33 protein-coding genes (2 of these 33 cut by a window edge) are annotated in these 57,671 nt (G+C 58.0%); 28 read left to right on the forward strand and 5 right to left on the reverse strand.

The features are described 5' to 3' along the window. From IEX74_RS11855 to IEX74_RS11880, 6 genes are all read left to right on the forward strand, one after another. Positions 1-1,510 carry the 3' portion of an MGH1-like glycoside hydrolase domain-containing protein gene (locus IEX74_RS11855; RefSeq protein WP_188814212.1) on the forward strand. Its footprint begins 62 nt before the window's first position, so 1,510 of the gene's 1,572 nt are visible here — the last part of the coding sequence; its start codon lies beyond the left edge, outside the window; the stop codon is at positions 1,508-1,510. A 247-nt stretch (positions 1,511-1,757) separates the two neighbouring features. Next, positions 1,758-3,347, forward strand: a complete 1,590-nt coding sequence (locus IEX74_RS11860) for a glycoside hydrolase family 28 protein (protein WP_188814213.1) — start codon at positions 1,758-1,760, stop codon at positions 3,345-3,347. Positions 3,348-3,565: 218 nt separating this feature from the next. Continuing rightward, positions 3,566-6,403, forward strand: a complete 2,838-nt coding sequence (locus IEX74_RS11865; RefSeq protein WP_229755239.1) for a glycoside hydrolase family 95 protein — start codon at positions 3,566-3,568, stop codon at positions 6,401-6,403. Between the two features lie 236 nt (positions 6,404-6,639). Further along, positions 6,640-10,233: a malectin domain-containing carbohydrate-binding protein gene (locus tag IEX74_RS11870; RefSeq protein ID WP_229755240.1), complete on the forward strand. Its 3,594-nt coding sequence runs from the start codon at positions 6,640-6,642 to the stop codon at positions 10,231-10,233. A 212-nt stretch (positions 10,234-10,445) separates the two neighbouring features. Then, the gene (locus IEX74_RS11875) at positions 10,446-12,041 is read left to right on the forward strand and encodes a sodium:solute symporter family protein (RefSeq protein WP_188814214.1); all 1,596 of its coding nucleotides are present in this window, start codon (positions 10,446-10,448) and stop codon (positions 12,039-12,041) included. A 68-nt stretch (positions 12,042-12,109) separates the two neighbouring features. Continuing rightward, complete coding sequence (locus IEX74_RS11880; RefSeq protein WP_188814215.1) at positions 12,110-13,033, forward strand: dihydrodipicolinate synthase family protein; 924 nt, start codon at positions 12,110-12,112, stop codon at positions 13,031-13,033. Positions 13,034-13,185: 152 nt separating this feature from the next. On the opposite strand, the gene IEX74_RS11885 is transcribed toward IEX74_RS11880, so the two are convergent. Next, complete coding sequence (locus IEX74_RS11885) at positions 13,186-14,079, reverse strand: AraC family transcriptional regulator (protein ID WP_188814216.1); 894 nt, start codon at positions 14,077-14,079, stop codon at positions 13,186-13,188. A 681-nt stretch (positions 14,080-14,760) separates the two neighbouring features. Here IEX74_RS11885 and IEX74_RS11890 point away from each other — a divergent pair. The 22 genes from IEX74_RS11890 (at position 14,761) to IEX74_RS11995 (ending at position 51,134) form a co-directional block, all read left to right on the forward strand. Beyond that, positions 14,761-16,437 (forward strand): fucose isomerase, encoded by a 1,677-nt coding sequence (locus IEX74_RS11890; RefSeq protein ID WP_188814217.1) that lies wholly within the window; start codon positions 14,761-14,763, stop codon positions 16,435-16,437. A 75-nt stretch (positions 16,438-16,512) separates the two neighbouring features. Further along, positions 16,513-19,494: a SusC/RagA family TonB-linked outer membrane protein gene (locus IEX74_RS11895; RefSeq protein ID WP_188814218.1), complete on the forward strand. Its 2,982-nt coding sequence runs from the start codon at positions 16,513-16,515 to the stop codon at positions 19,492-19,494. Between the two features lie 15 nt (positions 19,495-19,509). Then, positions 19,510-21,246, forward strand: a complete 1,737-nt coding sequence (locus tag IEX74_RS11900; protein WP_188814219.1) for a RagB/SusD family nutrient uptake outer membrane protein — start codon at positions 19,510-19,512, stop codon at positions 21,244-21,246. A gap of 138 nt (positions 21,247-21,384) precedes the next feature. Further along, entirely contained in the window at positions 21,385-23,043 is a 1,659-nt protein-coding gene (locus IEX74_RS11905; RefSeq protein WP_188814220.1) for a pectate lyase family protein, read from the forward strand. A 381-nt stretch (positions 23,044-23,424) separates the two neighbouring features. Next, entirely contained in the window at positions 23,425-26,595 is a 3,171-nt protein-coding gene (locus IEX74_RS11910; protein WP_188814221.1) for a DUF6298 domain-containing protein, read from the forward strand. Between the two features lie 231 nt (positions 26,596-26,826). Further along, on the forward strand, positions 26,827-28,221 hold the full coding sequence (locus IEX74_RS11915) for a glycoside hydrolase family 140 protein (protein ID WP_188814222.1): 1,395 nt from the start codon (positions 26,827-26,829) through the stop codon (positions 28,219-28,221). A 296-nt stretch (positions 28,222-28,517) separates the two neighbouring features. Continuing rightward, a complete protein-coding gene (locus IEX74_RS11920) occupies positions 28,518-29,492 on the forward strand; it encodes a glycoside hydrolase family 43 protein (RefSeq protein WP_188814223.1) in 975 nt (324 codons plus the stop codon). Then, positions 29,489-31,465 (forward strand): sialidase/neuraminidase family protein, encoded by a 1,977-nt coding sequence (locus IEX74_RS11925; RefSeq protein ID WP_229755242.1) that lies wholly within the window; start codon positions 29,489-29,491, stop codon positions 31,463-31,465. The genes IEX74_RS11920 and IEX74_RS11925 overlap by 4 nt, the downstream gene beginning before the upstream one ends. Positions 31,466-31,561: 96 nt before the next feature. Continuing rightward, entirely contained in the window at positions 31,562-31,960 is a 399-nt protein-coding gene (locus IEX74_RS11930; protein ID WP_188814224.1) for an endonuclease domain-containing protein, read from the forward strand. A gap of 91 nt (positions 31,961-32,051) precedes the next feature. Beyond that, positions 32,052-34,871, forward strand: coding sequence for a glycoside hydrolase family 2 protein (locus IEX74_RS11935; RefSeq protein WP_188814225.1), 2,820 nt, complete (start codon positions 32,052-32,054; stop codon positions 34,869-34,871). A 142-nt stretch (positions 34,872-35,013) separates the two neighbouring features. After that, positions 35,014-35,253 (forward strand): DUF433 domain-containing protein, encoded by a 240-nt coding sequence (locus IEX74_RS11940; RefSeq protein WP_188814226.1) that lies wholly within the window; start codon positions 35,014-35,016, stop codon positions 35,251-35,253. Beyond that, the gene (locus tag IEX74_RS11945; protein WP_188814227.1) at positions 35,237-35,566 is read left to right on the forward strand and encodes a DUF5615 family PIN-like protein; all 330 of its coding nucleotides are present in this window, start codon (positions 35,237-35,239) and stop codon (positions 35,564-35,566) included. The genes IEX74_RS11940 and IEX74_RS11945 overlap by 17 nt, the downstream gene beginning before the upstream one ends. Positions 35,567-35,602: 36 nt before the next feature. Then, complete coding sequence (locus IEX74_RS11950) at positions 35,603-35,896, forward strand: helix-turn-helix domain-containing protein (RefSeq protein ID WP_229755243.1); 294 nt, start codon at positions 35,603-35,605, stop codon at positions 35,894-35,896. Positions 35,897-35,944: 48 nt separating this feature from the next. Further along, positions 35,945-36,829: a hypothetical protein gene (locus tag IEX74_RS11955; protein WP_188814228.1), complete on the forward strand. Its 885-nt coding sequence runs from the start codon at positions 35,945-35,947 to the stop codon at positions 36,827-36,829. A 213-nt stretch (positions 36,830-37,042) separates the two neighbouring features. After that, positions 37,043-39,802, forward strand: a complete 2,760-nt coding sequence (locus IEX74_RS11960) for an alpha-L-rhamnosidase (RefSeq protein WP_188814229.1) — start codon at positions 37,043-37,045, stop codon at positions 39,800-39,802. 139 nt (positions 39,803-39,941) lie between these two features. Beyond that, positions 39,942-41,078: a sialidase family protein gene (locus tag IEX74_RS11965; RefSeq protein WP_188814230.1), complete on the forward strand. Its 1,137-nt coding sequence runs from the start codon at positions 39,942-39,944 to the stop codon at positions 41,076-41,078. A gap of 203 nt (positions 41,079-41,281) precedes the next feature. Beyond that, a complete protein-coding gene (locus tag IEX74_RS11970; RefSeq protein ID WP_188814231.1) occupies positions 41,282-42,679 on the forward strand; it encodes a DUF4974 domain-containing protein in 1,398 nt (465 codons plus the stop codon). A 254-nt stretch (positions 42,680-42,933) separates the two neighbouring features. Then, positions 42,934-44,838, forward strand: coding sequence for a right-handed parallel beta-helix repeat-containing protein (locus IEX74_RS11975; protein ID WP_188814232.1), 1,905 nt, complete (start codon positions 42,934-42,936; stop codon positions 44,836-44,838). Between the two features lie 194 nt (positions 44,839-45,032). Then, a complete protein-coding gene (locus IEX74_RS11980) occupies positions 45,033-47,186 on the forward strand; it encodes an alpha-L-rhamnosidase-related protein (protein WP_229755244.1) in 2,154 nt (717 codons plus the stop codon). Continuing rightward, positions 47,183-47,911 (forward strand): L-rhamnose mutarotase, encoded by a 729-nt coding sequence (locus IEX74_RS11985; protein ID WP_188814234.1) that lies wholly within the window; start codon positions 47,183-47,185, stop codon positions 47,909-47,911. Before IEX74_RS11980 ends, IEX74_RS11985 begins: the two co-directional genes overlap by 4 nt. Positions 47,912-48,150: 239 nt before the next feature. After that, positions 48,151-49,230 carry a Gfo/Idh/MocA family protein gene (locus IEX74_RS11990; RefSeq protein ID WP_188814235.1) on the forward strand — a complete coding sequence of 360 codons (1,080 nt, stop codon included), beginning with the start codon at positions 48,151-48,153 and terminating at the stop codon, positions 49,228-49,230. 314 nt (positions 49,231-49,544) lie between these two features. Next, on the forward strand, positions 49,545-51,134 hold the full coding sequence (locus IEX74_RS11995; RefSeq protein WP_188814236.1) for a sodium:solute symporter family transporter: 1,590 nt from the start codon (positions 49,545-49,547) through the stop codon (positions 51,132-51,134). A 112-nt stretch (positions 51,135-51,246) separates the two neighbouring features. On the opposite strand, the gene IEX74_RS12000 is transcribed toward IEX74_RS11995, so the two are convergent. From IEX74_RS12000 to IEX74_RS12015, 4 genes are all read right to left on the reverse strand, one after another. Then, the gene (locus IEX74_RS12000) at positions 51,247-52,353 is read right to left on the reverse strand and encodes an NADH:flavin oxidoreductase (protein ID WP_188814237.1); all 1,107 of its coding nucleotides are present in this window, start codon (positions 52,351-52,353) and stop codon (positions 51,247-51,249) included. A gap of 126 nt (positions 52,354-52,479) precedes the next feature. Continuing rightward, on the reverse strand, positions 52,480-54,843 hold the full coding sequence (locus IEX74_RS12005; protein WP_229755245.1) for a DUF5703 domain-containing protein: 2,364 nt from the start codon (positions 54,841-54,843) through the stop codon (positions 52,480-52,482). Positions 54,844-54,965: 122 nt separating this feature from the next. Beyond that, complete coding sequence (locus tag IEX74_RS12010; RefSeq protein ID WP_188814238.1) at positions 54,966-56,399, reverse strand: sialate O-acetylesterase; 1,434 nt, start codon at positions 56,397-56,399, stop codon at positions 54,966-54,968. 110 nt (positions 56,400-56,509) lie between these two features. Continuing rightward, positions 56,510-57,671, reverse strand: the 3' portion of a protein-coding gene (locus IEX74_RS12015; protein WP_188814239.1) for an aceric acid hydrolase. Its footprint extends 881 nt past the window's final position; only the last 1,162 of its 2,043 coding nucleotides appear in the window; the start codon falls outside the window, past its right edge; it ends in the stop codon at positions 56,510-56,512.

Below are 57,671 nucleotides of genomic sequence, written 5' to 3' on the forward strand. Positions count from 1 at the left end.
ACCTAGCTTTGCGCAGCAGAGCACGCCCGTGGTGCTGAACACCGATAAGCTGAAAAGCAGCGTCGCGTACTTCAACTCGCTGGACACGGAAGAAGCCGTGAAAAACTACGTCACCAACGCCCAGTCGGCTGACTGGATGGCGCAGAATGTGCCGCTGTTTGAGTGCCCCGATTCGGCCATCCAGGAGACCTACTACTACCGCTGGTGGACCATGCGCAAGCACCTGAAGCAGACCCCCGACGGCTACGTATTCACGGAGTTTATCACCCCGATGAACCACGCGGGCGTTCATAACACGATCAGCAGCGCCCTGGGTCACCACATCTACGAGGCCCGCTGGCTGCGCAATCAGCAGTACCTCGACGAGTACATCAAGTTCTGGCTGTTCGTCGATCCGAAGCAGAAGAAGCCGCACCTGCACGCCTTTAGCAGTTGGCTCGATGATGCCGTGTACAACCGTTACCTCGTCAAGCCCGACCTAGCTTTCGTGCAGGCCGTGCTGCCCGCCCTCAACGACGATTACCGCCTGTGGGAAACGGAGCGCAAGCTGCCCAACCAGATGTTCTGGCAGTTCGACGTGCGCGACGCCATGGAGGAATCTATCAGCGGCTCGCGCAAGGCCAAAAACGTGCGCCCCACCATCAACAGCTACATGTACGGCAACGCGAAGGCGCTGGCAGCTATGGCAGCGCTGGTGAAAAACGACAGCCTCACGCGCAAGTACAAGCAGAAGGAAAAGGAGCTGAAGGTGTTGGTACAGAAGAATTTGTGGGATGAGCCAGCGTCGTTCTTCAAGGTAAAATACGAAGCTGGTCCGCTCTGCGAATCGCGGGAGGAGCTAGGCTACATCCCGTGGTACTTCTCCCTGCCCAACGACAAAGCCAAGTACGCCAAGCAGTGGGAGCAGCTCACCGACACGGCTGGCTTCAAAGCCAAATGGGGCCTAACTACCGCCGAGCGCCGCGCCCCCACCTTCCGAACCCACGGCTCCGGCCACGGCTGCGAGTGGGACGGCGCCGTGTGGCCCTTCGCCACCACCCAAACCCTGAAAGGCCTCGCCAACCTGCTCACTCAATACAAGCACCAAGACGGCATGAGCCCCCAGGTGTACTACGACGAGCTGCGCAAATATGCCCTTTCGCACCAGAAGAATGGCGTGCCCTACCTAGGTGAATATCAAGACGAAAAGAACGGCTACTGGCTCAAAGGTGACAACCCCCGCAGCAGCTTCTACAACCACTCCGGCTTCTGCGACTTGGTCATCAGCGACCTAGTCGGCCTAAAGCCCCGCACCGATAACAAGGTGGAAGTCTTCCCGCTAGTCCCGGCGGGGAAATGGGCGTGGTTCTGCCTCGATAATGTGCCCTACCACGGTAAGAGCATCACGGTGCTGTGGGACGAAACCGGCCAGAAATACGGCAAAGGCAAAGGCCTGCGCATCTACGCCGACGGCAAGCAAATCTACCAAGGCAAAGACTTGAAGCGCGCATTGGCGACGCTGCCAGGCTAGGTAATTCGTCTCGTTCAGGTGGGGCGCCTCACCCCCCGGCCCCCTCTCCGAAAAGGAGAGGGGGAGCCTGATGCAAGAAGTGCGAAGTGCTAGGTTCTCAGTTTTAAGTGACCTTTTTAACGCAACCTTCAACCCTTCTCACCCAACACTTCAGACGATGGCTCCCCCTCTCCTTCTCGGAGAGGGGGCTGGGGGGTGAGGCGTCCCACCTGCATTAATTACTTCATTATTCAACCTCAAGTACCTTATGAAGCAAAACGGAATACTCCGAAACCTCAAAAGCCTAGCCTTCGGCTTGTTGCTTTTGCTGGCAAGTTCAACGGCTTCCGTTGCGCAGCAGTACTACAACGTGGTGAAATACGGCGCGCGCCGCGACAGCAGCAAGCTAGCTACCCAGGCCATTGCCAAAGCCATCGACGCGGCTTCGAAGGCGGGGGGCGGCACGGTGTATTTCCCGGCGGGTAAGTACAAAACCGGCCCGATTCACCTCAAAAGCAACATCACCATCGACATTGATGCGGGGGCGGAAATCTACTTCAGCAATAACTTCGACGACTACCTGCCCATGGTGCAGTCGCGCTACGAGGGCGTAGATGTGATTAACTTCTCGCCGCTGTTTTACGCCTACAAAGTGGAGAACATCACCATCAAAGGTCGCGGCCTGATTGATGGGCAGGGCAAGAAATGGTGGGCGTTTGCCGAGGGCAAGTCGCGGCGGGAAAACGAGTCGAAGTGGCAGAAGGAATTCCGGCGCCTGAACCCGGAGGTGCTGAACAGTCTGAAGCCTGACGTACCGGGCGTGATGGAGCGCGCCTTTTTGCGGCCGCCGTTCATTCAGCCTATGTACTGCAAGAATGTGCTGATCGAAGGCATCACTATTCGCAACTCGCCCTTCTGGACGGTGAACCCCGAGTTCTGTGAGAACGTGACGGTTACGGGCGTGACGATCAACAACCCGAAGTCGCCGAACACCGACGGCATCAACCCGGAGTCGTGCAAGTACGTGCACATTTCCAACTGCCACATCAGCGTCGGCGACGACTGCATTACCATCAAATCGGGTAAGGATGGTCCGGGCCGTAAAATGGCCGCACCAGCTGAAAACTATACCATTACCAACTGCACCATGCTCTCGGGGCACGGTGGTGTGGTCATCGGCAGCGAGATGTCGGGCGACGTGAAGAAAATTACCATTTCCAACTGCATCTTCGACGGTACTGACCGCGGCATCCGCATCAAGACGGCCCGCGGCAGGGGAGGGGTAGTGGAGGAAATCAGGGTGGACAACATTGTGATGAAGAACATCCGCGAACAGGCCATTGTGCTGGATATGCAGTACGCTAAAAGCCAGCCCGAGCCCATCACGGAGCGCACCCCTAGGTTCCGCAACATTCACTTCAGCAACATCACCGCCGAGACAAACCAAGCGGGCTACCTAAACGGCTTGGAGGAGATGCCCATCGAAAACGTCACCTTCAACAACATGAACCTCAATGCCAAAACCGGCTTCACGGTGAAGCAAGCCCAGAACATTGAGTTTCACAACGTGCAGGTAAATGCCGCCACCGGCCCCGCCGTGCGCGCCGAAAACGTGAAAACCCTGCTGCTCGACGGCGTACGCACCCTAGCTCCCAAAGCCGCCACCGCCACTATCGACCTGACCAACGCCGAAGATGTGTTCGTCTATAACTCCTTCCCCGCCGCCGGCACCGAAACCTTCCTGAAGCTCAACGGCGACAAAACCAAGAACGTGGTGCTGCGCAACAACAACTTCAAGTACGTGAAAGCGCCGCTGAAGAAGGAGGATGCGGTGAAGGAACAAGTGGTAGTGGATTAAAAAACGATTAAGAACGAACCCTCCAGAACGTCATGCTGAGCTTGCCGAAGCATCTCTCCCGCTTCGCCTACCGATTGTAGAGACGCGACACTTCGCGTCTCCCCTTTGCACGATCACCTAGCCAAACAACATCAGCAACGAGGAGACGCGAAGTGTCGCGTCTCTACATCAGCCTGGCGTTTACAACGAAGTAGTAGAGATGCTTCGACCAGCTCAGCATGACAATTATCAATAGTATGATCAACCTGCGCTTTGTCCTCAGTATCACGGGATTATTATGCTTAACCTTAGGCACCAGTGAGGCGCAGCAGCTAAAGCTACAGTACAACCAGCCTGCCGAGAAGTGGACCGACGCCCTGCCCATCGGCAACGGCAAGCTCGGCGGTATGATGTTCGGTGGGGTGGCGGAAGACCGGATTCAATTCAATGAAGCCACGCTCTGGACGGGGCGGCCGCGTACCTACTACCGCGAAGGTGCCGCGCAGTACCTAGGTCCCATTCGCCAACTACTGGCGGAGGGCAAGCAAGCCGAGGCGGAGGCCCTAGCCGAACAGCACTTTATGGGCGTGAAGGACCACGAAGGCGAGTACGAGACGCAGAAAACGGCGTGGCTGCAAAAGGTGAGTGCCGTGAACGTAACGGCTGCTCTAGCGCCCGGCCACACTTGGCAGAACCTAGCTGTTTCGGCGTTAAATGGTTGGGAAAGTGTTGGTTTGGAGGGTCTTGATGGCGCCGTGTGGTTCAAGACATCGTTCGATGTGCCCCAGGCTTGGGCTGGCAAAAACCTGACGGTGGCCCTAGGTCGCATTCGGGATGTGGACTACACCTACGTGAACGGCACCCAGATCGGCACCGACGAAGGCATCAGCAAAAAGCGGCGCTACACCATTCCGGCCGCGGCGCTGCATGCTGGCAAGAACCAGCTGGTAATCAAGGTGCTGAACTTCTATGATAAGGGTGGCCTGATCGGGGTGAAGGAAAAGCAGCCGGTATTTGTGGTGTATCCCGAAGGTGGTAGCCCCGAAACCAACGTGCCGCTCGACCCGGCTTGGCAGTACTGGATTCAGGACGATCAGCCGCCGCTGTTTCCTTCTTACGAAGCGAGCTACCAGCCCTTTGGCGACGTGTATTTGCAGTTTCCGCAAGCTGGCACGCCCACTAAGTACCACCGCGAGCTAGACCTGAACGAGGCCATCACGCGGGTTTCGTACGCCAGCAACGGCGTCAACTTCACCCGCGAGTATTTCGCCAGCGCGCCCGGCCAAGCTATCATCTGCCACCTCACAGCCGATAAGAAAGGCGCCCTCAACCTAGCTGCCTTACTGAAAAGTCCGCACAAGCAAATGACTACGCGCCGCGTGGATGACCACACCCTAGCCCTCTCAGTGCAGGTGCGCGACGGGGTGTTGCGGGGCGTGAGCTACCTACGAGTAGATGCCAAGCGCGGCAAAGTGACGGTGACGAACGACCAGATTAAGCTGGAAAACGCCGACGAAGTCACTTTCACCCTGACGGCAGCTACTAGTTTTAAGAACTACAAAGACGTATCAGCCGACCCGGAAAAGCTAGCTGCTCAGGCTCAAGCCTCTAGCAAAGGCAAGAAGTACGATGCCCTAAAAGCCGAACACCTGCGCGAGTACCAAGGCTACTTCAAAAGCTTTGCCGTGGACCTAGGTCACAGCGCCAACGAAAACTTGCCGACGGATGAGCGCATTCAGCGGTTTAGTCCGAACGCCGATCCGGCGCTGCTGGCCTTGTACATACAGTACGGGCGCTACCTGCTCATCTCCTGTTCGCGGCCCGGCGCGCAGGCGGCCAACCTGCAAGGCATTTGGAACGAGTCGCTTACACCGTCGTGGGGCAGCAAGTATACTACCAACATCAACTTGCAGATGAACTACTGGCCAGCGGAGGCGCTGAACCTTTCGGCCTGCACCGAACCGCTGTTCCGGCTGATCGATGAGGCAGCCGAAGCGGGCAAAGGCACCGCTAAAGCCCATTACAACGCACCTGGCTGGGTGCTTCACCACAACACCGATCTGTGGCGCGGCACGGCGCCGATTAATGCCTCGAATCACGGCATTTGGGTGACGGGCGCGGCGTGGCTAACCCAGCACATTTGGGAGCATTACCAGTTCACGCAAGACAAAGAGTTTCTGCGCCAGCAGTACCCGGTGATGAAGGAAGCAGCTAGCTTCTTCGTGAACTTCCTGGTGAAGGACCCCAAAACCGGTTGGCTTATCAGCACGCCCTCGAACTCACCGGAGCACGGCGGCTTGGTGGCCGGCCCGACCATGGACCACCAGATTATTCGGGAGCTGTTCAAGAATTGCAGCGCCGCCGCCCAAGTGCTCGGCACCGACGCCGATTTCCGAAAAACGTTAGCAGAAAAAGCTAGCCAACTTGCTCCAAATCAAATCGGTAAGCACGGTCAGCTACAAGAGTGGCTCGAAGACAAAGACGACCCCACCGACACCCACCGGCACGTGTCGCACCTCTGGGGCGTGTTCCCCGGCACCGACATCACCTGGGCCACGCCCGACTTGCTAAAAGCCGCCAAACAGTCGCTGCTCTACCGCGGCGACGAGGGCACGGGCTGGAGCCTAGCCTGGAAAGTCAACCTGTGGGCTAGGTTCAAGGACGGCGACCATACCCTCCTGATTGCGAAGAACTTGCTTTCGCCCGCCGAAACCGGCACCGGTAGCGAGCGGGGCGGCGTGTACCACAACCTGTTCGACGCGCACCCGCCCTTCCAGATCGACGGCAACTTCGGTGGCGCGGCGGGTCTGGCCGAAATGCTGGTGCAAAGCCAAGCCGGCTACCTCGACCTGCTGCCTGCCCTACCCACTGCCCTACCCACCGGTGAGATTCGCGGCCTCTGCGCCCGCGGCGGCTTCGAGCTAGCTATGAAGTGGCAGCAAGGCAAGCTCCAACAACTTGAAATTCTGTCGAAAACGGGTGGCACCTGCGTGCTGCACTACGGCACCAAAGAAGTGAGCCTAGCGACGCAAAAGGGTAAAACCTACCGACTGAACGGTGATTTGAAGTCGCTTTAATACCCACATTACCGTCATGCTGCGTTTGCCGAAGCATCTCTACTGCTTCGCCTACCGATTGTAGAGACGTAACACTTTGCGTCTTGTCGTTGCGGATGTTGTTTGCCTAGGTCGTTCCAGGTAGATCGTTCAACGACGAGACGCGAAATGTCGCGTCTCTACATCGTTCTGATTTCGGCAGCGAAGCTTCGACAAGCGCAGCATGACACGGTCTTTTTTATTGTGAATATTTCCTCATGGCTAAACAGTTTATGTTTGTTGTCAAGCACTTAACGTTGCTCGTGCTGCTGATGCTGGCTGCTACTGCGGCTAGGTCACAGTCGGCGCTTCGCCACACCATTCCGCTCGAAACGGACTGGCGCACCGTAGCCGACGACAAGAACCCGCAAGCATTCAACGGCTTCGAGCAAGCTAGCTTTTCGGACAAAGACTGGAAAACCGTCGCTGTGCCGCACAACTGGGATGCCTACGAAGGCTACCGCCGCTTGCGCCACGGCAACCGCCACGGCTACGCGTGGTATCGCAAGACCTTCACTGTCAAGCCCGAAAAAAGCGGCCAGCGCTACTTTCTGTTTTTCGAAGGCGTGGGCTCCTATGCCACGGTGTGGGTGAATGGCAAAAAGGTAGGCTTCCACGCGGGCGGCCGCACCACCTTCACGCTCGATGTCACCGAGGCCATCCACCTCGATGGCAAACCCAACCTGCTAGCCGTACGCGCCGACCATCCGGCCGGTATCCAGGATTTGCCGTGGGTGTGCGGCGGCTGCTCCGAGGAGCGGGGCTTTTCGGAAGGCTCGCAGCCCATGGGCATCTTCCGGCCGGTGCAGCTCGTCGTGACGAGCCCGGTGCGGGTGGAGCCATTCGGCGTACACATCTGGAGCGATTCGACAGTGTCGGAGAAGTCGGCGCAGCTATACCTCACCACGGAGGTGAAGAACTACGAAAGCAAGGCTAGGCCCGTCGCGGTATTGAGCCAACTGCTTGACAAGAAGGGAGCTACGATAGCGGAGGTGAAAACCAAGCAGCAGCTTCGGCCGGGCGTGGTTACCATTATCAAGCAGCAATTTCCGCGTCTTAATCAGCCGCATTTGTGGTCGTTGGAAGACCCGTATCTGTACCGCCTCGTCACGCGGATAGTGGAAAAGGGGAAGCCGGTTGATGAACTCGTCACCCCTTACGGCATTCGTTGGATTAGCTGGCCCATCGGCAAAGCGGCTGTCAACCAGAAAGCGTTTTTGCTCAACGGAAAGCCCGTATTCATCAACGGTGTTGCGGAGTACGAACACTTGCTCGGGCAAAGCCACGCCTTCAGTGCTGCCCAAATTCGGACGCGGGTACAGCAGATGAAAGCGCTCGGCTTCAATGCTTTCCGCGACGCGCACCAGCCCCATAATCTGCGCTACCAAGCCAACTGGGACACCCTAGGTTTGCTCTGGTGGCCGCAGCTTGCCGCCCACGTGTGGTACGACACGCCCGCCTTCCGCGCCAATTTCAAAACCCTGCTCGTCGACTGGATTAAGGAGCGGCGCAATAGCCCTTCCATTGTGCTCTGGGGCCTGGAAAACGAAAGCACGCTGCCTGAAGATTTCGCCAAGGAATGCACCGCCCTCATCCGGCAGCTCGACCCCACAGCGTCAAGCCAGCGGAAAGTCACGACCTGCAACGGCGGCAAAGGCACCGATTGGGACGTGCCCCAAAACTGGACGGGCACCTACGGCGGCGACCCCGCGAGCTACGCCACCGACGTGCAGCGCCAAGTGCTGGTAGGTGAGTACGGCGCCTGGCGCACCCTCGATCTGCACTCCGAAGGTCCACCCATTCTTAACAACGGCCCTTTCAGCGAAGACCGCATGACGCAGATCATGGAGACGAAAGTGCGCTTGGCGGAATCGGTAAAGGACCAGACCGCCGGGCATTTCTTCTGGATCTTCACCTCGCACGACAACCCTGGTCGGGTGCAGGGCGGCGAAGGGCAGCGCGAGCTAGACCGCATTGGCCCCGTGAATTACAAAGGCCTGCTCACGCCCTGGGAGGAGCCCACCGACGCCTTCTATATGTTTCGGGCCAACTACGCGCCCAAGGCCACCGAGCCGATGGTGTACATCGCCTCCCACACCTGGCCCGACCGCTGGCTCACGCCCGGCAAAAAAGACAGCATCACGGTGTACTCGAATTGTGATGAAGTAGAGCTGTTCAACGACGTAAACAGCACCTCCCTAGGTCGCAAAACGCGGGCGGGTGTCGGCACGCATTTTCAGTGGGATGGAGCTGCTATTCAGTACAATGTGCTGTATGCCGTGGGCTACGTGCAGGGCAAAGCGGTGGCCAAAGATTACATCGTGCTGCACCACTTGCCCCAGGCCCCGCACTTCAGCGAGTTTCTCGCCGGGGCCAAACCCATCACAGCGCCGCAACCTAGCTACAATTACCTCTACCGCGTGAACTGCGGCGGCCCTACGTACGTCGACAAAAGCGGCAACACTTGGCTCGCCGATCAGCCCCGCACCGACGCTAGTACCTGGGGCTCTGAGTCGTGGACGAATGACTTTCCCGGCCTAGCGCCGTTCTTTGCTAGCCAGCGCCGCACCCACGACCCCATCCTAGGCACCACCGACGGACCCTTATTCCAAGATTTCCGCTACGGCCGCGACAAGCTCCGCTACAGCTTCCCCGTGCCCGATGGCGAGTACCTAGTAGAGCTCTACTTCACTGAACCCTGGCTAGGTACCGGCGGTGGCCTCAACTGCACCGGCTGGCGCCTATTCGACGTGGCCATCAACGGCGAAACGGTGCTGCATGACCTCGACATCTGGAAGGAAGCCGGCCACGATCAGGCCCTGAAGAAGACGGTGAAAGCACGCGTAACCGGTGGCCAGCTTATGATTTCCTTCCCCCACGTGGCTTCCGGGCAGGCGCTGATTTCTGCCCTCGCTATTGCCTCCGCCGATGCTAATGCTAAACCTGCACCTAGCTCACCGGCTGTCATCGGGAAGCTGACGGTAGCCGACCCCGCAGCAGCCAGTAAGTGGTCGGCGCAAACGTGGCTGGATACCGGCCAGTCGCCTTACACCGACGACCTAGCCGCTTTCAGCGAACTACCCTCTGGATTGTACGGCGCCGAGTGGCTACGCACGCCGAAAACCATGACCACCACCCCGCCACGAGTATCGTTCGACGTGACCACCACTGCCGATGTCTATATCGGGTTGGACGCCCAAATAACTGCCTTGCCCGCCTGGCTGAAAGAGTACGAGGATACGAAAACCAGCTTAGCTCTAGCGCAGGATGGCGGCCACTTGTTCCGGGTGTACCGCCGGCGCTTTCCAGCCAAAGCGACCGTCGAGCTAGGTCCGAATGGCAGCGCGGCGGGTAAGAAACCGCTGGCCTACATTGTGGCCGTGAACCGCGCTAGCACTATTGAGCCCGCCTACGACCTGAAGCCTACCACCGGCTACAAACCGGCTACAGCTCGCGTATCGGGCCCCGGCATGGTGAAGGAGACGGTGAACACGAAGGAGAGCATCACCTTCAAGGAACCTGCCGGCGGCGCCTTGGAGTGGACGTTCGCCGTGGGCGTAGCCGACACATATTCGCTCACTTTCCGCTACGCCAACCCGCTCACCCAGAAGCTTACCGGCAAGCTCACCGTCGCCTACGCCGATGGCACCTTGATCAAGGAAGAACCCGTGGAGCTGGAGCCGTCCAAAACCGGCAAGTGGAATTACCTGACCACCTCTACCGGCAGCATGATCAACGCCGGCAGCTACCGCGTGAAGCTAACCGCCACCAACGCCGCCGGCCTAAGCGTATCTGGCCTGGATGTGCAGTAGTTTAAAAGGTTAAAGGTTAGAAATGTTGAATTAAGGGATGAGAAGTTCTGAAAAGGATTATTCAACCTTCAACACTTCCCTAATGGTCAAGATGCTACAATAGGAGGGGAAAATCATACACGGACGGGGCAGCCGCCGCAGATAAATTTGCTAATGATACTGTTACCTAGGTTTTAGGCGAAAATTCGCGGCATTTCACAATTATTGCCCCCATGAGCAATTTGCGAGTTCTTGACCTAATCATTATTGCGCTGTACCTGGTGGCTATGATAGCCGTGGGGGTGTACTTTTCCCGGAAAAACGGAAACCCGGAACAGTACTCCAGCGCCTCCGGCATGATTCCCGGCTGGGCCATTGGCCTGTCGATTTATGCCACGTTTCTGAGCAGCAACACCTTCCTCGGCGTGCCGGGCAAGGCATTCGGTACGAACTGGAACGCACTGGTTTTCAGCATCTCGATGCCGCTGGCGGCGTGGGTGGCGGTGCGCTACTTCGTGCCGTTTTACCGCAGCACCGGCGAAATATCAGCCTACACGCACTTAGAGCGGCGCTTTGGTAGTTGGGCACGAACCTACGCCGTGGTCTGCTTTCTGCTGACGCAGCTAGCCCGCATTGGGTCCATCTTCTTCGGTATTGCCCTCACCTTGCAGGCGCTTACCGGCTTCTCGATGGAGCTGATTATGCTCGTGACTGGCATTTGCATCATCGTGTACACGGTGCTAGGTGGCATTGAAGCCGTCATCTGGACGGAAGTAGTTCAGGGCATTATCAAAACCTTCGGCGCGTTGCTGATTCTGTATCTGGTGATTGATAATATGCCCGGTGGCATTGCCAAAGTAATTGCCATCGGCCAGCAGCACGATAAGTTCAGCCTAGGTGGTTTGGGTCCCGATTTCACGCAGTCCACATTCTGGGTCGTATTGCTGTATGGCTTCTTTATTAACCTGAACAACTTCGGCGTCGATCAGAACTACGTGCAGCGCTACCACACGGCGGAATCGGCTAAGCAGGCAGCTAAGTCGATCTGGCTGTGCGTGTTAATCTACGTGCCGGCCTCGTTGCTCTTCTTTGTCATTGGCTCTAGTCTGTACGCTTACTACCAGGTGCACCCAGAGCTGATTGAGGCCGTGAAGCTGAAAGTAGCCGCCGAAAGGCTGCCGCTAACCGCCACCGTCGCGCAGATTACGCAGGCTGCGGCCCAACTCCAACCTTCCGATTACGGCGATAAAGTGATGCCGCACTTCATGGTTACGAAGATTCCGCCGGGCTTCGTGGGTCTGATCGTATCGGCCATCTTATCGGCGGCCATGAGCACCATCAGCTCGGGCATGAATGCCTCCGCCACCGTTTTCACGGCCGACATCTACGGGCGCTACTTCCGGCCCAACCTCAGCGGCCGCCAAACCATGCGCCTGTTGCACCTAGGTACGGTAGTGGTGGGCCTGCTCGGCATGGGCACCGGCATTGCCATGATTGGGGTGAAAAGCGTGCTGGATGTGTGGTGGGAACTGTCGGGCATCTTCGCGGCGGGCATGCTAGGTCTGTTTCTGCTTGCCGTTATCAGCCGCCAAACCAGCAACCACGAAGCCCTGACGGCCACCATCATTGGCGTGCTCGTCATCCTGTGGATGACGTTTTCGCCCAACTTATCAGAGTCGTACGCCGCACTGCGTAATCCGCTGCACAAAAGCATGATTATCGTGGTCGGAACACTAACCATTTTTTTACTAGGTCTATTATTTAACCGATTGCGTAAGAGTCGGGTAGAGGCTAGGCCAGCCGAGGAGTTCAAGCAGTCTGTCTACTAAGCTGCACTACGTTTTCTAAACCGCACGGCCACCGCGCCCACTACCGGACAAATAAGCTTCGCCAGAATATGGAAAAGTCACCAAAGGGATTTATCCCCGTTATGCTCATGCCCTTTCAGAACGATGGGCAAATCGATTATCCGGCGCTTACTCGTCTGACTGAGTTGTACTTAGAAGCCGGAGCGGCCGGGCTTTTCGCGAATTGCCTCTCCAGCGAGATGTTCGAGCTGAGCGAGGCCGAACGCCTGCAAAGCATCCGCCACGTCGTGAATGTGGTAGGCGGAGCCGTGCCGGTAGTTGCCACCGGCACCTTCGCCGGCGGCTTGCACGAGCAGGCCGAATTTGTGAAGAAAGTGCACGAAGCCGGCACGGAAGCCGTCATCGTCATCACCGGTTTGCTGGCCGCTGAACACGAGTCCGATGCCGTGTTCAACGAGCGGGTTTTCCGGCTCTTGGATTGGACGGATGGCATTCCCCTAGGTTTCTACGAGTGCCCCGAGCCCTATAAGCGAGTGCTATCGGCCGAGCAGCTAGGGCAGTTTGTGGGCACCGGCCGCGTGACCTACCACAAGGACACTTGCCTGGATATCAACCAGGTGCGGGCGAAGTTAGCCGCCGTGCAGGGTCATTCCTTCGGCCTTTACGATGCCTACATGGGCCATGCGGTAGAATCGTTGCGGGCGGGGGCGGCCGGGCTGTCGTGCATTCAGGGCAACTTCTTCCCTGAGCTTATCGTGTGGCTGTGCAAGAACTACGATAACCCACAGCTAGCCAGCGAAGTAGATGAAGTACAGCAGTTCTTTATCAAGAACATGGACGTGATGCACAACGTCTACCCGATTGTGGCCAAATACTCGCTCAAGCAGCGCGGTGTGGATATTTCCACCTTCACGCGCCGGCAGGTAGGCACTTTCTCAGGCGCCATTCGGCGGGCCGTGGAAGCCCTCAGCGGCGACTACACCAACCTGAGCCGCAGCCTGGAGCTGGTGTAGAAGGGCTAGCTGGAACAGCTAAAAAGCCAGAACGTCATGCTGAGCTTGTCGAAGCATCTCTCCCGCCAAAGTAAATGAATACTATTGCGGGAGAGATGCTTCGATAAGCTCAGCATGACGTTCTTATTTACTCTCAAACTTTAACCGCAAACCTAGGCTAGCACCGCTTCCTTATAGCTGTGCAGGTATTTGCGCTTGTACTCAAGCGGCGTCACTTTGGTGATTTTCTTGAAGTGACGGTAGAAGTTCGACACGTTGTTGAAGCCGCATTCGAAGCAGATTACTTCGGTCGGCAGCTTATCTTCGATGAGCAGGCGGCAGGCTTGGCTGATGCGGATTTCAATGAGGAAATCGTAGTACGTCTTCTTGGTAATGAGCTTGAAGTAGCGGCAGAAAGACGTGACGCTCAAGTTGCTGATCGACGCAATTTCTTCCAGCGTAATTTCATTCTTGTAGTTCGACAGCGTGTAGTTGCACACCTTGTTGATGCGCTGCACGTCGGATTCGTTGGACTGCTTGAAGGCGTGGTGCTCGGCGGCAATGGTCTGTATCTCTGAAGTTTCCGAAATGATCTTCAGGATGGACAGGAAGATAATAATACGGTCTAGGTCGGTGGCCTGCACGGCCGAGCGCATCAGCGGAATCAGCTTGGCTTTCGCTTCGCCGCTGATAATCAGGCCGCTTTTGGCCTTGTCGAACAGCTTCGGGATAAGATACGCTTCCGGCAAACCTAGCAGGTAGCGGCCCAGGCACTCGGGTAGGAACTGAATAACGATGGCTTCCACTTCCACGTCCGGGTCGTTCTGGAAATACTCCTCGTTGCAGCGCCAGGTGTGGGGCAGATTGGCACCCAATAAGATAAGCTCGCCCGAAGAGAAGTTGCTGATATTATCGCCCACCAGCCGCACGCCCTCTCCCTGCACCACATAGTGCAGCTCCAGCTCAGGATGGTAATGCCACGTAGTACCAAAATTGGGCTTGCGGTCGTGCCGGATGCTGAAGGAGCTTTGGGTGCTGACCGGGACTTTGTGAAAGTGGGCTTTCATGGAAGAGAGTTGAAAGTGGGACGAGAAGAACAGTATGATGATCAGCGGCTTTATCAGCGTCAACAGAACCTGGGGAAAGCCGAGTTCGTTGATTTTGCCTTCTGAAAAAAGCGCTCTGCCATCTTGTAGAATTCCATTTGGTTCGCCTGCAAACGAGCGGTTTAAGAAGCGCTACTCATGGCCTCCAAACCTAGGTCAGTACGCTAATTAACGGCTGCACTCTAGGATATTATCCTGCGTTGGAGTGCTGCTAAATCGGCCGGGGCATACAGCGCCTGAACAGTAAAGTGACCCTAAGCTAGTTTACTATAACGTTTGCACTCTCCTGTAGTGTACTGCTCGGAGTGCTCAGACGGCCGCCAAATCCCCGTCTTATAGTAATAGGAGCAGAACCGGTTGGATAATCCTTGGCCGGCCGGGTATTCCCCCGAAAAGTGGGCCATGCTAAGATCCTATACTAAGTAGGCAATAACTAGTAAAGACGCCGCTGGCGGAGCTAGCATATTTGCTATGTAGTCTTTCCTGACTCTTTAGCCGCAGAAACACGCAGACAAAACGAACGCCTGTCTGCCTTGCGTTCAGAGCCTTAGCCCTCATCCAGCCCTTAGTAAAGACCCGCTCGGATAATAGGAGGACTTGCAGTGCATACGTTTCCGTTGACCTTTTAACCCGCACCAAGTAGTGGCTCCAGTTACCTCCAAAGAAGTTATAGTACTTGCCAGCGGCGATTTGCGACTCGCGGCCAACCAGAACTGCTGGGCGGCCCAGCACGCCATGGAAGAACAGCTAGGTGCGGCGCTGGCCCGCCAAGGCTGGTCGGTGAAGCGGGCGCACCCTTATGACCCGGAGAAGCAGCACGGCTTCATCGACTCGCAGAAGATGGGCATGGAGGTTTTCCGCACTATCGACCCGCGGCAGCCGCTTATCGTGGCGGAAAGCGTGTGGCAGTACTCGCACCATGTGCTGGCCGGCTTGACCACGCACCAGGGCCCCATCCTGACGGTGGCCAACTGGAGCGGGCAGTGGCCGGGCCTGGTGGGCATGCTGAACCTGAACGGCTGCCTGACCAAAGCCGGCGTCACTTACAGCACCCTTTGGAGCGAAGATTTCACGGATGCGTTCTTCGAGAACGGCCTGCAACAATGGCTGAACGAAGGCACCATCACGCAGGACGGTAGCCACGTAACGGACTTTACCAGTGTAAAACTACCCGCCGCCGACGAGCAGACTGGCCGCAAGTTTGGCCGCCGCCTGCGACAGCACAAAGCCATCATGGGCGTGTTTGATGAAGGCTGCATGGGCATGTACAACGCCATCGTGCCCGACGAGCTGCTGCACGCCACCGGCATCTTCAAGGAGCGCCTCAGCCAGGCTAGCCTCTACGCCGCCATGCGCGACGTGACGGACGCCGAAGCCCAAAACGTGCTCAACTGGCTCTTGGCCAAAGGTATGAAGTTCAACTGGGGCACCGACGAGGCCACCCAGCTTACCCGTCCGCAGACCTTGGAGCAGTGCAAGATGTACATTGCCGCCATGCGCATTGCCAATGATTTCGGCTGCGACACCATCGGCATTCAGTACCAGCAAGGCCTGAAAGACCTGACCGTGGCCAGCGACCTGACCGAAGGATTATTGAATGACTCGGACCGCCCGCCGGTTTTCTCGACGGCAGGGGAGGAGCTATACGCCGGCCAAGCGCTGCCGCACTTCAACGAAGTAGACGAGTGCGCCGGGCTTGATGCCCTGGTGACGTACCGCTTGTGGCAGGAGCTAGGTATGTCGGGCGAAACCACGCTGCACGACCTGCGCTGGGGCCAGCTCTACGACACCGGCGACGGCGACCAGTTTGTGTGGGTGTTTCTGATTTCGGGGGCTGCCCCGCCGGCGCACTTCATTGGTGGCTACGAGGGCGCCAGCAGCGAGCGGCAGCCCCCCATGTATTTCCGCTTGGGTGGCGGCAGCATCAAAGGGGTGAGTCGCCCGGGCTCCATCGTGTGGAGCCGGGTGTACGTGATGGATGGCAAGCTGCACTGCGACCTAGGTGTGGGCGAAGTGGTAGCGCTGCCTGCCGCCGAAACCCAGCGCCGCTGGCAGGAAACCACGCCCGAGTGGCCTATTATGCACGCCGTGCTGCGCGGCGTCACCCGCGACCAGATGATGGCCCGCCACAAAGCCAACCACATTCAGGTGGTGTATGCGCCCTACGAGGCCAAAGCCTACCAGGCCTGCCGCATCAAGGCGGCGGCGCTGGCCGAGCTAGGTATCGAGGTGCATTTCTGCGGCTCCGTCGATTGGGCCGGGACGAACCACACCGCTGCGCAAGCCGCTAAGCCAGAGCCGGCAACGCTAGCACGCTAGCCTTGCCGGGTGCGCTCTGCCTAGGTAGAGCCGAGTGTTTGACGAGAGAACAACCCGCTCTAAAAACCCACCTACATGCAACGAATTTTCCTCTTACTTACAACCCTGCTGCTGCTGGTCAGTGCCGCGCAGGCTCAGACCCGAACCCTCACCGGCCAGGTGGTAAGCAGCGACAAAGGTGAAGCGCTGCCTGGCGTCACGATAGTGGTGAAAGGCACCACCAACGGTAACTCAACCGATAGTGAAGGCCGCTTTACCATTCAGGTTGCTGATAAAACGGATGTTATCCTTACCATCTCTTACCTGGGCTATAAAAGTCAGGAGCTAGCCGTGAGGCCCGACCAGACCCGGGTGGAAATCCGGCTCTCGCAAGAAGCCGCGGCCCTGGATGACGTCGTCGTGATTGGCTACGGCACCGTGAAAAAGCGCGACCTGACCGGCGCGGTATCTTCGGTGAAAGGAGAAGAAGTAACCAAGCTGCCGGTAACAACCGTGACGGAGGCGCTCCAGGGCAAAATTCCGGGTGCCGATATCACCCGCGCCAACGGCTATGCCGGCCAGGGCGCCTCAATCCGGATTCGGGGCAACCGTTCCATTGCCAATCCCAGCGCTTCCAACAACGTGCTCTACATCGTGGATGGGGTGCAGGGCGTAAACGCGGCCGACATCGACCCGAACGACGTGCAAAGCATTGAGGTGCTGAAAGATGCATCTTCTACGGCCATCTACGGTTCGCGCGGTGCCAACGGCGTCATTATCATCACGACCAAGCGCGGCAGCGTCGGTAAGCCCAAGATTACGTTCAACGCCTACTCGGGCGTTACGAAGGTGGCCGGCTACGGCGAGTTCATGAGCGGCCCCGAGTACGTGGCCTTCCGCCGCGAAGCCTTCCGGGCTACGGGCACCTGGAACAGTCCCGCCGACGATTCCAAAGTGTTCAACCCCAATCAGCTGGCCGCCATTGAAAACGGCGAGTACGTGAACTGGCCCGACCAGCTGCTGCACAAAGGCATGCAGCAGAACTACCAGGTCGGCCTCTCCGGCGGCTCCGAGAATACCAAGGTGTACTTCTCGCTGGGCTACTACGACGAGAAAGGCCTAATGAAGCTCGACCGCTTCAAGCGCTACACCACCCGCGCCAACATCGACCAGACGGTGAACAAGTGGCTGAAGGTGGGCGTGCAAACCCAGTTGGCCTACATCAACAACGACATCCGCCGCGACCCGTTCAACATCGCCTCGCAGATTGCGCCGCTCGGCCGCCCCTACGACGATGACGGCAACCTGGTCGTCTTCCCGCTGGGCGGCACGCAGGTGAACCCCTTGGCCGATGAGCAGCCCGGCGCCTACCAGCGCAACACCAAAACTAACCGCATCACCGCCGCGGCTTACGTGGAGCTGACGCCGCTGGAAGGCCTGAGCCTGCGCTCAACCTTCGCGGCCAACTACGCCACTTCGGAGGCCGGCAGCTTCTACGGCCGCAACACCATTGATGGGCGTGGTGCCAACTCTCAGGCTTCTATTACGAACAACCAGAACCGCAACCTGAGCTGGGAAAACGTGCTGACGTACCAGAAGAGCTTGGGCGAACATTCGTTTACCCTCACCGGAGTAGCCAGCTATCTGTCGTTTACCAACACCAACAGCTTTGCCGGCGGCAACAACCAGGTGCTGCCTTCGCAGTCGTTCTACAACCTAGGTTCGGCCAACCAGAACCCTTTCTACGGCAGCGGCTTCTCCGAAAACAAGCTGATTTCGTTTACGGGCCGCATTAACTACAGCTTCAAAGGCCGGTATCTGCTCTCCATCACCAGCCGCACCGACCTCTCGTCGAAGCTCGGGCCGGGTCATAAAGGGGCCAACTTTCCTTCCCTGGGCCTAGGTTGGCGCCTGATCGACGAACCGTTTATGCAAGACCTGAACCTCATCACTGAGCTGAAGCTGCGCGGCTCGTATGGCCTGTCGGGTAACGACGTAATCAATGCCTACGGTACGCAGAGTTCACTGACGAACACGTCGTTCTCGTACGGCGACGCCAACGCGGCACCTACTTACACCATCTCGCCCACCATCGGCAACCCGAACCTAGGTTGGGAAAAAACCTACACTACGGACTTCGGCGTAGACTTCGGCTTCTTCGACAACCGCATTACCGGTACCGTCGACTACTACGACGCGAAAACCAAGGACCTGATTTTCCCCTTTACGCTGCCGCTGCTGACGGGCGTAACGACCGTGAACCGCAACATCGGCCGCACCCGCAACAAGGGTATCGAAGTGTCGTTGACTTCGCAGAACCTAAAAGGCAAGAGCTTTACGTGGTCGACCACGGCCACCTTTGCCCGCAACAAGGAAACCATTGTGGAGCTGCCCAACGGCAACGTGATTTCCGACGATTACCGTAACTCCCTCATTCAGGGGCAGCCCGCGCAGGTCTACTACGACTACGTGAAAACCGGCATCTGGCAGCTCGGTGAGGAAGCCGAAGCCGCCCAGTACGGCGCCATCCCCGGCGACCTGAAGGTGGCGGATATCTCCGGTCCGGATGGGGTGCCCGATGGCAAAATCACCTCCGCCGACCGCAAGGTAATCGGCTCGCGGGTGCCCGCCTGGACCGGTGGCCTCAGCAACGACCTGCGCTACAAAGGCTTCGACCTGAACGTGTTGCTGGTGGCCCGCGTGGGCCAGTGGATCAGCTCCGACTACTACGCCAAGTACACCCGCAGCGGCGTCAACAACGGTGCCCGCGTCGATTACTGGACCCCCGAAAACCCCACCAACGCCTACCCACGCCCTAACGCAACCCGCTCGTTGAGCTACGTGACGACCCTCACCGAGCGTCAGGCTTCCTTCGCCAAGCTGCGCAACGTGACCCTAGGTTACACCCTGCCGAAGTCCATCGTCGGCAAGGCCAAAATCGACAACGTGCGCGTGTATGTGTCGGGCCGTAACCTACACACTTTCAGCGACCTGAAAGACTTCGACCCGGAAGGAGAAGGAGTTATCGACCGGCCGCTGAACCGCGCTTATGTAATTGGTCTGAACGTGGGCTTTTAATTCGACTAGTCAGCCATGAATAAGATCATTCGCCCCCTAGCTCTTGCGCTGCTGGTCCTGGCAGCCTCCGCCTGCGAAAAACAGCTGGAAGAATATAACCCAAGCGGCGCCACGGCCGAGGCCGTGTTTACGACCCCTGAGGGCATCGAAACCGCTATCAACGGCACCTACACCTACAACCGCGCTATCTACGGCAAAGAATCCGGCTACGCCCTGCTGGAAATGGGTACCGATATCTGGACTAACGCCGCCAACAACGGCGCCACCTCCACCAACGGCGTGACCCCGCAGCCGTCGCTGATGACCTACCAGGGCCTGAACGCGGATAACGTCTGGGTGAAAAACAATCTGTGGCAGCAGTGCTACGCCGGTATCAACCTCTGCAACCAGGCCATCAAGTACATCGGCACGGCCAACGTGACGGTGGCGCGCCGGCCGTCGGCGGAGGCGGAAGTTCGCTTCATGCGGGCCTGGTACTACTACCTATTGGCGGAGAACTTCGGGCCGGTGCCGCTGCGCCTGGAGCCTACCGAGGGCGTAGTAACCACCGCCACCCGCGCCTCCGTAGACGACGTGTATGCACAGGTGCTGCTCGACCTAGAGTTTGCGCTGGTTAATCTGCCCGTGACCTTGGCCGCTTACCCGGTCCCGGCTACGGCCAGCGACTATGGCCGCATTACCCGGCCCGCCGCTGAGGCCTTCGCGGCCAAAGTGTATCTCACGCGGGGCCAGTACCAGCGCGCCGCCAACTACGCCCGCAAAGTCACGACCGGCTACACCAGCCAAGGCATCCGGCTGCTCGCCAGCTACGCCGACCTCTGGAACATCAATAACCAGCGCAACTCGGAGGTGCTGTGGGCGGTGAACTACTCCACCAACCTGACCTTCAACGCGGGCAGCAACCTAGGTCACACCTTCTTTTTGATGGACTACAACACGTTGCCCGGCATGACGCGCGACGTGGCCAACGGCTTTGCCAACGTGCGCTACATGCCCACGCGCTTCCTGCTGAATCTGTATAACGAGCAGAACGACAGCCGTTACGCGGCCTCCTTCAAGCAGGCGTGGCTGGCCAACAATGCGACTACCATTCAAAAATGGTCGCCGGCGGAAGTAAGCCAGAACGCGGCCCTGGCGCCGCTGCTGAACCAGAACAAATTTGCCGTAGGCGACACGGCCGTGCTGACTACCAAGCGCAGCATCCCGAACTTTCAGCAGCAGTACACCACACGTTTCCGGTTCCGCACCTACGACATCGACGATATCTACAACGCCGACGGCACGCCCAAGGACCGGTTTCACTACCCATCGCTGCGCAAGTTTGACGACCCGACCCGCGCCTCGGCCACCGAAACCCAAAGCTCCCGCGACGTCTTCATCCTGCGCGTAGGCGACATCGCCCTGATCGGGGCCGAAGCGCAGGTGCGCCTCAACAAACCCGACTCGGCGGCTTACTACGTGAACCTGGTGCGCACCCGTGCCGCGCTGCCCGGCCGCACGGCCGCCATGCAGGTCACGGCTGCTCAGATGAACCTGGACTTCATCCTTGATGAGCGGGCCCGCGAGCTGGCTGGCGAGCAGGTACGCTGGCTCGACCTTAAGCGCACCGGCAAGCTGCTGGAGCGCGTGCGCAACAACAACCCCGACGCCAAGAACGACATCAAGGATTTCCACGTGCTGCGCCCCATCCCGCAGAGCGACATCGATGCCGTGACGAGCAAAGGTGATTTTCAACAGAATCCTGGGTACTAGCAGTAAAAAAGAACGTCATGCTGAGCTTGTCGAAGCATCTCGCGTGCAGTGGTAAACCTGATGCTAACTCAACGAAGTGGTAGAGACGCTTCATCTGGCGTCCGCTTGCCGAAGCGTGCCTAACCCTTTCCAAGCATAATGAATAAGAACCTAGCTTTCCTAACTCTTCTACTGGCGGCCGGCACGGCGCGGCCCGCGTGGGCACAATATCCCACCATTCCGCCCGACGTGGAGGCGAAAGCCGAAGCGGCTCTGGCCGAGGCGCAGAAGCGCTCCGATGAAGCCTGGTCGAAGGCCTTGCCCATTGTGGAGCAGGAAGCCAAAGCGGGCAAGCCGTTCGTGCCCTGGGCGGCGAAGCCCTCCGATTTGCCGCAGTCGGATAGGCTAGCTTTCCCCGGCGCGGAAGGCGGCGGCGCGCATTCGTTCGGCGGGCGGGGCGGCAAAGTGTACGTGGTAACCACCCTCGCCGACAGCGGCCCCGGCAGCCTGCGCGAAGCCTGCGAACAGGGCGGCGCCCGCATCGTGGTGTTCAACGTGGCCGGCATCATTCAGCTCAAAAGCCCGATCATTATCCGGGCGCCCTACATCACCATTGCCGGCCAAACGGCCCCCGGCGACGGAGTGTGCGTGGCCGGCGAATCGGTGTGGCTGAACACCCACGATGTGGTGGTGCGCTACCTGCGTTTCCGCCGCGGCGCTACCGAGGTGGGCCGCCGCGACGATGCGCTGGGCGGCAACCCAGTGGGCAACATTATGATTGACCACGTCTCGGCCTCCTGGGGCCTGGATGAGAACATGTCGATGTACCGGCACGTGTACCACAACCCCGAAACCGGCAAAGCCGACAAGCTGCCGACGGTGAACGTGACCATTCAAAACTCCATCTTCTCGGAGGCGCTGGACTACTACAATCACGCTTTCGGCAGCACCATCGGGGGGCTGAACAGCACGTTCATGCGGAACCTGTGGGCCAACAACATCAGCCGCAACCCTTCAGTGGGCATGTACGGCGACTTTGGCTTCGCCAACAACGTGGTGTTCAACTGGTGGAACCGCTCGGCCGACGGCGGCGACAACCGTTCGGAGTACAACTTTGTGAACAACTACTACAAGCCCGGCCCCATCACGCCGCTCGATAAGCCCATCAGCTACCGCATCCTCAAGCCCGAGGCCAGCCGCGACAAAAAGCTAGGTCTGGTGTTCGGCAAAGCTTATGTGGCCGGCAACGTCATTGAAGGTAACGAGAAGATTACCAAGGACAACTGGGCCGGCGGCGTGCAGCTGGAAGACGTACCCGACGCGGATAAAATCCTGGCTAGCATCCGCACCGACAAGCCCTTTGCCATGCCGAACGTTACCATAATTCCCGCGCAAGAGGCCTACCAGTACGTGCTGGCCAACGTAGGCGCCACCCTACCCAAGCGCGACGCCGTTGATGCCCGCATTGTGGAGGAAGCACGCACCGGCAAAATCACCTACGCCAAAGACGCGAAGCCTTCAGAAAAGAGTCCTTACATCAAGCGCCGTCTGCCCGAAGATTCCTATAAGCAGGGCATCATCACCAGCCCGGCCCAAGTCGGCGGCTATCCCACCTACCAAGGCAAGCCCTACCAGGATACCGACAAAGACGGCATGCCCGACGATTGGGAGAAAAAGCACGGCCTCAACCCCAAAGACGCCTCCGACGCCACCAAAGACCGCGACAAAGACGGCTACAGCAACATCGAAGAGTTCCTGAACAGCGCAGTCGACATCCAAAAAGTGAAGCCCGCGCCGCAAGGTCAGCGCAAGTCGTAGCGTGTAGAGACACATACTTGTGTCTCGTCGTTGAACGAACGAGCCAGAACGATCCGGGCTAGAAAAACCTAGGTCAACAACATCAGCAACGCAAGGAGACACAAGTATGTGTCTCTACATGCGAAACGTGAGAAAGAGTGATTTATACCCGTGTATTATAGCCTATTACTAAAGGAAATGTGTCGTGTTGAGCCGGCTAAACGAAGGAAGACGCAAGCTAAGCAGCTCTTTCGCTCTGACGTGGGACTCGGAGCGGGGGAGGTGCTTCGGCCGGCTCAGCATGACACGCTTTCCTATTCTTGACGAACGTAAAAGCGCAACACCCGACTACCCAGAACCGAAAACCGAACCTAGATTTTGATACCCCCTCGTCCGCTTTCTGTGTCTGGTAGAAAGAGTCTGCCGCTTCAACTACTTACGTGGGTGGTCGTGGGGTGCTTGGCTTGGCCTAGCTCCGCAATTGCCCAAAAGCCCAAAGTCGTTAAGCCGCTACCACCGCTCTCAGCCGAAAAAGGCGACAAGCTGGTGTACGTGGCCGATGAGAAAGGCAACCGCATTCCGGACTTCTCTTATTGCGGCTACGCGGCCAGCGAAAAAGCTATTCCAGACGCGCCCGTGCGTATCCTGGTACCCCTAAAATCCGGCGACGCCACCCAGCGCATTCAAGCCGCCCTCGACTACGTCGCCACACTACCGGCTAGCCGCGACGGTATCCGCGGCGCGGTGTTGCTGGAAAAAGGCACCTACGAAGTAGCCGGCGGCTTGCAGATCAAAGCCTCTGGCGTGGTGCTGCGCGGCAGCGGTATGGGCGAAGACGGCACCATCTTGCTAGGCAGCGGCCTGAGTCGCGAAACGCTTGTTCGCATCCTAGGCAAGAACGACCGTAAGCTCGACGCCGCCGTGCCCGTGGCTGATGCCTACGTGCCAGTAAACGCCACCAAGATTCGCGTGGCGAAAGCCGGCACCTTCAAAACCGGCGACCAAGTGCTGGTGCACCGGCCTACGACCAAGGAGTGGTTGCAAGAGCTAGGTACACTAGAGTTTGGCGGCGGCATCTCGGCCCTCGGGTGGAAGCCTGGCACCCGCGAAATCGACTGGGACCGGCAAGTGGTTGCCGTGGAAGGCGACGTGCTAACCCTGGATGCCCCGCTCACCACTGCCCTCGACGCTACGTACGGCGGTGGCACCGTGCGCACCTACCGCTGGCCGAGTCGTATCACGCAAGTAGGGGTCGAAAATCTGCGTTGCCGCTCCACCTTCGACGCCAAGAACCCCAAAGACGAGGCGCACCGCTGGATGGCCATTACCCTCGAAAACACCGCCGACGCCTGGGTGCGTCAGGTGGTGTTTGAGCATTTTGCCGGTTCTGCCGTGGCAGCTTTCGAAACGGCCAAGCGCGTGACGGTGGAAGACTGCAAGAACCTAGCTCCGGTGTCGGAAATAGGTGGGCAGCGTCGCAACGCCTTCTACACCAATGGCCAACAAACGCTTTTTCAGCGCCTCTACTCTGAGCATGGCTACCATGATTTTGCCGTGGGGTATGCCGCACCCGGCCCGAATGCCTTTGTGCAGGGGCAAACGTACGAGTCCCTGAGCTTCAGCGGGGCTACGGATAGCTGGGCCTCGGGCGTGCTGTTTGATGTGGTGAACATCGACGGTAACGCCCTGAGCTACGCCAACCGCGGCCAAGACGGACAAGGCGCCGGCTGGTGCGCCGCCAACAGCGTGTTCTGGCAGTGCACCGCCGCCCGCATCGATTGCTTTCAACCCCCCACGGCCCAAAACTGGGCGTTTGGCAGTTGGGCGCAATTTCAGGGCAACGGCTACTGGGGCGAGTCGAACAACAGCATTCAGCCGCGCAGCCTCTACTACGCCCAACTCGCTGAGCGCCTAGGTAAGAACCTAGCCGTGCAGCCGCACGTGATGCCGGTGCAAACCGAAGCCTCCAGCAGCCCGAGCGTGAAAGTGGCGAATGAGCTAACGGCCAACTCGACCCAACCTGCCCCGCAGCTTGCCAACTGGATTTCCCAAGCCAGTCAGCGCCAGCCGATTCCGGTGGCAGCCGGTGGGGCCAAAACCATTGATCAAGTAAAAACAAAGTCCTCGGCCAGCCAGCCGTCGGCGGCGCCCATGCGCGTCGTCAACGGCTGGCTGGTGCGAGGCACCAACCTAGTGACCGGCAGCCGCCAAGATGTGCCGTGGTGGAACAGCAGCGTGCGGCCCGAGGTGTTGAAGTCGGCCGGCGAAGCCATTACGCGCTACGTGCCCGGTCGCACCGGCCGCGGCCTCACCGACGACCTAGCCCAGCTCACCGACTCCATGCTCAGCCGTCACCAAGTCGGTATCGAGCAGAACTACGCCCTCTGGTACGAGCGCCGCCGCGATGACCACGAGCGGGTGCGCCGCCTCGACGGCGACGTATGGCCACCGTTCTACGAAGTGCCCTTTGCGCGTAGCGGCCAAGAAACCGCCTGGGACGGCCTGAGCAAGTACGACCTCACCAAGTACAACCCGTGGTACTGGGGCCGCCTGCGTCAGTTTGCCGACCTAGCTGACCAGAAAGGCTTGGTGCTCATTCATCAGAACTACTTCCAGCACAACATCATCGAGGCCGGCGCGCACTACGCTGATTTCACTTGGCGCCCCGTCAACAACATCAATAACACGGGCTTTCCCGAGCCGCCCCCGTACGCCGGCGACAAGCGCATCTTCATGGCCGAGCAGTTCTATGACGTCAACCATCCGGTACGGCGGGCGTTGCACCGGGCCTACATTCGGCAGTGTCTCAATAACTTCACGGCGAATAACGGCGTCATTCAGCTGATCGGGGCGGAGTTCACCGGTCCGCTGCATTTTGTGCAGTTCTGGCTCGATACCATCAAGGAGTGGGAGCAGGAAACCGGCAAAAACGCCCTCGTGGGCCTAAGCACGACCAAAGATGTGCAAGACGCCATCCTCGCCGATCCGGCCCGCGCCGCCGTGGTCAACATCATCGACATTCGCTACTGGCACTATCAAGCCGACGGGAAGGCTTACGCGCCAGAAGGCGGCCAGAACCTAGCTCCGCGCCAGCACGCGCGCTTGCTCAAGCCCAAAGCTAGCTCCTTCGACCAAGTATACCGCGCCGTGCACGAGTACCGCCAGCGCTACCCCGAAAAAGCCGTTATCTACTCCGGCGACGGCGCCGACAAGTTTGGCTGGGCCGTGCTGATGGCCGGTGGTTCGCTGCCCGATGTGCCAGCCGTGCCAGAGGCTAGGTTCCTGGCGGATGCGGCCGCTATGCCCGTGGTGGCGCAGCCTACCGAGCAGCCAGAAAATACGGCCAAGCAGTTTGCCCTAGCTAGCCCCGGCAAGTCCTACATCCAATACTGCGACGCCAATATGCCCGCCCAAATTGATCTGAGCAAAGCCACCGGCTCGTTCCGGGTGCATTGGCTCGATGCAAAAGATGGTCACCTTATCGGGAAAGAGCAGAAGGTGAAAGGCGGCAAAGCCTTGGAACTGAAGAACCCGCAAGCCTCGCCCGCTATCCTGTGGGTGGAGCATGCATAATTCAAAAAAACGTCATGCTGAGCTTGCCGAAGCATCTTTACCACTTCGTTGAACAATTGTAGAGACGCAACACTTTGCGTCTCCTCGTTGAACGACCTGCCTAGAACGACCTAGGCAAACAACATCCGCAACGACGAGACGCAAAGTGTTGCGTCTCTACACCCGGCAACGGCGCGAGAGCTTCAACCAGCTCAGCATGAAACGGAATAAGTAGTCTCTCTCAGTAATCAGATGTCTATAAAAGCGCGTACCCCTTTTCTGTTTCTCCTGATTTCCCTGCTGGCGGCCTGGACGCCGGTGGAGCCCACCGGCAAACTAAAGGTGTCGGCCAACGGTCGGTACCTGACGACGGAGAACGGCAAGCCGTTCTTCTGGCTGGGCGACACCGGTTGGCTGCTGTTCAACAAACTCAAGCGCGAAGAAGCCGAAACCTACCTCGAAGACCGCCGCAAAAAGGGCTTCAACGTGATTCAGGTGATGGTGCTGCACCAAGTGCCGGCCGTGAACGTGTACGGCGACTCGGCCCTGGTGCGCGCCGACGTGGCCCGGCCCCTGACCACCCAAGGCAATACTGCCAGCGACCCCGCACAATATGACTTCTGGGACCATGTCGATTACATCGTCGACCTAGCCGCGAAGAAAGGCCTCTACATGGGCATGGTGCCGGTGTGGGGCACCAACGTGAAAAACGGCAAAGTGACCCAGAAGCAAGCCAAAACCTACGCTACCTTCCTGGCCGAGCGCTACCGCAACCGCCCAAACATTATCTGGCTCAACGGCGGCGACATTGCTGGCTCCGACTCCCTACAAGTTTGGAATACCATCGGCGCCACGCTGAAAGCTAATGACCCCAACCACCTGGTAACGTACCACCCGCGCGGCCGCACGCAGTCGTCGGATTGGTTTCATCAGGCGAAGTGGTTGGATTTCAACATGTACCAATCGGGTCACCAGCGCTACGAGCAGGATACGTCGCGGAAGGAAAAGAACCACTACGGCCCCGATAACTGGCGCTACCAGCAGGCTGATTACAAAATGACGCCTACCAAACCTAGCCTCGACGGTGAACCTTCGTACGAAGGCATCCCGCAGGGCCTCCACGACATCACGCAGCCCCGCTGGACCGATGCCGACGTGCGCCGCTACGGCTACTGGTCGGTATTTGCCGGTGCTTTCGGCTACACCTACGGCCAGAACTCGGTGATGCAGATGCACAGCAGCTTCGACAAAGGCAGTGCCTACGGCTCGAAAGAGCTGTGGTCGTCGGCTATCAACGCGCCGGGCGCCGCGCAGATGCAGTACCTGAAGCAGCTGATGCTCTCGCGGCCCTACTTCGACCGGGTGCCTGACCAGTCGTTGATTGCCGGCGAAGCAGGCCAGAAGTACGACCGGCTAGTGGCCACCCGTGGCAAGAACTACGCCTTCATCTACACTTACAACGGCCGGAACATGAAGGTGAACCTAGGTAAAATCGCCGGCGCGAAGGTGAAAGCCTCTTGGTTCAGCCCCCGTGATGGCAAGACCACGGCCATCGGTACGTTCCTCAATAAAGGCACGCAAGAGTTCAACCCGCCGGCCGAGAAGAAGGATGGAAATGATTGGGTATTGGTGTTGGATTCGGTGTAGAATGATCGTGCAGATGTTGAATAATCTAAAAAGAACGTCATGCTGAGCTTGTCGAACCGAAGGAAGGCTTAAGCCAAGCATCTCTCCCGCTCCGCCAGCCTGTCATGTCGACCAACGGGAGACATCTCGCGTGCAGTAGTAACTCCAATCGTCAGGTTAGCCAGTGCAACGACCGCACGCGAGATTCCTCCTATCGTCGGAATGACGTTCTAGTAAATAGTAAAGATGCTTGGCTTACGCCTTCCTTCGGTTCGACAAGCTCAGCATGACACGTTCTAGTGTTTTGATTTAACCTAATGACAATCAAGCATAAAGCTGTACGCTCCCTAACCTCGCTGCTGTGCGCAGGGCTACTGGCGTCCTGCTCCAAAGACGTGTACCTATTCACGTCCTTCCACGAGCCGGCCAACGAAGGCTTGCGCCTGCTCTACAGCTACGACGGCTACAAGTGGCAGGACCTAGGCAAAACCTTCCTCACCCCGCAGGCCGGTCCGAGCAAGCTCATGCGCGACCCGTCCATCACGCAAGGCCCCGATGGCACCTACCACCTCGTCTGGACGTGCGGGTGGAAGGGCGACAAAGGCTTCGGCTATGCTAGCTCCAAAGACCTGATTCACTGGTCATCACAGCGCTTTGTTGATGTGATGAGCCACGAGCCGACCACCGTAAACGTGTGGGCGCCCGAGATTTTCTACGACAAGCCCACCCAGCAGTACCTCATCGTGTGGGCCTCGACTATTCCCTTCCGCTTCCCGAAAGGGCAGGAGGACGAGGACAACAACCACCGCCTCTACTACACCACCACCAAGGACTTCCAAACCTTCACGCCCGCCAAGCTCTACCTAGACCCTGGGTTCAGCGCCATCGATTCGGAGGTGCTTCAGCGCGGCCCCGGCGACTACGTGCTGGTCGTGAAGGACAACACCCGGCCCGAGCGCGACATTAAGGTAGCTTTCGGTCCCACCGCCCTAGGTCCGTTTCCGAACGTGTCGAAGCCCTTCACGGCCAACTTCACCGAAGGCCCGAGCGTGGCCAAACTACCGCACGGCGAGTGGCTAATCTACTACGACGCCTACCGCGAGAAGAAGTACGGCGCCATGAAAACCTCTGATTTTAAGACGTTCACCGACGCCTCGGCGCAAGTGAGCGTGCCGGTGGGGCACAAGCACGGCACCATCTTCATGGCCCCGCGCAAAACCCTCAAGAAACTACAGCAAGCATCACCCGCGGCTCCGGCCGTCGGCGCCACCTCAAGCAGCGTAAAACCATGAATAAGGGAATAGCTAGAAAACTCCGCCGTCTGGCTCCCCCGCAAGCGCTTGATGCGCGCTACCCTTTGGAGAGGGAGCTGGGGGGTGAGGCGAATCGTCTGCTCATCACTACCGCGCTGCTAGGTCTGCTCGGCCTAGGTTCGGCGCACGCCCAAGAAACCATTCGCTACACTGGCGCCACGCTCAGCAACGTGGATTACCACCACGGGCAGCTGCGCCCAGTCATTGGCGTTCATAATCAGCAGGTACTACGGGCCGACCGCGAGCATCCGACTGCCGCCAACGGCGAGGGCTGGACCTACAATCACGCCCCGATGCTGGCGTATTGGAAAGATCAGTTCTACCTGCAATACCTGAGCAACCCGGTCGGGGAGCACGTGCCGCCGGGCCGCACCCTGCTCCTAACATCCAAGGACGGCCGCACTTGGAGCAACCCCACGGTGATCTTCCCGCCTTACAAAATCCCGGACGGCGTCACGAAGCCTGACCAGCCGGGCAAAGTGGCTAAGAACCTCGACGCAGTGATGCACCAGCGCGTCGGCTTCTACGTGTCGAAGAAAAACCGCCTGCTTACCCTAGGCTACTACGGCATTGCCCTCGACGCCAAAGACGACCCCAACGACGGGCAGGGCATTGGGCGCGTGGTACGCGAAGTACTGCCGGGCGGTAAGTACGGCCCCATCTACTTTCTGCGCTACAACAAGACCTGGGACCAATCGAAGTCGACATATCCGTTCTACAAAAAGAGCAAGGACAAAGGCTTCGTCGCGGCCTGCGAGGAAATCTTGGCGAATCCGCTGATGATGCAGCAGATGGTAGAGGAGCAAGACAAGGACGACCCGCTTATCCCCATTCACAAAGACTACAAAGCCTTCAGCTATTACCATTTGCCCGATAATCGGGTAGTGGGCTTGTGGAAGCATGCCCTGACAACCATTAGTCCCGACGGGGGCAAGAGCTGGCCGAACCCCGTTATTCGGGCGCCGCACTTCGTGAATAGCAACGCCAAAATCTGGGGGCAGCGCACGTCTGATGGGCACTACGCCACGGTGTACAACCCGTCTGAATTTCGGTGGCCGCTGGCCGTTTCGCCCAGCGAGAATGGCCTCGACTACACTGACTTGTGGCTGGTACACGGTGAGATTTCGCCCATGCGCTACGGCGGCAACTACAAGTCGTACGGCCCCCAATACGTGCGCGGCATCCAGGAAGGCGACGGCACGCCACCCGACAAAAACATGTGGGTGACCTACAGCATGAACAAGGAGGACATCTGGATTTCCTCGGTGCCGGTGCCCATGCGCGTGAAAACGGACGCGCCGGCGAACGATGTGTTTGCCCAAATGCCCGCCGGCCAAGAGCTAGCTAACTGGAACACCTACAGCCTCGTGCAAGCCCCCGTCGGCATCGACAAGCTGCCCGACGGCTCGAAGGGTTTGGTCCTCAAAGACTCCGATAAGTTTGATTACGGCACCGCCGAGCGGATCATTCCGGAGGCCAAAAATATGGTGGCGGAGTTCTCCATCATTCCCGCGCAAAACGACAAAGGCCTGCTCCAAATCGAGTTTCAAGATGGAAAAGGCCTGCCTGCGGTGCAACTCTCCTTCGACTCAACCGGCACGTTGCTCTACAAAGCCGGCGCCCGCTTTAAAGGCGTGACCAAGTACCAAGCCGGTCAGCAATACGACCTACGCGTGACGCTCGATGCCCCCAACCGCACGTGCACGGTAGCAGTGAATGGTGGCAAAACCAGCACGTTCATCTTCTACGCGCCGGTGCCTTCCTTTGAGCGCATCCTGTTCCGCACCGGCGAAGCCCGCCATTACCCCACCCCCGACACCCCCGCCGACCGCGACACCGACCTGCCGCACACCGGCGACTCGGAGCCACTCGCGGCGTTCTACTTGAAGTCGTTGAAAACTTCGACCACTGACCTAGCTCCGAAAGCTTCCAAAGATGTGGGAGCGAAGTAGCCCTAGTGGGCGCCTCACCCCCCGGCCCCCTCTCCGAAAAGGAGAGGGGGAGCCACGACGGCGCGACGTGTTTTTAACTTGTTCATTTTGGATTGGATGGAACCCACTGAACCTTATTTACCTCAAGACAAGATTTTCACTGCTAATAAAAAGCAGTACAGCAAGCTAGATCTGAAGGGACGGGCCAGAAGAATGCGTCACGAGCCAACGGCCGCTGAAGACAAGCTTTGGCAACAGCTACGAGGTGGTCAGCTTGGAGTCAAGTTCCGCCGACAACATAGCATCGACCGCTACATCGTAGACTTTGTCTGTCTCTCGCATAAATTAATAGTAGAGCTAGACGGAGCCGGGCACGTAGAACCAGACCAAGCCGACTACGACCGTGGGCGTTCTGCTCTGCTAGAAGAGCTAAGCTATCGTATCCTGCGCTTCTCCAACGAGCAAGCCCTCAACCAGATAGACGCAGTTCTCGCCGCCATCAAAACCAATCTATAAAATAAGTAGTCCCACTTACCATCACCGTCGTCAGGCTCCCCCTCTCCTTTTCGGAGAGGGGGCCGGGGGGTGAGGCGCCCACCAGAACGACATGCCCAGATTCCTACTCATCCTCCTGCTACTTATCCCCCTAGGCCTCCGCGCCCAAACCACCGAAACCCAGTACCTCTCCGGCACCGACAAAGACCACACGGTGAAGTGGAAGTTCTTCTGCACGGCCGGGCGCAACTCCGGTAAGTGGACTACCATCGCGGTGCCCTCCAACTGGGAGCTGCAAGGCTTCGGCAAGTACAACTACGGCCACGACAAAGACACGGCGCGCGGGAAGGAAAAGGGCCTATACAAGTACTCCTTCAAGGTGCCCGCCAACTGGCAAGGCAAGACGATCAACATCGTCTTCGAGGGCGCCATGACCGATACCGAGGTGAAGATCAACGGCCAATCGGCGGGGGCGATGCACCAAGGGTCATACTACCGCTTTAAGTACGACATCAGCAAGCTGTTGAAGTACGGTAAAACCAATCTGCTTGAAGCCACCGTCGCCAAACACTCCGCCAACGAATCGGTGAACGGCGCCGAGCGGAAAGGCGACTTCTGGATTTTCGGCGGCATCTTCCGGCCAGTGTATTTGGAGGCGTTGCCGCCCCAGCACATCGAACGCATAACCCTCGACGCCAAAGCCGACGGCAGCTTTAAATCGGACGTGTACCTAGGTGCCGGTACCAGCGCCGATGAGGTAGTGGGCCAACTCTACACCCTTGATGGTCAGAAGGCTGGCCAAGAGTTCAAAGGTGCCGTGACTGGCGGCAACGCTACTGTGCACCTCGAAATCAAGCTACCTAGCCCCCGCCTCTGGACGTCCGAAACGCCTAACCTCTACCGCGTGGTGATGACCTTGCGGCAGGGCGGCAAGCCGGTGCACACCGTCAATAAGAAGTTCGGCTTCCGGACGGTAGAGCTGCGCGAGCGGGAAGGTTTCTACGTGAACGGCACCAAGATCAAGTTCAAGGGCGTGTGCCGGCACTCGTTCTGGCCTAGCTCGGGTCGCACCATGAGCAAGGCGCTGAGCATTGAGGACGTGAACCTGATGAAGGACATGAATATGAACGCCGTGCGCATGTCGCACTACCCGCCCGACGAGCACTTCCTAGAAGTGTGCGACTCCCTAGGTCTGTTTGTGCTCGACGAAGTGGCCGGCTGGCATGCCGCCTACGACACCCAAGTGGGCACCAAGCTGACCGAGGAAATGGTGAAGCGCGACCAAACTCACCCCAGCATTGTGGTGTGGGTGAACGGCAATGAGGGCGGCCACAACTTCGACCTCGACCCCGTGCTCGACCGCATGGACATGCAAAAGCGTCCCGTGGTGCACGCCTGGCAAGTGTTCCGCGGCACCGATACCCAGCACTACATCAACTACGACTACGGCAACGGTACCCACCTGCAAGGCCATAACATCGTGTTTCCCACCGAGTTTCTGCACGGCCTCTACGACGGCGGCCACGGCGCTGGTCTGCAAGACTACTGGGAGCAGATGTGGCGTGAGCCGCTCTCAGCCGGCGGCTTCCTCTGGGACTTCGCCGACGCCGCCGTGGTTCGCACCGACAAGGGCGGCATCCTCGACACCGACGGCGACCACGCCCCCGACGGCATCGTGGGGCCTTACCATGAGAAGGAGGGAAGCTACTACACCATCAAGGAAGTATGGAGCCCCGTGTTCTTCGAGCGCCGCGAAATCACGCCCGCCTTCGATGGCACGTTCCGGGTCCAGAACCGTTACCACTACCTCAACCTCAACCAGTGCCGCTTCACCTGGAAGCTAGCCCAGCTACCTAGCCCTGGCAGCAAGGCGGCGCCCGTCACCAAGACCGGTACCATCGCCGCACCGAGCATCGCGCCCACCGAGTTTGGTCCGCTCAAGCTGAATCTGCCCGCCGACTGGCAGCAGCAGGACGTCCTCTACATCACGGCCACGGACCCCGCCGGGCGCGAGATCTACACCTGGAGCTGGCCCATTGCCCACCCGGCCCAGGTAGCCCAGCGCCTCGTGAACATGCAGGGCGGCAGCGCGGCTACCGTGTCGGAAAACGATTCACTCTACACGGCATCAGCCAACGGTATCACGCTCACCTTCAGCCGTAAAACCGGCCTGCTGCGGCAGGTGCGCAACGCCAAGGGCATCATCCCGCTGAGCCACGGCCCGGTGCTCGCCGAGGGCGAAACGGCCTTCGAAGGCCTAAGCCAGCGCCAGGAAGGTCAGAATGTGGTTATTGAATCGAAGTTTGGGAAGGCCAGCCGCTACCAGTCGTTGCAGTGGACGGTGTATCCCTCGGGCTGGGTGAAGATGACGGCCAAGTACTTCCCCAAAGACTACGATTTTCAGCTGGCCGGCCTGAGCTTCAACTACCCCGAGAAGGAGGTAAAAGGCATCCAGTGGCGCGGCGACGGTCCGTACCGCGTGTGGAAAGACCGCCTGAAAGGCACCAACCTAGGTGTGTGGAGCAAAGACTACAACAACACCAGCACCGGCGAACCCGACGGCACCAAGTCGCCCGTCTACCCCGAGTTTAAGGGCTACTACTCCAACTTCTACTGGCTCACGCTCCAGACCACCGGCCAGCCGCTCACCATCCTCTGCGACCAGGAAGACGTGTACCTGCGCCTGTTCACGCCCCGCTTCGGCGCCAAACCCTACAACACGGCCCCGGCCTTCCCCAGCGGCAACCTCTCCTTCATGCACGGCATCCCACCCATCGGCACCAAGTCGCAGAAGCCCGAAAACATGGGCCCGATGGGCCGCGCCAATATGTACTACGACTACAGCAAAGACCCCTCGTACGCTAAGGAAATGACCTTGTATTTCGACTTCTCCGGCAAACAAACACAAGCACCGACGGTAGGGCAGCGGTAGAAAACTCGTCTTGTAAGTAAATTTCAGCGGGTAGTAAGCCAATCGAGGTTTGCTACCCGTTGTTTATATACTAAGGTATAGTGCTCTTTTGTTTGTACCTCTGTATAGCACCCGGATAGCCGAACGTCATCATCTTCAAAATATGGACATTAACACACTCATAACAGTTGACCCAGATACCCTAGGTGGTCAACCTGTATTCACGGGTACACGCGTTTCAGTAGAGTCGCTTTTTGACCATTTGGAAGCAGGTGTTTCATTGGATGAATTCTTAGATGACTTCCCTACAGTGACTAAAGAGCAAGCGGTTGCTGTTCTGGAGCTAGCCAATAGGCTCCTGACTTCCAAAAATATAGCTCAGTTGTATGCTGCTGTTGCTTGACGAGAACTTACCAAAGCGGCTAAAGCTAGACTTTCCAAATCACGAAATTTTCACTGTTCGAGATAAAGGTTGGAATGGTATTAAGAATGGCGAGCTACTAAAGCGGATGCTTGCTGACGGCTTTGACGCGCTACTGACGTTTGATAAAAACCTCCAACACCAGCAGAATTTTGAGAAGTACACGTTGACGGTTTTCGTACTCAACGCGGAAATCAACACGTACGCTGTGCTGACCAAACTGTCTGATAAAGTGAATTCAGTCTTGAACAAAGGAAATATGGGTGCCGGTCCCATCATCATTAAGCAAGACTGAAGCTGCATCCAATACGAGTTTTTAACGGCTAGTCTTATGCCTATTATAATAATGGTACTTGGCATGTTACATGGTGTTAAGTTCTTTGCCTCCGCCTTGAACCTGTCGCCGCACTACTTGTCGGACTTGCTGAAGCGCTACACCGGCAAAACCACGCAGGAGCACATTCACCTACAACTGACCGACAAAGCCAAAGCGCTGTTGTGGAGCACCGAAAAGTCCATCAGTGAAATTGCGTATGACCTAGGCTTTGAGCATCCCTCGCATTTCACCAAGATCTTTAAGACCAAAACAGGGAAGTCGCCAACGGAGTACCGGCAGCTGAACTGAAGACGCGAAGTTTTACTTGAGTAAGTATATAAAATCTAGCTTAATAATATGGGCAGGTATCTTCAGGATTTAATGTATCGAGTTGATAACTCCAGTGACCAGCAGAAATACATACAAAAGCAATGCGGCTTAATTGAAGACCTTTTTAATATACTACTTCCAAAGAAAATTGAAGTCGGTAATAATATCTGTCGTTTTATAATTCAACTAACATCTAATAAAGACTTAGATGGAACGGTACAAGAAGTTGGTCTATGTCAGGATTGCTACGTTTTTTGTGATTACAATAAGTTGCTTGGATTAGGTAATTTTGAGCGTAAGCAAGTGCTGTTAAGTCTGTTTGTAAAGGGCATAAAGTTATGTTGTCATGCTCGTAACTGTTCATCTAAACCTTTTGAAGCTATAGAGCAAAAAGTTCTTGCAGATGGAATTGTATTCAATGGCTTTTATAAGGATATAAAGGTTAGTCCAAATAAGAGGCAATCAGCTCAATTAAGAGGATATCTGTCTGAGGATATCAAACATATTTCCTTAGTCTTATTCGATAAAGATCATTTAACTTCCAGGATATTTTTGATTGGAGAATTTGATTTTAGGTCATTCGATAGATTAAAATGGATAAGTAGCGAGATGATAAATATTTATCAGATCAATTGGATACGTTCTTACAAGAGTAAAAAAGTAGCTGAGGACTATTTTGCTGTTGATGTCAAAACAGGAAATATTACCTATGTTCCTGTGACGAGAGAAGCTGTGTTTGATTATGGTGTTAAGCTCCTAACAGAATCAAACGAGTACGAAAGAGCCTTAGCGGTTATTCAACAGGCAAAAGAACTAGGGCATGGAAAAGCAGATAATATTCTACGGCACCTAAAAACTAACCCTGAACAGAGAGACAAAGCTGTTTTGCTGCAAACGCCAAAGAGAAAATGACAATGTTGTTGCTAGGGTCTGTAGAGAATTGACAGACCCTAGTTCCACCATGCATAAATCGTGAAGGTTTGTGCTAATATCCTAGAATGATTCGGCGAGAAAATTTGCGAACTATGGAGCGCCTAAAAGTGCATTCCACGAACCTCCGGCGCACGCCGGCCAATCGGCTGGTTTTCTGCTCGTAAGAGTGGAGCTAGGGGGTGAGGTCGCTGTATGAACTACAAACTCCTGCTTACCTTTTTCGCGGCAATCCTGCTGTCGGCTTTCCGCGTGACGGCGCCCACCGGCGTGGCGCTGCAAAATCTGCGGTGCGAACTGCTCGCCAACCCCAAAGGCATCGACGCCACCGCGCCCCGGCTGAGCTGGGAGCTGACCAGCTCGGAGCGCGGCATCGAGCAAACGGCGTATCAGGTGCTGGTCGCCTCCACGCCGGAGAAGCTAGCCGCCGGCCAGGGCGACTTGTGGGATTCGGGGAAAGTAACCTCTTCGCAATCAGTGCATGTGGCGTACGCGGGCGCGCCGCTCAAGAGCCGTCGACAGTGCTACTGGAAGGTGAAAACCTGGACGACCAAGGGCGAAAGCTCCTGGAGCCCCGCCAATTCCTGGAGCATGGGCCTGCTGAACTACCTCGACTGGAAAGGTCGCTGGATCGGCTTCGACCATCCGTTTGCGTGGGACAAGGAAGAAAGCCACGCTCGGCTCTCGGCCCGCTACTACCGCAAGGAGTTCACCGCCGCTAAGCCCATCAAGCAAGCCACGGCCTACATCATTGGGCTAGGTCTGTACGAGCTGTACTTGAACGGGCAGAAGGTGGGCGACCAGGTGCTGGCGCCCGGCCCCACCGACTACACCAAGAACGTGAAGTACAACACCTTCGACGTGACCTCGCTGCTCAAGCAAGGCCCCAACGCCCTAGGTGCCGCGCTCGGCAACGGTCGCTTCTACGCCATGCGGCAGAACTACAAGCCCTACAAAATCAAGACGTTTGGCTACCCCAAGATGCTGATGCAGCTGGAAGTAACTTACGCCGACGGCAGCACCGACGTCATCAAGACCGACGACACCTGGAAGGGCACCGCCGACGGCCCCATCCGCACCAACAACGAGTACGACGGCGAAGAGTACGACGCCACCAAGGAAATGCCTGGCTGGAGCACCGCCGGCTTCAACGACAAAAGTTGGCTGAAAGCGGAGCTGGTGCAAGAACCCGGCGGCGCCTTCGAAGCCCAGATGAACGACAACATGAAGGTGATGGAAACGCGCAAACCCGCGTCCATCACCCGCCTGAAGCCCAACGTCTACATCCTCGACATGGGCCAGAACATGGTGGGCTGGCTGCGGATGCGCACCACCGGCAAGCGCGGCGACAAAGTGACCCTGCGCTTTGCCGAAACCCTGCAAAAAAGCGGCGAGCTGTACGTAGCCAACCTGCGCGACGCTAAGGTAACCGACGTATACACCCTGCGCGGCGGTAGCCCCGAAACCTGGGAGCCGACCTTCGTTTTCCACGGCTTCCGCTACGTGGAGGTCACCGGCTTCCCCGGCACGCCCACGGTGCAGGACTTCGACGGCCGCGTGGTGTACGACGACATCCAGACCACCGGCGAGTTCACGACCTCCGACCCTACGATTAATCAGGTGTATAAGAATGCCTACTGGGGCATTCGGGGCAACTACAAGGGCATGCCCATCGACTGCCCGCAGCGCAACGAGCGCCAGCCCTGGCTCGGCGACCGGACCACCGGGGCCTACGGGGAAAGCTTCGTGTTCGACAACGGCCGCCTCTACGCCAAGTGGGTCGACGACATTGCCAACGCCCAGAAAGCCGACGGCAGCATCCCCGACGTGGCGCCCGCCTTCTGGCGCTACTACGGCGACAACGTGACCTGGCCCGGCACCTACCTCACCGTCGCCGACATGCTCTACACCCAGTACGGCGACCGGAAACCCATTGAGAAACACTACGATTCGATGAAGAAGTGGCTGGCCTACATGGGCGCCAACTACATGACCTCGGAGTATATCGTGACGAAAGACAAGTACGGCGACTGGTGCGTGCCGCCCGAATCGGAGAAGCTGATTCACTCCCAGGACCCCGCCCGCAACACCGACGGCGTGCTCATCGCCAGCAGCACTTACTACCAGATGCTCAACCTGATGCAGCGCTTCGCCACCATCGTCGGCAAACCCCAGGACGCGCAGGAGTACGCCGACCTAGGTGCCAAAATTAAGGCAAGCTTCAACAAGAAATTTCTGAATGCGGAAAGCTGCCAGTACAGTAACAACACCGTGACGGCCAACCTCTTGCCGCTCGCTTACGGCATGGTGCCGGAGCAAGACCGCGCCAAGGTGTTTCAGAACATTGCCGATAAGATTCTGGTCGAGAACAAAGGCCACATCAGCACCGGCGTCATCGGCACGCAGTGGCTCATGCGCGGCCTGACGAACTACGGTCGCCCCGACATTGCCTACAAGCTCGCCACCAACCGCGACTATCCGAGCTGGGGCTACATGGCTGCCAACGGCGCCACCACCATCTGGGAGCTGTGGAACGGCAACACCGCCGACCCCGCCATGAACTCCCAGAACCACGTGATGCTGCTCGGCGACCTGCTCGTGTGGTACTACGAAAACCTAGCTGGCATCAAGTCGGCCCCCGGCGCCCCCGGCTTCAAACAGCTCGAAATGAAGCCCGCCCTCATCGACGGCCTGACCTCCACGCAAGCTTCCTACCGCTCCGTGCACGGCCTCATCCGCAGCAGCTGGAAGCGCGACGCCAAGCGCTTCACCTGGAACATCTCGGTGCCCGGCAACACGAAAGCGCTGGTCTACCTCCCCGCCAAATCGGAGAAAGACGTGCGCGAAGGCGGTAAAAAAGCCAATTCCGCCGAAGGCGTGAAGTTCGTGCGGATGGAAGGAGATAGGGCGGTGTTTGAAGTAGGGTCGGGTGATTATGCTTTTGAAGTGAAATGAGGACCCCACCCCCGTCCCCTCCGGGAGAGGGGTGCCAGACGACAACCTAGCTTCGTTGAACGCACCCCTCTCCCGGAGGGGAGGGGACGGGGGTGGGGTCAACGAGGCATGACGTTCTAAGTATTTACATAGTAGACGAATGAAAAAAGCCCTTTTCCTCCTGTTGCTTGGCTGCTCCGCTGGCCTCGGCAACGTGCAGGCGCAACTCAAAACTTGGCAGAAAGGCCTAGTAGTTGACGAGTTTATCTTCGAGAAAGCACCGTTCCCAGAGAGCCACGCCGCGACTATTGCCGAGACGCCAAAGGGCCTTGTCGCCGCGTGGTTTGGCGGCACCAAGGAGCGTAACCCCGACGTCGGTATTTGGGTGAGCCGTCAGGAAAACGGCAAATGGACCGCGCCGGTAGAAGTAGCCAACGGCATCGTGAACGAAACCCTGCGCTACCCGACCTGGAACCCCGTGCTCTACCAAGTGCCCAACGGCGACTTGCTGCTGTTCTACAAAATCGGCCCGAAGCCGTCGGAGTGGAAAGGTTGGATACGCACCTCCAAAGACAACGGCCTGACGTGGTCGGCGGCCGAAGCGCTGCCGGAAGGCTTTATCGGGCCGGTGAAGAACAAGCCGGTGCTGCTCAGCAATGGTACGTTGCTCAGCCCCACCAGCACCGAGGGCAGCGGCGGCTGGAAAGTGCACTTCGAGGCGTCAACCGATAAGGGCAAAACCTGGTCGATGATCGGCCCCATCGACAATGGCCAGACGCAGGGCGCTATCCAACCTAGCATCCTGACCTACAAAGACGGCCGCCTGCAAGCCCTCTGCCGCAGCCGCGACCGGGCCATCCTCGAAACGTGGTCGACGGACCAAGGCAAAACCTGGTCGCCGCTGGCGAAAACCACGCTGCCCAACAACAACTCCGGCACCGACGCCGTGACCCTAGCCGACGGTCGGCAACTGCTGGTGTACAACCACGTGCTGCCGCCCGGCACCCTCGCCAAAGGCCCCCGCACGCCGCTCAACGTAGCCGTGTCGAAGGACGGCAAAACCTGGTACGCCGCCGCTATTCTGGAAGACTCGCCCATCAGCCAGTACTCGTATCCCTCTGTCATTCAGACCAAAGATGGCCTGGTGCACTTCATCTACACGTGGCGCCGCCAACGCATCAAACACGCCGTGCTCGACCCGAAGAAGATGAAGCTAGTGAAAATCGAGAATGGTGTGTGGCCCACGATCAAAGGCTACAAACCGCCGCAAGGCTCCGCCGAGATTACCAAGGACTAAACGCTGTAGCGCGGACGGGCGCCTCACCGCCTAGCCCCCTCTCCGAAAAGGAGAGGGAGGACTAGCTCTAGTTTCTCTAATACTGGACTGGCTTTTTTACTTATTAAAGGCTAAGAGCTAATGTATTAGAGCTAGTCCTCCCTCTCCCTTTCGGAGAGGGGGCTAGGCGGTGAGGCGCCCACCAGAACGATAACCTACTTTCTATGTCTAAGAAGCTTCTTCTGTTTATTGGTGCTAGCCTGATTCGCCTTAGTGCTTTCGCCCAGAACTCGGACGACCAGTACCAAATGCCGCTCAAAACGGTGCTGGATGAGATTCAGCAGCGCTACAACGTGAAGATCAAGTACTCGCCCGACATGGTGAAGGACAAGTCCTTGACCTACGCCGAGTGGCGCTACCGCCCCGATGTGGACGAGACGCTGCGCAACGTGTTGTCGCCGTTTGATTTGCAAGTCACGCCATCGGGCGACAAGTCGTACAAGCTCAAAACCTTTCAGTATCACCTCAAAACGCCCGAGGAAGGCAAGGAGCAGCTAGCGTACCTCTCCACGCTGTACCACGACCAAGCCACCTGGGAGAAGCGCAAAACCGAGCTGCGCAGCTGTATGTGGCAAGCGCTCCGGCTCTCGCCACTGCCTGCCAAGCCGAGCAGCAAGCCCATCATCACCAGCAAGCGGCAGTACGACGGCTACACTGTTGAGAACTTAGCTATTGAAACGCTGCCTGGCCTCTACGTAACGGGTTCGTTGTATAAACCGCTGAAGCCCAAAGGTAAAGTCCCGGTCATCATCAGCCCCGACGGCCACTTTGGCGACGGGCGCTACCGACCTGATGCGCAATACCGGTGCGCGACCCTAGCCCGCATGGGCGCCATGGTGTATAGCTACGACCTGTTTGCCTGGGGCGAGTCGTTGCTCCAGTTTAAGGGCGAAGATCACCACCGCAGCCTCGCCATGACGGTGCAGGCGTTGAACGGCATTCGTAGCTTGGATTACCTGTTGTCGTTGAAAGATGCTGATAAGAACCGCGTGGCCATCACTGGCGGCTCGGGCGGCGGTAGCCAAACCATGCTGCTCACGGCCCTCGATGACCGCATTAAAGTGAGTGTGCCCGTGGTAATGCTCTCGACCTACCACAGCGGCGGCTGCCCCTGCGAAAGCGGCATGCCCGTGCATCTCTGCGGTGGTGGCACCAACAACGCCGAAATAGCCGCCATGGCCGCCCCCCGGCCCATGCTCGCCGTAACCGACGGCGGCGACTGGACCGCCCAAACGCCCGAAACGGCTTACCCCTTCGTGCAAAAAATCTACGGCTTCTACGGCAAAGCAGACCTAGCCAAGAACGTACACCTGCCCAAAGAAGGCCACGACTACGGCCCATCCAAACGCCAAGCCATGTACGAGTTCATGGCCAAGAACCTAGGTCTGAACCTAGCCGCCGCGGAAGATAAATCCGGCAAACTCGATGAAGCAAAAGTGACGATTGAGAAGGAAGAAGCGCAGCGGGTTTTCGGCAAAAACAGCGAACTGCTGCCCGCCAACGCCATCAAAGGATTCGACGCGTTGCAGGCCGTTTTCAATAAGTCAGTAGCGCATCAGTAGAACCTAGAAAAAGACCGTCATACTGAGCTTGCCGAAGCATCTCCCACTTCGTTGCGGATGTTAGAACGATGTAGAGACGCGACACTTCGCGTCTTTTGGTTGAACGACCCGGCCTAGCACAAACTAGCTAAACAACATCAACAAAGAGGAGACGCGAAGTGTCGCGTCTCTACAATCGGTAGGCGACGCGGGAGAGATACTTGGCTGACGCCTTCCTCCGGTTCGACAAGCTCAGCATGACAAGCGCGGATTTCATGACAAGTAGATTCAGTAGTAAAACCTTACTCTTCGCTTTAAGCTTGTTCGCAGCGGCACCCGCCACGGCAGCCGACATCTGGGTGTCGCCCACCGGCTCCGACCAGAACCCCGGCACGAAGGAGAAGCCCCTAGCTTCTGTAGCCGCAGCTGTGCGCCAAGGACGTGAACTGCGGCGTTTGGCTGACCCGTCGGTGCAGAGTGGCGTGCATATTCTGCTGCGCGAGGGAGTGTATCGGCTGTACGAGCCGTTGTTTTTTCGGCCCGAAGATTCCGGCACCTCTAGCAGCCCGACGGTGGTAGAGGCCGCGCCCGGCGAAAAGCCAGTGCTGAGCGGTGGCGTGAGAGTGAAAGGCTGGCGCAAAGCAACCTCCAAGCTACCCGGCTTGCCGGCCGCAGCGCAAGGCAACGTGTGGGTAGCCGATGTGCCTAGGGTCAACGGTCGGGTGCTAGAGTTTCGGCAGCTCTGGGTAAACGACCGCAAAGCCACGCGGGCGCGCGAAGTCGATAACAACGACTTGCCGCGCCTCCTAGCTTGGGACAAAGTCAAGCAGGAAGGCTGGATTCCGACTTCGGCCGTAGCTGGCCTGAAAAGCGCCGGGCAAGTGGAAATGGTGCTGCACCAGATGTGGGCCGTGGCTTTCCTGCGCCTCAAAACGCTTGAGGTACACGGGGCTAGAACGAAAATAACCTTTCAAGACCCCGAGAGCCAGATTGAGTTTGAGCACCCCTGGCCGTCGGCGGTGATTGATGGCAAGAACGGCAGCTCAGCGTTTTATCTGACCAACGCCATTGAGTTTCTGGATCGACCGGGCGAGTGGTTTTATGACGCGTCGCGGGGGCAGATCATCTACTGGCCTAGGTCGGGGGAGGCAATGACGACGGCAAAGGCCGTGGTGCCGGCGCTGGAAACCCTGGTGCAGGTGAGCGGCAACCTCGATCATCCGGTGAGTAACGTGTTCTTCAAGGGCTTGACCTTCGCGCATACCGCGTGGCTGCGACCGGCGCAGGCGGGTCATGTGCCCTTGCAGGCCGGCATGTTCATGCTCGACGCGTACAAGCTGAAAGTGCCCGGCACGCCAGACAAAAAAGGACTGGAAAACCAAGCTTGGATTGGTCGGCCCGCGGCGGCCGTCACGCTCAGTGGCGCCCATCATACCGGCTTTGAGCGCTGCCGCTTCGAGCACCTAGCTTCCGCCGGACTCGATTACGTGAGCGGCACCCACGACGACGCCATCGTCGGGTGCGTGTTCCGCGACATTGGTGGCAATGGCATTCAGATGGCGACCTTCTCCGACGCCGGCACCGAAACCCACCTGCCCTATAACCCCAGCGACGAGCGCGAGATCTGCGCTAATGAGTTGATTGAAAACAACTTGGTAGTCGATTGCGGCAATGAAGACTGGGGCTGCGTGGGCATCGGCGTGGGATATGGCCGGGGCATTACCATTCGCCACAACGAGATTGCGCAGGTACCTTACACCGGCATCAGCCTAGGGTGGGGGTGGACCAAAACCGCCAACGCTATGCGCGATAACAAGGTGCAGTACAACTACATCCACCACTACGCTAACTACATGTACGACGTGGCGGGCATCTACACGCTGTCGGCTCAGCCGAACACGCTCATCAGCGAAAACTGCGTGGACAGCATCGGCTTCTCGCCCTACGTGCACGACCCTAACCACTGGTTCTACCTCTACCTCGACGAAGGCTCCTCCAACATCACCGTGCGCGACAACTGGTGCCCGGCCGAGAAGTTCTTGGCCAATGCCAACGGCCCCGGTAACGTGTGGCAAAACAACGGCCCCATGGTCGCCGACCGCATCAAGCAGGCCGCCGGTTTGGAGCCAGCGTACCGGGAGTTGAAGAAAGAAGCCATGAAAAGTCAAGCCGTAAAATAGAAAAGAACGTCATGCTGAGCTTGTCGAAGCATCTCGCCTGCGGTCATTGTCAAAGTAATCTGATTACCATTGCACGCGAGATGCTTCGACAAGCTCAGCATGACGGTAGTCTAAGCAGAAGAAACCTGACTTATTAAAACAAGCAGATGATAATCAAGAAAATGCGTTGTTGGTTGCTCTTGACTTTAGGTTGCATGCTCCTGCCGATGGCGGGCGCCATGGCCCAAAACCAAGCCACCTGGATCTGGTATCCCGGCGACTTTGAAATTTGGCTGGGCAACCAAATGCAGAACCGCCGCACCGAGCGCGGGTCGTTCTTCCCGCCGTTCTGGCGCATGGATAGCCACTACGTGCTCATCGACTTCCACAAGGATTTCGACCTAGCCAAAGCCGAAGAAGTGGAGCTGCGGGCCGAAGGCCAGTACAACGTGAAGGTCGACGGCAAGCTGATTTCTGGGTCGCCGCAGCGCTTCACAGTGCCCACCGGCAAGCACCGCATCAACATCAAGGTGTACAACCAGGAGCGGGTGCCGGCCATCTACGTGCGCGGCGCTACCATTGCCTCCGACAATACGTGGCTGGTGACCTACGAGGACAAGGAGTGGATCGACGCCTCCGGTAAAGCCTCGGACCAGTCGGGCACGACGTGGTTGCAGGCCGGCAGCTGGAACTTCGACGACCCTCGGGGGGCGCCTTCGCGCTTTCGGTTGATTACGGAGCCGCAACGGGCCGCCAATGTGGCGGCGCAACCTAGGTCGATGGTCGTGGATTTTGGGCGCGAAACGTTCGGCTACGTGAAGCTGCACGGCCTGCAAGGCAAAGGCAACCTGACGCTGTACTACGGCGAGTCGCGGGAGGAAGCGCTGGCCACCGAAACCTGCGAGACTCTGGACCGCATTACCGTCGATCAGCCCCAGAAAGCGGAGCGCACCACCGACATGTCGAAGGCGTTTCGCTACGTCAATATCCAGTATGACCAAGGCGTCAGCCTCGATTCGGTGTCGATGCTATACGAGTTTGCGCCGGTGCTGGAGCGGGGTAAGTTCCGGTGCTCCGATCAGCAGCTCAATAAGATATGGGACGTGGCGTCGTACACCATGCACCTGAATACGCGGGAGTTCTTCATCGACGGCATCAAGCGCGACCGGTGGATTTGGTCGGGCGACGCCTACCAGAGCTACCTGATGAACTACTACCTGTACTTCGACACGCCCACGGTGAGCCGCACCCTCTTTGCCCTGCGCGGCAAGGACCCCATCACGAGCCACATCAACACCATCATGGACTACACTTTCTACTGGTTCATGGGGATTTACGACGCCTACCAGTACACCGGCGACAAGGCCCTGGTGCAGCAAATGTACCCGCGCATGCAAAGCCTGATGGACTACTGCCTCGCCCGCCGCAACAGAGACGGCATGATGGAAGGCCTCGCCGGCGACTGGGTGTTCATCGATTGGGCCGATGGTCTGAGCAAGAAAGGCGAAGTAAGCTTCGAGCAACTGCTGTTCTGCCGCAGCCTCGAAACCATGGCCGTGTGCGCCAACCTTGTGAACGACAAAGCCGGCGCCGCCAATTACCAAAAGCTAGCTTCTGATCTGAAAGCCAAGATCTTCGCCACCTATTGGGACGAAAACAAGCACGCCCTGGTGCACAGCCGCGTGGATGGTAAGCCCACCACCAACGTGACGCGCTACGCCAACATGTTCTCCATCTTCTTCGGCTACCTCAACGAGGCCCAGCGCCAAGACGTGAAGAAATACGTGCTCCTGAACCCCGAAGTGCCCAAAATTACGACGCCCTACATGCGCTTCTACGAGCTAGAAGCCCTCTGCGCCATGGGCGAACAATCCTACGTGCTGAAGGAAATGAAGTCGTACTGGGGCGGCATGATCGACCTAGGTGCCACGTCATTCTGGGAAGAATACGACCCCGCCAAGAAAGGCGCTGAGCACTACGCCATGTACGGCCGGCCCTTCGGCAAGAGCCTCTGCCACGCCTGGGGCGCCAGTCCGATCTACCTTCTCGGCAAGTACTACCTCGGCGTCAAGCCGCTCACGGCTGGCTACGATACCTACTTGGTCGAGCCCAACCTAGGTGGTTTGCAGTTCATGGAAGGCACCGTGCCCACGCCCCAAGGCGACATCACAGTATCGTGTAACCTAAAGCAAATCAGGGTGAAAGGCGCTGCTGGTACGGGAACCTTGCGCTTCCAAAGCAAGGTAAAACCCACGAGCAAAGGCGGCAAAATCAAGGCTTTGCCGAATGGTCAGTACGAAATGCAGATCGCGCCGGGAAGCGAATACGTGGTAACGTATCAAGCGCTGCAAAGCCCCGCGGTGAAATGAGCGTCAGCATAGTTAAGAGAGCAGGCGCACGCTTAGGGCTAGGTTTGGTGCTGCTAGGCTTCCGCGCCACGCCAGCCGTGGCACAGCCGACCGGGCCCGCCGCCGTGGTGGAAATCACCGGCACGGGCACCACGCCGCTGCCCGCCGATAAGCTGCTGCAACTGTGCCGGAAGTACCAAGTGCCGACGGTGGATGTGCGCCGCTGGCAAAACCACCTCGTAATCTACGGGCCGGCGGAGAAGATCCGGCAAGTGCACAAGCAGCTAGGTACGAGCTACGGCAAGGCAACGGTGAAGCTGTACAGCGCGCCGTTCTACAAGTTTGACCGGCAGCGCTGCACGGATAAGGCCGTCAGCAAGCAGTGGGACAATGTATTACTCACCGCCAACCTAGTGCGCGACCCGGCCAAGCAGCAGGAGTACCTAGCCTACCACGCCACGCAGTTTCAGAAGTGGCCGGAAGTCGGACAAGGCTTCTGCAATGCTAGCTTCCAACAATTGCTGGTGTTCCGCAATGGCCGTCAGTTGATGCTGGTCATCAGCATTCCGCACGGAGCGAACCTTGATGAGCTAAATCCCAAAACCACGCTCAACAACCCCCGCGTCGATGACTGGAACGCCCTGATGAAACAATACCAAGAAGGCCTGCCGGGCACGAAGCCGGGCGAAGTATGGGTGTTTCTGCAACCGATAGCCATGAAGAAGCAGCCGGCGCTTCAAGACTAAACAGAACGTCATGCTGAGCTTGTCGAAGCATCTCTACCGCTTCGTTGCGGACGCCAGAACCATGTAGAGACGCGATACTTCGCGTCTCCGCGTTGAACGGCCGGTATAGGAAACCTAGGTAAACAACATCAGCAACGAGGAGACGCAAAGTATTGCGTCTCTACAATCGACAGGCGAAGCACACGAGATGCTTCTGTCCGCGCAGCAAGGCACGAACTAATTAACCATCAATCGAACAAATGTTAACGCTAGGAATCCTAGGTCTGGGTGAGGGCCGCAGCACCATGTCAGCGGCGCTCAACAGCCCCAAGCTCACGCTAAAAACCATCTGCGACCGGAACCAGGAGCTATGCCAGCACCGCGTGGCAGAGTTTCAGTTTACGGGCCACGTCACGGCGAATTACCAGGACATGCTCGATGATCCAGAAATCGACATCATCGCCATCTACACGCCCGACCATCTGCACGCCGAGCACGTGTCGCAGGCGTTGCGGGCGGGCAAGCATGTGGTCTGCACCAAGCCGTTTATTGATGATTTGTCGAAAGCCAACGAGCTGCTAGCTCTGGTCGAGCAAACGGGCAAAAAGGTGTTTATCGGTCAAAGCTCCCGCTTTTTCGAGCCCATGAAGCGCCAGCGCGCCGACTACGAAGCGGGCTTAGTGGGCGAATTAATCAGCATCGAAAGTTACTACCACGCCGACCACCGCTGGTTCTTGGCCAAGGGCTGGTCGTTGGAAAACGCTTTCAAGTGGCTCTACGGCGGCCTCAGTCACCCGGTCGATTTCATCCGGTGGTACCTGCCCAACATCGAAGAGGTGATGGGTTACGGCATGCTTAGCTCCAACGGCGCGAAAGGCGGCCTGAAGAACCCCGACACTATGCACTTCATCTTCAAAGCCACCGACGGCCGGGTGGCGCGGGTGAGCGGCTGCTACACTGGCCCCGTGCAGCCCATCACGCGCGACTCGGAAATGAGTTGCATCCTGCGCGGCACCGAGGGCGCCAGCCAAGGCGACTACATGGACCTACGCTACGCCATCACCGACAAAACCGGCGAGGAGCGCATCGTGACCTGGGAGCACAAACTCAAGCACTACTTCCGCTTCGAGGGCAAAAGCCACCACGCCGGCGAGTACCAGAACTACTTGGAGTACTTCGCCGATTCCATTGAACAGAATTTCACCGCTTACCCCGACATCCGCGAAGGCATCGGCACCGTGGCCCTGCTGCAAGCCATGGACCGCTCACTCACGACTGGCCAGCCAGTGAAAGTGCGCGACATCCTAGCCGAGCATGCTATTGAAGGCCTAGGCTATTAGCCAGAACTAGCTCGTCATGCTGAGCTTATCGAACCGAAGCAAGGCGTCAGCCAAGCATCTCTACCGCTTCGTTACGGACGCAAGAACGATGTAGAGACGCGACACTTCGCGTCTCGGCGTTGAACGAGTTGGTTAGACCGCTGTAGGTCAATACCATAGCAACGACGAGACGCGAAGTGTCGCGTCTCTACATCGAGCAACAAAGCGAGAGAGATGCTTGGCTGACGCCTTCCTCCGGTTCGACAAGCTCAGCATGACCGTTCTTTTTTCCTCGTCCTCTCTACACTCCCACCCTAGCTTAACCACCCCGACCTATGGGAAATAACTTACTCGGTCGTCTGACGATTTGGGACTACGCTATTGTAGCGGCGTACCTCGTTATCCTGTTCGCTATCGGCTACCGGGCTAGCTTTTCGAAGAAGGAGAAAACCGAGGAATCGTTGTTTCTGGCGAATAAGTCGTTGGGGTGGGCGAGCATCGGGTTCAATATGTGGGGGACCAATGTGGGGCCGTCGATGCTGCTGGCGTTTGCTAGCATTGGCTACAGTACGGGCATTGTGGCGGTGAATTTTGAGTGGTACGCTTTCGTGTTTTTGTTTCTGCTGGCGACGGTGTTTGCGCCGCGCTACCTGGCGGCTAACGTCAGCACCATGCCTGGCTTCATGGGCCGGCAGTTCGGCGACTCTACCCAAAATATTCTCGCTTGGTACGCCCTCATTAAGATTCTGATTTCGTGGCTGTCGCTTGGCTTGTTCTCGGGCGGGGTGCTGGTGCGCCAGATCCTAGGTATCCCGATGTGGCAGTCGGTGATTGTGCTGGTGCTGTTCGCAGGTTTCTTCACGTTTGCCGGCGGGCTGAAAGCCATTGCCAAAGTCAACGTCTTTCAGATGCTGCTGCTCATCGGCGTTTCGCTCACGCTTACCGTCATTGGCGTGATGAAGGTGGGCGGGCTGAGCCAACTGTGGCACAGCGTGCCCGGCAATTACTGGAACCTCGTGCACCCGGCTTCTGACCCGAAGTATCCGTGGTACGCCATCTTGCTAGGGTATCCGGTGTCGGCGGTGGCGTTTTTCTGTACTGACCAAGCCATGGTGCAGTCGGTGCTAGGGGCGAAGAGTCTGGAACAAGGACAATTAGGCGTGAACTTCATCGGCTGGCTCAAGATTCTCTCACTACCACTGTTTATCCTGACCGGCATCTTGTGCTACGTCCTGTTTCCAAACCTAGCTAGCCCCGACCAAGCCTACATGACGATGGTCACGAGTCTGTTTCCAGCTGGTATGAAGGGCCTCGTTATCGTGGTGCTGATTGCCGTACTGGTGGGCACGATCAGCTCCTCCCTGAACGCCTTGAGCACCGTCTTCGCCATGGACGTGTACGCCCGCAACATCAACCCCAACGCCACGGAAAAGGACGTGGTGCGCGTGGGCCGCATGACGGTGCTGGTAGGTTGCGCCTTCGCCGTGCTCGTGGCCCTAGCCATCGACTCGGTGAAAGGCTTGAATTTGTTCGATGTGTTTCAGGCCGTGCTGGGCTTCATTGCGCCGCCGTTGGCCGTGGTGTTCCTCCTGACCGTGTTCTGGCGCCGCACCACACAGCTAGCCGTAAACGCCATTCTATCGTGGGGGTCGGCGTTTAGCCTAGGCGTGGGCGTGGTGTATTTGTGGGTGCTGCCACCGGCGCAATACGATTTTTGGCCGCACTACTTGGTGCTGTCGTTCTGCATTTTCGCCGTGCTGTTCATCGCCGCTGTGTTGTTGTCGCTGCTCGACAAAGCGGGGCAGGAGCGCCGCGTAGCGGTAGACTATGGTGTGTTGGCAAAACCTACGACACGGGTGAAAGTGCTGTGGGGCGCGCTGGCGGTGGCGATGGTGGGACTGTACCTCATCTTCAACGGGCACTAGGCGAATCTAGCCACTGAAAAACAATCTGTCTGCCTCTAAAATCAAAACTCCCAGTCCCTTGCACAAGGGACTGGGAGTTTTAATAAGAACGCAGATGCAGAAATAGGCTTGACTACACAAGCGTGCTTAGGGCCTCGCGGCTGTAGCCTTTCAGTTCGTCTGAGCGGCCTTGCTCGATTTTTTCCACCCAATTAGGGTCTACAATCAGTTGGCGGCCCACAGCAACCAGGTCAAACTCGTTGCGGTCGAGGCGACGCAGCAGCTCGTCGATGGAACGCGGCTCCGAGGATTCGCCCGCAAAGCCGGCCAGGAATTCGCCCGATAAACCCACCGAACCCACGGTAATGGTCGTTTTGCCGGTGAGTTTCTTCACCCAGCCCGCAAAGTTTAAATCTGAACCTTCGTGCTCAAACTCTGGCTCCCAGAAGCGGCGCTGCGAGCAGTGGAAAATATCCACCCCGGCATCGGCCAGGGGGCGGAGCCACGCTTCCATTTCCTGCGGCGTGTGGGCTAGCTTCACGTCATAGTCCTGCTGTTTCCACTGCGAAAGGCGCAGGCTGATGACGAACTCTTCGCCCACCTGGCGACGCACTTCCTGCACCAGTTCCACGGCAAGGCGGCTGCGAGCAGTAAGGGCATCGCCACCGTAGCCGTCGGTGCGTTGGTTGAGGCCAGCCCAGAAGAATTGGTCGATGAGGTAGCCGTGGGCGCCGTGCAGTTCCAGGCAGTCGAAGCCTAAGCGCTTGGCATCGGCGGCGGCCCGGCCAAAGGCGGCGATGGTGTCGGTAATGTCGTCTTCACTCATGGCTTTGCCGGTGGTTTCGCCGGGCTTGAAAAGTCCTGACGGGCCTTCAAAGGCTTCAGACGGTTTCCAGCCGGAGCGGTGCTCTTTCATGACACCCATGTGCCAGAGCTGCGGCCCCATTTTGCCACCAGCAGCATGTACCTCATCGATGACGTGCTGCCAGCCAGCCAGGGCTTGCTCGCCGTAGAAATGCGGGATATTAGGGTCATTAGACGAGGCGGGGCGCTCAACCACAGTGCCTTCCGACAGAATCAGGCCCACTTGGCCCTCGGCACGGCGGCGATAGTAGGCGGCTACATCGGCGCCTGGGATGCCATTAGGCGAGAAGGAGCGCGTCATGGGAGCCATGACAATCCGATTTTTGAGTTGCAGAGATTTCAGCGCGAATGGCGCGAACAAGGCGTTAGCGGACATATACTCGGTTGGGTTATTACAATAGAAGCCTATACAACCGCTAAGTCAGCCTGTTTGATTTTTCAAGGACGATATTATTATCCCAAAGGCCGCAATTTGTCACCAAACCAAATTTACCGCGGGCTCCTACTCTAGCACCACCACATCGCCCCGACGCGACTCTGGTAATACTTTCAGCATCTGTACTTTACCGTCTTTCACTACTGCTTCCACAGTAGTCTGGTACGGCGCATGGAGCTTGAAATGCACGTTCCAATCCTTGGGCCAGGCGGGGAGCAGGAAGATCTTGCGGCCGTCGGTTTGCAGCAACATCTCTTGCAGGCCGATCATGCCGGAGCCGCCCCAGTTGTGGTCGGGTGTCCAGTCGTAGCCGGGGCCCCAGAAGGCGGGAAAGCGGCGGCCAGAATCTTGCAGCTTCTGCACCGTCAGCTCGGCGGTTTCTTGGGTCAGACCTAGCCTTGCGGCGAAGATGTTGTGTTGCTTCCAACCGATGTGGCTCCGAAACTTCTGCACGTCAGCGTCATACAAATACGTGTTGCGCGCCGTGTCGAGGCCCGCTTTGCCTAGGCCGTAGAGGCCCCAGGGGTAAACGGGATAGAGCTGGGGGCTTTCCGTGTTATTTACTCGCTCCCAAAGCTTGGCCGGCGCTAGCATGGGGTGACCGTCGACGTTTCGGAAGTTGAGGGGCGGAATACGGCTAAGCATGGCCGTCCAGTCTTTGCGTTTTTGCTCCGTTAAGTAGCTCGGCGGTAGCTCCAATAAGCGCGTCAGCACCGTGCGGAGTGCCGCGGTGGTGGAGGTGGAGTTGTAGGCCATCTTGTACGTCTCGGCGCCGGAGCTAGGATAGAGTACGAGGTGGCCCGCGCCGTCGAGGGCTTTGGCGCCGCGCTGGCGGGCTAGATACTGGTAGTGCTGGTCGAAGAAGGTCAGGCAGCTCTCGATAAAAGGCAGGTAAGCCGTGGCGTCTTGGCCGGCGTAGCGCTCGGTTTCCAGCATCATCAGGCAGAATTCCAGCACGGTGTCCCACTCGTATTCCAGCCAAGCGTTGTACTCCATGCCCTTGTCAAAGTCGGCGGGCCGCTTCCAGCCGTATTCGGCCGGATTGGGCAGGCCGAAGTTCTCGAGTTGCTCGGTGAAGCACGCGCCGGGGTGGTGCCAGTAGGTTTCGCTCCGCAACTCGGCGTTGCGTAGAAGCTGCTGGTAGAAGGTGAACTGCGGGCGCATCAAGTCCGCGTCGCCACTTTTGAGCATGGGCCAATACACCAAGCGTTGGTTTTGGGCTGTGTGCGTGCCGCCGCCCCAGTTGCGGAAGTCGGGCGTGAACTTGAGTGTAGAATCAACCCGCGACGGGTCGTAGGTGAAGAGGCCGCCGTTGAACTTGGTCGGGTATTCGCCGAACGCATTGCAGCCCAGCATGTAGCGAAAGAGCTGGTAATTCTGCCCCGCTTGCCACCTAGGGGTATTGGCCGCTTTCTGGCCTGGGTCGATAAATACGAAGCTGCGGTTCCAGTAGTCGTGCCACCAGGCTAGGGTGCGCTGGCGGGCGGCTTTGCTGTTGGCGCTGGCTAGCTTGATGGTTTGCTGCAAGCTAGCTTGCCACTGCGCTACGCTGCCCGTTTTGGCGGTATTGAGCACCAGCGCTATAGCATGTGATTTTGCGGGAGCTTGGCTCTTGATCTTCCAGCCCTTGTAGCGGGTATCTAAATATTGGCCGTTGGTGATGCCCGCCGGCGTCATGTTGTGTCCTTGCAGCGCGCCACCGAAAATTAGGTTTTGCAACGGGTTGAACAGCTGCGGCTTTATAGCTTCCAAGCCCTGCTGCCGCACCACTACATCAAACACCGTCTGCGGGCGGTTCTGGTGGTAGAACACGACGCCTTGGTTCTGGAATAGGACGCTGTCTTGGAAGGTCCGCACGTCGCCTTGGGGCGCCCACTTGTAGGAGTTAGCGTTGTTCTCCTTGCCTTTTGGCACGTGGTCTTCAAAGCGCCAGGTCTCGTAGCTCGCTTCAGCGCTAAGCTTTTGGTTGCTAGCAACTTCTAGGTGCACGACGGGCTTGAATACATCCACCCATACGTTCACTTGCGCCGAAAGAGGCCCGTTAGCGCCGCTGATCTTTACGTAGCCATCTTGCAGTACAAGCTCTTGCTTAAAGCTCTGGCCTTCAAACGGGTTTGGCGTCAGTTTAAGCCGCACCCGACCTAGCTTTAACAGGGCGTTGTTCTCATCGAAGGTGCCGCTGCGGGCGACGTAGAACAGCACTTCGCCTTTTTCCACCCACACGTTTAAGCCCACGTCGCCACCGCCGCAAGGCATTGATTCTCCGCTGTTCTTGCTTTGGGTAGTCCAGGCTAGGTTGTAGTCGGCTAGCTCGGTAGCTAGGTTTTGGGCTTGAATAGAAAGGCTAGTTAGGAGAAGAAGCGATAGGATCGTACTGACGTAGCGCCTCACCCCCCGGTCCCCTCTCCGAAAAAGGAGAGGGGGAGCCAAACGACTACATTCAAAGAACGGCTCTCCCTGGAATGTGCTGCCGTGGCTCCCCCGCAAGCGCTTTATGCGCGCTACCATTTTCGGAGAGGGGGCTGGGGGGTGGGGCGCACGATCGAACATTCTCATTCTGCCCAATCGTCTGTGCGGAAGGACGATACTGGCAGCCCTTCTGTGCTGAACAACGTGGCGCGGGTGAAATCTTGGAAGGCGTAGCGCACCGCTACGGGCGCCTTCACCGCCTCGGCCGATACGGTGATGCTGCTGCCGTTGAGGCTAGCTTTGGCTGGGTAGAACTTCTTATCGGCGCCGGCTACTTCGAAGCCTGTAAGATCCTGGCTGAAGGAAGTCATACCGTTGGGCGAGTCCTTGAACCGCACTACCACCTCATTCCCTTTCACCTGCATCGACTCATAGCCTGGGCTCACGGCGCCGAAACCTTTCAGACCATATGTCTTATTCAGCGCCAACAGCGCCAGGCGGGTGCCACCGGGCTCTTTGCGCATGGGGTGGATGCTCGTCTCCTCGCCTATATCCAGCAGCACGGCCATGGCGGTGTTGGGCACCTGGGTCTGGAGCTTGCGCTGGGTGTCGCGGATGAAGGCCGAGTTGTATTTGCCACCCTTGTTCTTGGAGGTGCGGGTGTAGTCGAAAGGAGCAATCTGAGCGTAGTAGAACGGAAAGTCGCCCATGTTCCAATGCGTGCGCCACTGCTTCACCATGGCGGCAAACATCTTCTCGTACTCATCGGGTCGGTCGTAGTTCGATTCGCCCTGATACCAGATAGCACCCTTAATTCCGTAGCCCTCAATAGGATGCAACATGCCGTTGTAGAGCGTGGTGGCCGTGCGACTCACCTGCTTGATGGTGTCGCCCTTGGCCGGAATCTTTACGCCTGCAAACTCCCGCAGCGTGGCCGGGTCCATCCAGGCTTCAATAAAGGAGCCGCTGTAGCTGCAATGCACCAGGCCCACCGGCACGTGCAATTGTTCTTGCAGCAGGCGCCCGAAGTAGTAGGCCGTCGCGCTGAAGTTGCTCACCGCCTCAGGCTCGGCTAGGCGCCAGGGGGAAGGCTTGCTGTTCTCCTGCGGCTCGGTTACCGACGAGCGCGGCACGGTGTAGAGCCGCAGTTGGTCGTTCTTGGAATGCAGTATTGCCTCGTTCGACCCTAACACCGGCTGGCCTTTAAAGCCCTTCAGCGGCATTTCCATGTTCGACTGCCCACCGCACAGCCACACCTCCCCGACTAGTACGTTTTTGAGCTGAATAGTCGGTCCATCACCGCTGACAGTCAGCCCGTAAGGGGTGTAGCTCGCGGCGGGCGTGTGCACCTTTAGCTTCCACTTGCCCGCCGCGTCGGCCTTGGCCGTGTACTTCTGCTTCCCCCACGATGGGCTAACCGTGATGGTGCTGCCCGCCTTTGCCCAACCCCACACCGCGCAATCGGCTTTCTGCTGGAGCACCATGTTATCGGTGAAGATGGAAGGTAGTTTGACTTCGGCTTGCAAGGCCAAAGGGAAAGCTAAGGAGAGGGAAAGAAGGAAAGGTTTGAGGGTCATGGAAAAGCGAAGTAGTTGTAGCGCGGACTTTGTAGTCCGCGCTGGAAAATATAAGCTTTTGAAAATGTGCAGAATAGCCAAGCGCGGACTACAAAGTCCGCGCTACGTGGTTACCGGCTCAGCGGAATCCAGACTTCCATGTCGGCGTGGCCGCGGTTGCCCCAGGCGTAGTAGGGGATGAGCTTGAGCGGTACTGTAGTTAGCTTTTGGTCGGTGAGGGGGCGGTAGAGCTGGTTAGCGCTCCACTGCTCGGGCGTGAGCTTGCCTTTGCCTTCCAGGTACATAATATCGCTGTTGGCGATTTGCAAACGCTTGGGCGTCAAGGTGGAGCTGGCAGAAATAGCTAAGCTGCTGATTTTCTTGTCCTTCGAGAAGTCCGTCGATTCGAGGCAGTAGACCACGGGGCCGCGCTTCACGGCTACTTGGTTGCGGGTTTCTTCTACTAGGGGGTTGGCTTCTACTAGTTGGGCCTGCATGGGCAGCACTAGCTCCACCTTATCGCCGGCTTTCCACTGGCGGTTGATTTCGGCGTATTGCCCGGGCGTAAGCGCAGAGGTCCAGGTCTTGCCGTTCACCATGAGCTTCGCCGGCCCGCTCCAGCTTGGAATGCGGAAAAACAGCGAAGTAGGCTTAGCGGGCGCTTCCTGGAACGTGACGTTGATGTTGCCATCCCAAGGGTAGTTCGTGGTCTGGGTGAGCTTCACCGGGGAGCCGTCTTTGAGCTTGGTAGCGAGGGTGTTGCCGCCGTAGAAGTTGAACCACAGGCCCTTGTCGGAGGTGCTGTAGAGGTAGTTATTCACCTCCGCAATAGTGCGCACCACGTTGGGCGGACAGCAGTTCGACAGGCTGATGTACTCCACCCGATCCTTGGACCATCGTTGGTTGAAGGGCAGGTCGTCGGAAAATGCCATGGGGTTGGTATACAGGAACTTGGTGCCGTCCAGACTGATGCCGGAGAGCACGCTGTTGTACAGGGTGGTTTCCATCACCTCGGCGTACTTGGCGTCGCCGGTGTCGAGCAGCATGCGCCAGTTCCAGAGCACGTTGCCGATGTTGGCGCAGGTCTCGCCGTGGGCGGTGTAGTTGGGCAACTGGTAGTCGCGACCGTAGGCTTGGTGGATTTTCTGGACGGTGTCGGGCTTGTAGGCGGTGCCATCGGGCGACACGCCGTCGTAGAGGGCGCCGCACGCGCCGGTCACATACATTTTGTGGCTAGTCACGTCGTCCCACATCAGGTTCAGGGTCGACATCAACGACTGGTCGCCGGTTTCG

Source organism: Hymenobacter cavernae (genome assembly GCF_014641455.1).
Classification (GTDB): domain Bacteria; phylum Bacteroidota; class Bacteroidia; order Cytophagales; family Hymenobacteraceae; genus Hymenobacter; species Hymenobacter cavernae.

Coding starts and splice junctions, on each gene's coding strand:
- IEX74_RS11860 (WP_188814213.1), top strand. CDS start 1,758: ATGAAGCAAAACGGAATACTCCGAAACCTCAAAAGCCTAGCCTTCGGC.
- IEX74_RS11865 (WP_229755239.1), top strand. CDS start 3,566: ATGACAATTATCAATAGTATGATCAACCTGCGCTTTGTCCTCAGTATC.
- IEX74_RS11870 (WP_229755240.1), top strand. CDS start 6,640: ATGGCTAAACAGTTTATGTTTGTTGTCAAGCACTTAACGTTGCTCGTG.
- IEX74_RS11875 (WP_188814214.1), top strand. CDS start 10,446: ATGAGCAATTTGCGAGTTCTTGACCTAATCATTATTGCGCTGTACCTG.
- IEX74_RS11880 (WP_188814215.1), top strand. CDS start 12,110: ATGGAAAAGTCACCAAAGGGATTTATCCCCGTTATGCTCATGCCCTTT.
- IEX74_RS11885 (WP_188814216.1), bottom strand. CDS start 14,079: ATGAAAGCCCACTTTCACAAAGTCCCGGTCAGCACCCAAAGCTCCTTC.
- IEX74_RS11895 (WP_188814218.1), top strand. CDS start 16,513: ATGCAACGAATTTTCCTCTTACTTACAACCCTGCTGCTGCTGGTCAGT.
- IEX74_RS11900 (WP_188814219.1), top strand. CDS start 19,510: ATGAATAAGATCATTCGCCCCCTAGCTCTTGCGCTGCTGGTCCTGGCA.
- IEX74_RS11905 (WP_188814220.1), top strand. CDS start 21,385: ATGAATAAGAACCTAGCTTTCCTAACTCTTCTACTGGCGGCCGGCACG.
- IEX74_RS11915 (WP_188814222.1), top strand. CDS start 26,827: ATGTCTATAAAAGCGCGTACCCCTTTTCTGTTTCTCCTGATTTCCCTG.
- IEX74_RS11920 (WP_188814223.1), top strand. CDS start 28,518: ATGACAATCAAGCATAAAGCTGTACGCTCCCTAACCTCGCTGCTGTGC.
- IEX74_RS11925 (WP_229755242.1), top strand. CDS start 29,489: ATGAATAAGGGAATAGCTAGAAAACTCCGCCGTCTGGCTCCCCCGCAA.
- IEX74_RS11930 (WP_188814224.1), top strand. CDS start 31,562: ATGGAACCCACTGAACCTTATTTACCTCAAGACAAGATTTTCACTGCT.
- IEX74_RS11935 (WP_188814225.1), top strand. CDS start 32,052: ATGCCCAGATTCCTACTCATCCTCCTGCTACTTATCCCCCTAGGCCTC.
- IEX74_RS11940 (WP_188814226.1), top strand. CDS start 35,014: ATGGACATTAACACACTCATAACAGTTGACCCAGATACCCTAGGTGGT.
- IEX74_RS11945 (WP_188814227.1), top strand. CDS start 35,237: ATGCTGCTGTTGCTTGACGAGAACTTACCAAAGCGGCTAAAGCTAGAC.
- IEX74_RS11950 (WP_229755243.1), top strand. CDS start 35,603: ATGCCTATTATAATAATGGTACTTGGCATGTTACATGGTGTTAAGTTC.
- IEX74_RS11955 (WP_188814228.1), top strand. CDS start 35,945: ATGGGCAGGTATCTTCAGGATTTAATGTATCGAGTTGATAACTCCAGT.
- IEX74_RS11960 (WP_188814229.1), top strand. CDS start 37,043: ATGAACTACAAACTCCTGCTTACCTTTTTCGCGGCAATCCTGCTGTCG.
- IEX74_RS11965 (WP_188814230.1), top strand. CDS start 39,942: ATGAAAAAAGCCCTTTTCCTCCTGTTGCTTGGCTGCTCCGCTGGCCTC.
- IEX74_RS11970 (WP_188814231.1), top strand. CDS start 41,282: ATGTCTAAGAAGCTTCTTCTGTTTATTGGTGCTAGCCTGATTCGCCTT.
- IEX74_RS11975 (WP_188814232.1), top strand. CDS start 42,934: ATGACAAGTAGATTCAGTAGTAAAACCTTACTCTTCGCTTTAAGCTTG.
- IEX74_RS11980 (WP_229755244.1), top strand. CDS start 45,033: ATGCTCCTGCCGATGGCGGGCGCCATGGCCCAAAACCAAGCCACCTGG.
- IEX74_RS11985 (WP_188814234.1), top strand. CDS start 47,183: ATGAGCGTCAGCATAGTTAAGAGAGCAGGCGCACGCTTAGGGCTAGGT.
- IEX74_RS11990 (WP_188814235.1), top strand. CDS start 48,151: ATGTTAACGCTAGGAATCCTAGGTCTGGGTGAGGGCCGCAGCACCATG.
- IEX74_RS11995 (WP_188814236.1), top strand. CDS start 49,545: ATGGGAAATAACTTACTCGGTCGTCTGACGATTTGGGACTACGCTATT.
- IEX74_RS12000 (WP_188814237.1), bottom strand. CDS start 52,353: ATGTCCGCTAACGCCTTGTTCGCGCCATTCGCGCTGAAATCTCTGCAA.
- IEX74_RS12010 (WP_188814238.1), bottom strand. CDS start 56,399: ATGACCCTCAAACCTTTCCTTCTTTCCCTCTCCTTAGCTTTCCCTTTG.